A 57671-nucleotide genomic window follows, 5' to 3' on the forward strand; every position below is an offset into this window, starting at 1 on the left:
GCCCCGGACGGTCTGCTCACGAGCGGTCACGTCGCCGTCGACCAGCATCGCGTCGAGGTGCCGGCGGATCGCCGCCGGGCTGAGCCCGAGCGCCGAGCCGAGTTGCGCGGCGGTGGTCGCCCCCCGCTCCAGCAGCAGCTGGGTCACCCGGTCCCGGGTGGAGAGATCGGCCACGGCGGAACCGGCGGGCACGGACGCACCAGCGACCGGACCGGTCACCGGCTGTCGCCCGGAAAGCGCCGCCACGTTTTTCACAACGCCAACGTTACGTAATTCGTCGGAGGCCCGCAAACCCGGGCTGGTGATCCGAGCCACCAGCGCGGCGGAGTCACCCGATCGGGCTCCACTACGTTGCGTAGGATTTGCCCCGTGAAGCGATCCGTCCGGTTCCCGGCCTCCACCACCCTGCTGCGCCGCCTGGCGCTCGCCTCGATCATCGCGAACGTGGCCATCGTGGTCACCGGCGGGGCGGTCCGGCTGACCGCGTCCGGCCTCGGCTGCCCCACCTGGCCCAGGTGCACCGACGGGTCGTACACGACGACGTCGGAAATGGGCGTGCACGGCGTCATCGAGTTCGGCAACCGGCTGCTCACCTTCGCCGTCGGCGCGATCGCGCTGGCGGTGGTGGTGGGCGTGCTGCTACACGGGACGCGGCGAAAGGCCCTGCTGCCGCTGGCGATCGGGGTGCTGTTCGGCATCCCCGCGCAGGCGATCCTCGGCGGGATCACCGTGCTGACCAACCTGAACCCATGGGTGGTCGGCCTGCACTTCCTCGCCTCGATGGCGGTGATCGCGGTCGCGTACGCGCTCTGGCGGCGCATCGACGAACCGGACGGCCCGACGGCGCCCACGGTGCCGGGGCCGCTGCGGGCGCTGACGCTGGTCACCACCGTGGCGAGCGTCGCGGTGCTGGTGATCGGCACCTGGGTCACCGGCAGCGGCCCGCACGCCGGCGACCAGGGCGCGGCCCGCAACGGCCTCGACCCGCAGTCGATCTCGCAGGTGCACGCCGACGGGGTTTTCCTGCTGATCGGGCTCTCGGTGGCGCTGGTCTTCGCGTTCCGCGCGGTCGGCGCCCGACGGGCCGAGCGGGCCGCCCTCGCGCTGGTCGCGGTGGAGCTGAGCCAGGGCCTGATCGGCTTCGTCCAGTACTTCACCCACCTGCCCGGGGCGCTGGTCGCAGCGCACATGCTCGGCTCGTGCCTGGTCCTGCTCGCCACCCTCGCGGTGCTCTGGTCGACCCGGGAACGCCACTCGACCGAGGCACCCACGACCCCCACACCAACCGAAACCCCCACCCCCGCCCTCACCCCCGCCTGACGCCCCCACAGCCGCATCCCCACACCCCACGCACCCCCCGCCCGCAAATTCACGGAAAGAGTGGCCTCGCGGGGGTGCGAGGCCACTCTTTCCGTGAATTTGCGCGGCCCAAGGCGGCGCGGGGCGCGGCCCACGGCGGCGCGGGGCGCGGCCCACGGCGGCGCGGGGCGCGGCCCACGGCGGCGCGGGGCGCGGCCCACGGCGGCGCGGGGCGCGGCCCACGGCGGCGCGGGGCGCGGCGGGTCAGTGGGGCTGGGGGAGGTGGGTGAGGATGGCGTCGGCCAGGCGGTCGGGGGCGCCGTCGGCGTACCCGAGGAACAGGGAGGGCTCGGTCAGTTCCAGCTCGACCAGCACGGGTGACCCGTCGGGGCCCGGGATGAGGTCGACCCGGGCGTAGAGCAGGCGCTCCGACCCGCCCGGGACCGCCGCCAGCACCCGCTCGGCGACGGCGAGCTGGTCGGGGGCGGCCGTCCGGGAGCTGATGTCCTCGGCCTTGTACAGCCCGTCGGGGCCCAGGTCGGGGCCGGTCAGCATCGGGCCCTTGCGGATCGCGTGACTGAACCGGAGCCCGTCCGGCCCGGCCAGGTACAGCAGCGCGGTCTCCCCGGCGGTGTCCACCGCCGTCAGGTACGGCTGGACCATGGCCACCCGGCCGGCCCGTGACAGCCGCCGCACGTGGGCCGTGGCCAGCTCGCGGTGCCCGGGATCGGCCAGGTCGTACCGGCCGGTGTCCTGGCTGCCGGCGCTGACCGCCGGCTTGACCACGTACTCGCCGTGGGTGGCGGGCGGTTCCCAGCTCTCCCCCGGCAGGACCCAGCCGGTCGGCACGGTGGGCACGCCGGCGGCCGACAGTTCGCCGAGGTAGCGCTTGTCGGTGTTCCAGCGCACCACGTCGGCCGGGTTGACCAGCCGGGGCACGGTGTCGGCCCAGGCCACGAACTCGTCGCGGCGCAGCGCATAGTCCCAGGGCGCGCGGATCACGACCAGGTCGTACGCGGCCCAGTCGACCGCCGGGTCGTCCCAGCGGGCGACGGTGACCTGAACGCCGCGCCCGGTCAGCGGGGCGAGCAGGAGCCGGTTGTCCGGGTCGAGGTCGGGCAGCTCGGCGCACGTGACGACAGCGACCCGGGGTTCCCCCCGGGTCGACTGGTGGTGGTGTTCGGTCATCTCTGGATCAACGGGCCATCGCGCGCCGGGCCATCGACCGCCAGAGGTCGTTGCTCGGGCGCATCTGGTCCATCAGCTCCCGCTCCCAGGCGTTCTCGACGGTGACCCCCGCCCTGGCGCACGCCTCCCGCGCGACGCCGGTGTCGTCCGCGAACTGGTCGCCCCAGGCCCCGTCGGAGCCCACGAGGACGATGCGCGCGCCGCGCTTGCCGACGTACTCGATGACCGCCTTCGCCCCACCGTGCCCGGCGGCGAACGACTTGATGCTCGCGACCAGACCGTTGGGGGTCTGGTCGGCGACGGTCTGCTGAGCCGCCAGCGTCGGATCGGAACCTTCTGCCATGACGCGAAGCCTAAGCAGAGTTCCCTGGTGACGTGTGAGAACCATGAACTATTTGTGATGCCCGTTACCCGACCGTTTAAGGAAGCCCACAGGCACTTTGCCCGCATTTATCCGACTTAACCGGTCATATCTCGGCGACAAAGTCACCCGTTGTTACCTGAGTTGAGTGAACCCGACTCAGGGTGAAAATTATTCTGATAGGTCACCAAAGTGGATAAGTCATCAACGATGATGACTTGTCGGGGCGACCTGGCAGGACCACCGGCCGCCGGAGCCGGGGCGGGGATACGGCGCGGGCCGGGACCCGACGGCCCCGGCCCGCGTCCTCGCGGAGACCGCGTCAGATCAGGGCGTCCACGGCGACGGCGGCGAACAGGATGGTCAGGTAGACGTACGACCAGTGGAACAGCCGCATCGGCTTGACCGCCCCGCCCCGGGCCACCTGGCGGCACAGCTTGTGCGCCTCGTACACGAAGACCCCGCCGGAAACCAGGGCGGTGACGCCGTAGATGGCGCTCATCCCGAGCGGCCAGACGGCCAGCGAGGAGAACAGGGTCAGCCAGGCGAAGCCGATGATCTCGGCGTTGACCCGGCGGGTCGAGGCGACCACCGGCAGCATCGGGATGCCGGCGCGGGCGTAGTCCGCCTTGTATTTCATGGCGAGGGGGTAGAAGTGCGGCATCTGCCAGAAGAAGACCACCGCGAACAACGCCCACGCCGCCGGCGCCAGCGAGCCGGTCACCGCGGCCCAGCCGATCAGCACCGGGGCCGCCCCGCACGCGCCGCCCCAGAAGGTGTTCTGCGGCGTGGTCCGCTTCAGCCAGAGCGTGTAGACCAGGTCGTAGTAGGCGATCGCGGCCAGGGTGAGGCCGGCGGCCAGCAGGTTGGTGAACGCGGCCATCAGGGCCACCGAGATCACCGCCAGCACCAGCCCGAAGATCAGCGCGCTGCGCGGCGAGACGGTGTGCGTCGGCAGCGGGCGGCGCTTGGTGCGCCGCATGAGCTGGTCGATGTCCCGGTCGATGTAGCAGTTGAGCACGCTGGCCGCGCCGGCGGCGAGCGAGCCGCCCACCAGCACCACCGCCATCAGCCACAGCGAGGGCATGCCTCCCTCGGCCAGCATCATCGCCGGGATGGTCGTGACCAGCAGCAGCTCGACGATGCGGGGCTTGGTCAGCGAGACGTACGCCGAGACCACCGCCCGGACGTCCCGCCGGGGCACCGCGGGCGCCTCGGTCACCGTGCGCACCGGCGGCTGCCCGGCAGAGTTGCTGACGGGGCGCTCGGTGATCATGCTCACGGATTGCCACCTTCCGGCGTCGGCAGGGGGGTCGGATTGGTCGGACCCGTCCGGGTCCACACACCGATCCACACACTACGCGTCGTCGTTTTGGCTGCCCCCGCGACCCGACAAGGGTGCGGGCCGTCACACCCTGGTGGGACGGCCGAACCGGGCGGACCCGCACGGACCGGCATACGGAGATCCCTGGGCGCACGTTTAGGGCCGCTCGATAGGGTCATCACTGAGGGTTCCGCCCAACTGCCGAGGAGCACAACCATCGTGGCTGCCAACCGACCCGAGCAACCCGCACTCAACTGGTCCGACCTCGACCGCCGGGCCGTCGACCTCGTCCGCGTGCTGGCCATGGACGCCGTGGAGAAATCCGGCAACGGCCACCCCGGTACGGCGATGAGCCTCGCCCCCGCGGCGTACCTCCTGTTCAACCGGGTGATCCGGCACAACCCGGCCGACCCGAACTGGGCGGGCCGGGACCGGTTCGTGCTCTCCGCCGGCCACTCCAGCCTGACCCTCTACATCCAGCTCTTCCTCTCCGGCTACCCGCTGGGCCTGGACGACCTCAAGGCGCTGCGGCAGTGGGGCTCACTCACCCCGGGTCACCCGGAGCACGGGCACACCCCGGGCGTGGAGACCACCACCGGCCCGCTCGGCCAGGGCCTGGGCAACGCGGTCGGCATGGCGATGGCGGCCCGCCGCGAGCGCGGCCTGTTCGACCCGGAGTCCGAGGCCGGCGCGTCGGTGTTCGACCACGACATCTGGTGCATCGTCTCCGACGGCGACGTCGAGGAGGGCATCAGCCACGAGGTCAGCGCGCTCGCCGGGCACCAGCAGCTCGGCAACCTCACGGTGATCTACGACGACAACGAGATCTCGATCGAGGACGACACCCGCATCGCCAAGAGCGAGGACGTCGCGGCCCGCTACGAGGCGTACGGCTGGCACGTGCAGACCGTCGACTGGCGCACCGGCGACGCCGACCAGGGCGACTACCACGAGGACGTCGAGGCGCTGCACCGGGCGCTGCTGGCGGCGAAGGCCGAGACCGGCCGCCCCTCGTTCGTCGCGCTGCGCACCATCATCGGCTGGCCCGCCCCGAACAAGCAGAACACCGGCAAGATCCACGGCTCGGCGCTGGGCGCCGACGAGGTGGCCGCCACCAAGCAGCTCCTCGGCTTCGACCCGGCCCAGAGCTTCGAGGTCGACGAGCAGGTCCTCGGCCACGCCCGCCGGGTGCTGGAGCGCGGCGCGCAGGCCCAGCAGGAGTGGGAGAAGGCGTACGAGGGCTGGGCGAAGGCCAACCCGGAGCGCAAGGCGCTGTGGGACCGGATGTCCCAGCGGGTGCTGCCGGAGGGCTGGACCGAGGCGCTGCCGACCTTCCCCGCCGACGCCAAGGGCGTCGCCACCCGGGCGGCGTCGGGCAAGGTGCTGGAGGCCCTCGCCCCGGTGCTGCCCGAGCTGTGGGGCGGCTCGGCCGACCTGGCGGAGAGCAACAACACCACGATGAAGGGCGAGCCGTCGTTCATCCCGGCGGCGCACGCGACCAAGGACTTCCCGGGCCACGAGTACGGCCGCACGCTGCACTTCGGCATCCGCGAGCACGCCATGGGCGCGATCCTCAACGGCATCTCCCTGCACGGCGGCACCCGCCCGTACGGCGGCACCTTCCTGGTGTTCAGCGACTACATGCGCCCGTCGGTGCGGCTCGCCGCGCTGATGAAGCTGCCGGTGGTCTACGTCTGGACGCACGACTCGATCGGCCTCGGTGAGGACGGCCCGACCCACCAGCCGGTGGAGCACCTGACCGCGCTGCGGGCCATCCCCGGCCTGGACGTGGTCCGGCCGGCCGACGCGAACGAGACCGCCTGGGCGTGGCGGCAGGCGCTGGAGCACACCGACCGGCCGACCGCGCTGGCGCTGAGCCGCCAGCCGCTGCCGACCCTGGACCGTTCGACCCTTGGCGGTGCCGAGGGCGTCACCAAGGGCGGCTACGTGCTGGCCGAGGCGTCCAACGGCAAGCCGCAGGTGATCATCGTCGGAACCGGGTCGGAGGTGCAGCTCTGCCTCACCGCCCGGGAGCGGCTGGAGGCCGACGGCACCCCCACCCGGGTGGTGTCGATGCCGTGCCAGGAGTGGTTCTTCGCGCAGGACGAGGCATACCGGGAGTCGGTCCTGCCTCGCGGGGTAAAGGCACGGGTGAGCGTGGAGGCGGGCATCGGCATGTCCTGGCGCGGGATCGTCGGTGACTCCGGCGAGAGCGTGAGCCTGGAGCACTACGGCGCGAGCGCCCCGCACTCCGTGCTCTTCGAGCAGTTCGGGTTCACCCCCGACCGGATCGTGGCCGCCGCGCACGCGGCGCTGACCCGGGTGGGCGACATCACCGGTTTCACGACCGGCAACTGAGGGGAGCGTGGACGGCATGACGGACAGGCTTAGTGAACTCACCGCCACCGGGGTGGCCGTGTGGCTCGACGATCTCTCCCGGGTGCGGCTGAGCTCCGGCGGGCTGGACCAGCTCCGCCGGGAGAAGCACGTGGTCGGGGTGACCACCAACCCGACGATCTTCGCCAAGGCGCTCGCCGACGCCGACGAGTACGACTGGCAGCTGCGCGACCTCGCCACCCGTGGGGTGGAGGTGGAGGAGTCGGTGCGCATGCTCACCACGTACGACGTGCGGTGGGCGTGCGACGTGATGCGCCCGTCGTACGACGGCAGCCACGGCGTCGACGGTCGGGTCTCCATCGAGGTGGACCCGCGGCTGGCCCACGAGACCGACAAGACGGTCGCCGAGGCCAAGGCGCTGTGGTGGCTGGTCGACCGGCCGAACCTGTTCATCAAGATCCCGGCCACCGAGGCGGGCCTGCCGGCGATCACCGCGACCCTGGCCGAGGGGATCAGCGTCAACGTCACGCTGATCTTCGGCCTGGACCGCTACTCGCAGGTGATGGAGGCGTTCCTCGCCGGCCTGGAGCAGGCGCGGGCCAACGGCCACGACCTGTCGAAGATCGGCTCGGTGGCGTCGTTCTTCGTCTCCCGGGTCGACTCCGACGTCGACAAGCGGCTGGAGAAGATCGGCTCCGACGAGGCCAAGGCGCTGCGCGGCAAGGCCGCCGTCGCCAACGCCCAGCTCGCGTACGAGCGCTACTGCGAGGTCTTCTCCTCCGACCGGTGGCGGTCCCTGGCCGACGCGGGCGCCCACCCGCAGCGCCCGCTGTGGGCGTCCACCTCGACGAAGAACCCGGACTACCGGGACGTCATCTACGTCGAGGAGCTGATCGCCCCCGGCACGGTCAACACGATGCCGGAGTCGGTCATCCACGCGTTCGCCGAGCACGGCGAGGCCCGGGGCGACACCATCACCGGCGCGTACGACGCGGCCCGCAAGGTCTTCACCGACCTGGAGTCCGTCGGCGTCGACATGTCCGACGTGATCGACACCCTGGAGCGGGAGGGCGTGGAGAAGTTCGAGGCGAGCTGGCTGGAGCTGCTCGACGGGGTGCGCAAGTCGCTCGCCGCGGCGGGCCAGGGCACCGGGCGGCCCGGCCGGGCCGCGCAGGGCAACGCGCAGGCCGCCCAGCAGGCTGGCGGCAACGCGTGACCGACGCTCGTGGACGCGTCCCGGGGCACCGCCCCGGGACGCCCCGCGCCGCCCACCGGTGGCGCGGGGCGGCCACGTGAGCGACCTGCTCACCGGCCCGGCGGACGCGTCCGCCGGGCTGGTCGTGCACGGCGCGGACGCGGTCGACCGGTCCGCGCCCGCGTCGACCCGGGACGCCCTGGTGACCCGGGGCGTCCCGGCGCGACTGGCCGCGAAGGACCCCACGCTGTGGGGGCCGGAGGCCGAGGCCGAGGCGAGGACCCGGCTCGGCTGGCTGGACACCCACCGGCGCAGCCGGGAGCTGCTCCCCCAGCTCGCCGAGCTGACCGCCGAGCTGGCGGACCTGGACCACGTGGTGCTCGCCGGGATGGGCGGCTCGTCGCTGGCCCCCGAGGTGATCACCCGCACCCTGGGCCGGCCGCTGACCGTGCTGGACGGCACCGACCCGGGCCAGGTCCGGGCTGCGCTGGCCGACCGGCTGGAGCGCACCGTGGTGGTGCTGGCCAGCAAGTCCGGCAGCACGGTGGAGACCGACAGCCACCGGCGGGCCTACCTCCAGGCGTTCCTCGACGCCGGGCTGACCGAGGCGGAGGCCGGCCGGCACTTCGTGGTGGTCACCGACCCGGGGTCCCCGCTGGAGTCCGTCGCCGCCGAGTTGGGCGCGATCACCGTGCTCGCCGACCCGCAGGTGGGCGGCCGGTACTCGGCGCTGACCGCGTTCGGGCTGGTGCCTGCGGCGCTGGCCGGGGTCGAGGTGACCGAGCTGCTCGACCAGGCCGAGGCGCTGTCGCAGTCGCTGGCCGGGGACACCGACAACCCGGGCCTGGCACTGGGCGCCGCCCTCGGCGCGGCAGCCACCGGGGGCCGGGACAAGGTCGCCCTGATCGGCGACGGCACCGGGATCGACGGGCTCGGCGACTGGATCGAGCAGCTGCTCGCCGAGTCCACCGGCAAGGCCGGCCTCGGCATCCTGCCGGTCGTGCTGGAGTCCCCCGACGCCCCCGGCGGCGCCGGCCCGGACGTGCTCACCGTCAGCTACGGCGGGGCGTTGTCCCCCGGGGTCGTCCCCGGTGGCGGGTGCGCGCCGGACCTCGCGGTCAACGGTCCGCTCGGCGCCCAGTTCCTGACCTGGGAGTACGCCACGGCGGTGGCCGGCGCGGTGCTCGGGGTGAACCCGTTCGACCAGCCGAACGTCGCCGAGAGCAAGGAGAACACCGCACGCATCCTGGCCTCGGCCGCGCCGGCGGAGCCGCCGTCGTCGACCACGGGCGCGATCGAGGTGTACGCCCCGGCGGGCAGCCCCGGCGACCTGGCCGGCGCGCTGCGGCACCTGCTCGACGGCATCGGCGACGGCTACCTCGCCGTACTGGCGTACCTGGACCGGCTCGCCGACGCCGACGCGGCCCGGCTGCGTCCGCTGCTCGCCCAGGCTGCCGGCCGGCCGGTCACCTTCGGCTGGGGGCCGCGCTTCCTGCATTCCACCGGCCAGTACCACAGGGGTGGTCCTCAGGTGGGCCGTTACCTCCAGTTGACCGGTACCGTCGACAATGATCTGCACGTGCCCGGGAAGCCTTATTCCTTCGGGGAGCTCCAGGCTGCCCAGGCCGCGGGCGACCGGCAGGCCCTGGCCGGCCGGGGGCGTCCGGTGCTGCGGCTGCACCTGACCGACCGGTCGGCGGGAGTGGCCCAGCTGCTCGACGCGGTCCGGCAACTACGAACCTGACGATGGACGACGTGACACCAGCGGAGCGAGGAGGCGGCGTGAACCCGCTGCGCGACGCGCAGGACCGGCGGCTGCCGCGGATCCCGGAGCCCTGCGCTCTGGTGATCTTCGGGGTGACCGGTGACCTGGCGCGGAAGAAGCTGCTACCGGCGGTCTACGACCTGGCGAACCGAGGGCTGCTGCCACCCGGTTTCGTGGTCCTGGGCTTCGCCCGGCGCGACTGGGGCGACGGAGACTTCGAGTCGCTGGCCCATGACGCGGCCAAGCAGCACGCCCGGACACCCTGGCGGGAGGAGGTCTGGGCCCGGCTGGCCGGCAACATCAAGTTCGTCGGCGGCTCGTTCGACGACGACGACGCCTTCGACCAGCTCAACCGGGCACTTGACGAGCTGCGCGGCACCCACGGCATCCACGGCAACGCGGCCTTCTACTTCTCCATCCCCCCGACGGCGTTCCCCGTGGTGCTCAAGCAGCTCGCCCGCACCGGGATGGCCGACAACGCCAAGTCCGGCGGCTGGCGGCGGGTGGTGGTGGAAAAGCCCTTCGGGCACGACCTGCCCTCGGCGAAGGAGCTCAACGACCTCGTCGACGACGTGTTCACCCGGCAGGACGTCTTCCGGATCGACCACTACCTGGGCAAGGAGACGGTCCAGAACATCCTGGCCCTGCGGTTCGCCAACAGCCTGTTCGAGCCGCTGTGGAACTCCAAGTACGTCGACTCGGTGCAGATCACGATGGCCGAGGACGTCGGCATCGGCAGCCGGGCCGGCTTCTACGACTCGGTCGGCACCGCCCGGGACGTCTTCCAGAACCACCTGCTCCAGCTCCTGGCGCTGGTGGCGATGGAGGAGCCGACCAGCTTCGACGCCGACGAGATCCGGGCCGAGAAGCTGAAGGTGCTCAAGGCGATCACCCTGCCTAAGGACGTCTCCCGGGGCACCGTGCGCGGGCAGTACCTGCCGGGCTGGGTCGCCGGGCAACGGGCCGTCGGCTACCTGGACGAGGAGGGCGTCCCGGCGGACTCCACCACGGAGACGTATGTGGCCGTCGAGCTGGGCATCCAGAACCGCCGCTGGGCGGGGGTGCCGTTCTACATCCGGGCCGGCAAGCGGCTGCCCCGGCGGGTGACCGAGGTGGCCATCATGTTCAAGAAGGCCCCGCACCTGCCGTTCAACGCGGCCGACATGGAGATGCTCGGCAACAACCAGCTCGTCATCCGGGTGCAGCCGGACGAGGGCGTGGTGCTGAAGTTCGGCTCCAAGGTGCCGGGCACCACGATGGAGGTCCGCGACATCGCGATGGACTTCCAGTACGGCGAGGCGTTCACCGAGTCCAGCCCCGAGGCGTACGAGCGGCTGGTGTTGGACGTGCTGATCGGCGACCGTACCCTCTTCCCCGACGCCGCCGAGGTCGAGCAGAGCTGGGCGGTGGTGGACCCGCTGGAGCACGCCTGGGAGGGCACGAGGCCGGAGCCGTACCGGGCCGGCGAGTGGGGTCCCCGGGCCGCCGACGAGATGCTGGCCCGCGAGGGCCGGGTGTGGCGGAGAGCGTGAGCGGGCACAGCGAGCGAACCAGGAGGTTCCATTGATCGGGCTCTGGGACACCACCGGCAACGAGGTGGTCAAGGCGCTCGCCGCCGAGCGGCGCAGCGCGGGCGGGGTGGCCAGCGGCATGGCGCTCACGCTGATCGTGGTGGTCGACGAGAAGCGGGTCCGCGAGGCGGAGGCGGCGGCGACCATCGCCGCCGCCGCCCACCCGTGCCGACTACTCGTGGTGGTCCGGGCCGACGTCGAGCGGGAGCGTAACCGGCTGGACGCGGAAATCGTCGTCGGCGGCCGGCTCGGCCCGTGCGAGGCGGTGGTCACCCGGATGTACGGCCGGCTGGCGCTGCACGCCGAGTCGGTGGTGATGCCGCTGCTGGTGCCGGACGTCCCGGTGGTGACGTGGTGGCACGGCGAGCCGGCGGCGGAGATCGCGACGGACTTCCTCGGCGTGGTCGCCGACCGGCGGATCACCGACACGGCGCAGGCCCCCGACCCGATCGAGGCGCTGCGCCAGCGGGCCCGGGACTACGCCCCGGGGGACACCGACCTGGCGTGGACCCGGATCACCCCGTGGCGCACCCTGGTGGCCGGCGCGTTCGACACCACGGAGGCCCGGGTCACCGAGGCCCGGGTGGTGGCCCCGCCGACCGACCCGACGGCCGCGCTGATGTGCGGCTGGCTGGGCAGCCGGCTCGGGATCACCCCGCGCTGGGAGCCCAGCGACGCGTCCCCCCGGATGCGGGAGGTGCAGCTGAGCTGCGCCAACGGCGAAGTGCTCACCCTGACCCGGGAGGACAGCCTGGCCACGTTCCGGCGCACCGGGCAGGACGACCGGCAGCTGCCGCTGGTCCGCCGGCCGCTCGGCGACGAGCTGGCCGAGGAGCTGCGCCGGCTGGACGCCGACCAGGTCTACGCCGAGGCGCTGGGCGCGGTGGCCGGCATCTCCGGGCTGGACGAGCGGCCCGCCCAGCGGGTGCACGTCTGGAAGGACCCGGCGACCGCGAAGCGGGCCGAGGCGGGGGTCACCGCCCACGCCGGCACCAGCGCGACGCCCTGACGACGGCGCCGGCGGGCCGGGTCCGGCCCGCCGGCCCGCGCGACGGAGGGCCGCCGGCCCCCGGGCACGACGAACAGGGACCGCGAGGGCGGTCCGGAGACGAAGGCGCAACACATGAGTGAGACGAGTGTCGCCGTCCACGCCGATGCCGAGCTGCTGTCGCAGGCGGTGGCGGCCCGGCTGCTGGTGAAGCTGCTCGACGCGCAGGCGGACCGCGGCCAGGCGGCGGTGGTGCTGACCGGCGGCCGGATCGCCGCCGCCGTGTACCGGGCGGTGGCCACGCTGCCGGCGCGGGACGCGGTCGACTGGTCCCAGGTCGACGTCTGGTGGGGCGACGAGCGGTTCCTGCCGGCCGGGGACCCGGAGCGCAACGAGACGCAGGCCCGGGCGGCGCTGCTGGACGCGGTGCCGCTGGACCCGGCCCGGGTGCACCCGATGCCGGCGTCCGACGGTCCGGCCGGGGCCGACCCGGAGGCCGCCGCCGCCGGGTACGCCGCCGAGCTGGCCCGGGCTACCCGCCCCGGGCACGCCACACTCCCCCACTTCGACGTGCTGATGCTCGGGGTGGGCGAGGACGGGCACGTCGCCTCGGTCTTCCCGGAACACCCCGTGCACCACGACAGCCGGCCGGTCAGCGCCGTGCGGGGCAGCCCCAAGCCGCCGCCGGTGCGCACCACGCTCACCCTCCCGGCGATCAACACGGCCGAGGAGGTCTGGCTGATCGCCAGCGGCGCCGACAAGGCCCGCGCGGTCGGCATGGCGCTGGCCGGGGCCGGCCCGGTGCAGCTTCCGGCCGCCGGGGCGCAGGGCGTCGGGCGCACTCTCTGGCTGCTGGACCGGGCGGCGGCGGCCAACATCCCGCCCCGGCTGCGCAGCCTGCGCTGAGCCCTACGGAAGGGCCCCCGCGAGGGCCCTTCCGCGGGTCCGTCGGGTGCCCCCGGCCCGGCCGCTCAGGCCCTGCCCCGGCGGCGGCGCAGGGCGGCCAGGGCCTCGGCCAACAGCGCCTCCCCCTCCTCCGGGGTGCGCCGTTCCTTCACGTACGCCAGGTGGGTCTTGTAGGGCTCCGGGCGTGCCCGACCCGGCGGGTTGCCCGGGTCCTGGCCGGCGGGGACCCCGCAGCGGGGGCAGTCCCACTCCGGCGGCGGCTCGGCCTCCGCCGCGATCGGGACGTCGATCCGGTGGTCGTTGCGGCACCAGTAGGTGACCGACCGGCGCGGGGCCGGCGCGTGCCGCTCGTTGAAGCGTTCCGGGCCGGATCCGGTCCGGGCGCCCCGGATCAGGTTGCCACTCGCCACGGCTGCTCGCTCCTGTCGTCGGAGGGGACCGCCGCTCGGGCGGGCGGCGGGCGACGCGGTGCAGCGGGAAAAACGACTGCGCGCGGCCCGTCGGTGACGGACCGCGCGCAGATTGTACGACTCGGCGGGCTCGCTCTCAGGCCCCGCTGGTGAGCTGGAGTCGCAGCCAGAGCCCCAGCCCGACGATGCAGGCGAACCAGACGATGCCCACCAGGACGGTGTAACGGTCGAGGTTCTTCTCGGCCACCGAGGAGCCGGCGAGGCTGGAGCTGACCCCACCGCCGAACATGCTCGACATCCCACCGCCCTTACCGCGGTGCAGCAGGATGAGCATGGTGAGCATGACGCTCGTGATGACCAGCAACACGATCAACGTGTATGCGAACCAGATCGGCATGGCTGGGGTCAGTCCTCTCGTAGCGATCCTCGCCCGGACAGGTCGGGCACTGCGGCACCGGCCGACGGACGGGCGGAGTCAAGGATAGCGACCCGTCAGCGGGTGATGTGCTCCGGGAACCGGCAGATCTTGGCGAATTCCTCGGCGTCCAGGCTCGCGCCGCCGATCAGAGCCCCGTCCACGTCCGGCTGGGCCATGATCGAGGCGATGTTCGAGGACTTCACCGACCCGCCGTAGAGGATCCTGACCTGGTCCGCGGTCGCCTGGTCGAAGGCCTCGGCCAGCCGCTTGCGGACCTCCCCGCACACCTCCTGGGCGTCCTCGGGGGTGGCCGTCTTGCCCGTCCCGATCGCCCAGACCGGCTCGTACGCCACGACGACCTTGGTGACCTGCTCACGGGTGAGCCCGCGCAGCGCGCCGTCGAGCTGGTCGCAGCAGTGCGGCACGTGCTGGAGCTGCTCGCGGACCTCCAGCCCCTCCCCGATGCACAGGATCGGGGTGAGCCCGTTGGCCAGCGCGGCGGTCACCTTGTCGTTGACCAGCGCGTCGTCCTCGTGGTGGTACTGCCGCCGCTCGGAGTGGCCAACCACCACGTACGTGCAGCCGAGCCTCGCCAGCATCGCCCCGGAGATGTCCCCGGTGTAGGCCCCCGACTGGTACGGCGACAGGTCCTGCCCGCCGTAGCCGATCAGCACCTTGTCGCCGTCCACCGCGGTCTGCACGCTGCGCAGGTCCGTGAAGGGCGGCAGCACGACGCACTCGACGTCGGTGAGCTGCTTCTCGGTCAGGCTCGCGGCCAGCTTCTGCACCAGCCCGTTGGCCTCGAAGTGGTTGAGGTTCATCTTCCAGTTGCCGGCCATCAGCGGCCGGCGGTTGTTCTTCGCCATCAGTCCTCCAGCGCCGCGATGCCGGGGAGGGTCTTGCCCTCCAGGTATTCCAGGGAGGCGCCGCCGCCGGTGGAGATGTGGTTGAAGGCGGACTCGTCCAGCCCCAACGCGCGGACCGCCGCGGCGGAGTCGCCGCCGCCGACCACGCTGAACGCGTCGGACTTGGCGATCGCCTCGGCGACACCCCGGGTACCGTTGGCGAAGGCCGGCATCTCGAACACGCCCATCGGCCCGTTCCAGAAGATCGTCTTCGCGCCGCCCGGCTCGCCGCACCGGGCGTCGGCGATGGCGGCCGTGAAGCCGGCCACCGTCTCCGGGCCGATGTCGAGCCCGAGCCGGTGGCTGGGGATGGCGTCGGCGCGGACCGTGTCGTGCGCCGCGTCGGGGGCGAAGGCGTCCGCCACCACCACGTCGACCGGGAGCATGATCTTGCCCTCGGACCGCTCCAGGAGGTTGCGGCAGGTCTCCACCATCTCCTTCTCCAGCAGCGAGGTGCCCACCTCGTGGCCCTGGGCCTTGAGGAAGGTGAAGCACATCCCGCCGCCGATGAGCAGCCGGTCGACCTTCGGCAGCAGCGCCTCGATCACCGCGAGCTTGTCGGACACCTTGGAGCCACCGAGCACCACCACGTACGGCCGCGCCGGCTCGCCGGCGAGCTTCGCCAGCACCTCCACCTCGCGCAGCACCAGCCGGCCGGCGACGTGCGGCAGCCGCGCCGGCACGTCGAAGACGCTGGCGTGCTTGCGGTGCACCGCGCCGAACGCGTCGTCGACGTACGCCTCGCCCAACGCCGCGAGCTGGTCGGCGAACGCGCCCCGCTCGGCGTCGTCCTTGCTGGTCTCCCCCTTGTTGAAGCGGAGGTTCTCCAGCAGGGCGACCTCGCCGTCGGCGAGCGCGTCGACCGTGGACCGGGCGGAGTCACCGACGGTGTCCTCCGCGAACCGCACCTGCGCGCCGAGCAGCTCGCCGAGGCGGGCCGCGACCGGGCGGAGGCTGAACTGCGGGTCGGGCGAGCCCTTCGGGCGGCCCAGGTGCGAGAAGACCACGACCTTCGCGCCGGCCCCGGTCAGGGCGGTCAGCGTCGGCAGCACCGCGCGGATCCGGCCATCATCCGCGATCCTTACTCCGTCCGGAGTGCCGTCTTGCGGCGCGGAGGCGGAGTCATGATCGTTGATCGCGCCGGTCTGCTTGTCGAGTGGGACGTTCAGGTCGGCGCGCACGAGCACGCGCCGACCTGACACCCCCTCGGCGAGCAGGTCGTCGAGGTTGCGGATGCTCACAGCGAGGAACCCACCAGCTTGACCAGGTCCACCAGGCGGTTGGAGTAGCCCCACTCGTTGTCGTACCAGCCGACGACCTTGACCTGGTTGCCCACGACCTTGGTCAGCGGCGCGTCGAAGATGCAGGACGCCGGGTCGGTGACGATGTCCGAGGAGACGATCGGGTCCTCGTTGTAGACCAGGATGCCCTTGAGCGGGCCCTCGGCGGCGGCCTTCAGCGCGGCGTTGACCTCGTCCACCGTGGTCTCCCGGTTGACGTCGACCGTGAGGTCGGTGGCCGAGCCGGTCGGGATCGGCACCCGCAGCGCGTACCCGTCGAGCTTGCCCTTCAGCTCCGGCAGCACCAGGCCGATGGCCTTCGCGGCGCCGGTGGAGGTCGGGACGATGTTCAGCGCGGCGGCCCGGGCGCGACGCAGGTCGGAGTGCGGCGCGTCCTGGAGGTTCTGGTCCTGGGTGTACGCGTGGATCGTCGTCATCAGGCCGTGCTGGATGCCGAACGTGTCGTGCAGCACCTTCGCCATCGGGGCGAGGCAGTTGGTGGTGCAGGAGGCGTTCGAGATGATCGTGTGCTTGGCCGGGTCGTACTCGTCCTGGTTCACGCCCATGACGACCGTGACGTCCTCGTTCTTCGCCGGGGCGGAGATGATGACCTTCTTGGCCCCGCCGGCGACGTGCGCCTTCGCCTTGTTGGCGTCGGTGAAGAAGCCGGTGGACTCGATGACCACGTCCACGCCGGCCTCGCCCCACGGCAGCTTCGCCGGGTCCTTCTCGGCGTACGCCTTGATGGCCTTGCCGCCCACGATGATCTCGTCGGCGGTCGCCTTGACCTCGTGCGGCAGGCGACCCAGGATGCTGTCGTACTTGAGCAGGTGAGCGAGCGTCGCGTTGTCGGTCAGGTCGTTGACGGCCACGACCTCGATGTCCGCGCCGGACGCCAGCACGGCCCGGAAGAAGTTACGGCCGATGCGGCCGAAGCCGTTGATGCCAACCCGGATGGTCACAGGTCCCGTCTCCTCGCGTTGATCCGCCGGCGTCAGCTTCGGCCGGCGAGGTGATGTGCGCCGGCCGTTGGAGCCGGCCGTTGACAGTTCATGTCGGCCACCCCGCCGCGGTCCGAAGACCCTGACCGCCCGAGGCGGTGAGCACGGCGGGGAGTGCCGGTGCCGGCCCCCTTGCCGTATGCAGCGACCCTATCCGAGCGCGTGGTGGCGTGCTGCGCCGGGTGGTGATCCGCTTCGCGTTCCCGGGCCGGGCTCCGCCCCGGGGACGCGAGGCGGGGCGGGCCGGGACCCGCCGCCGCGCGCCGTCGTCCGCCTACCGCCACCGTCCTATCAGACCACGAGCATGTCGGGCGTGACGGCCGCTTCCGTATCCGGGATGCCCAGGTCACGGGCCCGCTTGTCGGCCAGCGCCAGCAGCCGGCGGATCCGCCCGGCGATGGCGTCCTTGGTCAGCGGCGGGTCGGCGAGCGCGCCCAGTTCCTCCAGGGACGCCTGCCGGTGCTCCAGGCGCAGCTGGCCGGCGGACGTGAGGTGGTTCGGGGCGTCCTCGGCGAGGATCTCCAGGGCCCGGGTCACCCGCGCGGCGGCGGCCACCGCGGCCCGCGCAGAGCGGCGCAGGTTGGCGTCGTCGAAGTTGGCCAGCCGGTTGGCCGTCGCCCGGACCTCACGGCGCACCCGACGCTCCTCCCAGGCCAGCACGCTGGAGTGCGCGCCCACCCTGGTGAGCAGCGCGGCGATCGCGTCGCCGTCCTTGACCACCACCCGGTCCACGTTGCGCACCTCGCGGTTCTTCGCGGTGATGCCGAGCCGGCGGGCCGCGCCGACCAGCGCCAGCGCCGACTCGGGGCCGGGGCAGGTGATCTCCAGCGCGCTGGAACGGCCCGGCTCGGTCAGCGAGCCGTGCGCCATGAACGCCCCCCGCCACGCGGACACCGCGCAGCAGACGTTCGCGGCCACCACGTGCGGGGGCAGCCCCCGCACCGGCCGCCCCCGGACGTCGAGCAGCCCGGTCTGCCGGGCCAGGGCCTCGCCGTCCTTGACCACCCGGACGATGAAGTGGCTGCCCTTGCGCAGCCCACCGGAGGCCAGCACGTGGATCTCGCTGGAATAGCCGTAGACCTCGGCGATCTCCCGGCGCAACCGCCGGGCCACCGCCCCGGTGTCGAGCTCGGCCTCCACCACCACCCGACCGGAGACGATGTGCAGCCCGCCGGCGAAGCGCAGCAGCGCCGCCATCTCCGCCCGCCGGCAGCAGGGCTTGGGCACGTCGACCCGGCTCAGCTCGTCCTTGACCGCAGCCGTCATCGCCATTGTGCGCCCCCTCACGGACCGGTTCCGGCGTGTCGCCGGAGATTACGTACGTGCTTAACGATCGGCACCCAGGACAGGCACCAGGGCCGCACCCAGGGCTGCCGGATCGTGACGGGGCCCGCCTTCGGTGACGGCGACCGGGGCGAGGACCAGCCGGGCACCCAGCGATTCTGCCGCACGCTCGACGGGGCCGGGATCGCCCACCGCCTTGGAGTCCGCCAGCACGGCGTCCACCGTCAGTTCGGGCAGGTAGTGCCGCAGGGTGGCCAGGTGGTCGGCCAGGGAGAGACCGAGGGTCTCCTTCTCCGCCGCCAGGTTGAGGGTGACCAGCCGGCGGGCCGGGCTGGACACGATGGCGGCGGCCAGCCCCGGCACCAGCAGGTGCGGCAGCAGGCTGGTGTACCAGCTGCCCGGCCCGAAGATCAACCAGTCCGCCTCGGCGGTGGCCGCGACGGCCTCCGCGCAGGCCGCCGGGGCGGTCGGGGTGAGTCGCAGCGACTCCACCCGCCCGGTGGTGACCGCCACCTGGTGCTGCCCGCGCACCGTGCGCGCCTCGTCCGGGCAGGCCGGGTCGACGCCGCGTACCCGGGCCTCGATGCCGACCGGCTGGCGGGACATCGGCAGTACCCGGCCCACCGCGCCGAGCATCGCCCCGGCGTGTTCCAGCGCGGCGACCGGGTCGCCGAGCAGCTCGATCAGCCCGCACAGGACCAGGTTGCCGACCGCGTGCCCGGCGAGCCCGTCGTCGGTGTCCGCCGGGTCACCGGCGGTGCCGGCGAAGCGGTGCTGGAAGAGCCCCGCGCTGCGCCTGGTGGCCGGGTGGTCGCCGGCGAGGGCCACCAACGCCTGGCGCAGGTCCCCCGGCGGCAGGCCGCCGCGCCGGGCCCGCAGCCGGCCGCTGGAGCCGCCGTCGTCGCCGACGGTGACCACTGCGGTGATTTCCAGGTCGAGCTCGGGCGCGCAGCGGCGCAGTGCCCGCAGGGACACCGACAGTCCGTGCCCGCCGCCGAACGCGACCACCCGCGTCGGCGTCATTCCCGCCCCAGGTCGCGGTGCTGGGCCTTGGCGGCGAGGCCGGCGTGACGCAGCCGGGCGGCCAACTCCTCGGCGATGGCGACGCTGCGGTGCTTGCCGCCGGTGCAGCCGACCGCCACGGTGAGGTAGCGCTTGCCCTCCCGCTCGAAGCCGACGGTGGTGGCGTTGACCAGGTCCGCGTACGTGCCGACGAAGGCGTCCGCGCCCTCCTGGCCGAGCACGTACGCGCTGACGGCCTCCTCCCTGCCGGTATGCTCGCGCAGCTCGGGCACCCAGTACGGGTTCGGCAGGAACCGGGCGTCGAGGACGAAATCGGCGTCGGGCGGGAGGCCGTACTTGAAGCCGAAGGAGAGCACGGTGACCCGCAGCCGGCGGCTGTCCTCACCGCCGAACAGCTCCTCGATCCGGCGGCGGAGCTGGTTGACGTTCAGGTGGCTGGTGTCGATGATCACGTCGGCCTGGTCCCGGGCCTCCTCCAGCAGTCCCCGCTCCACGGCGATGCCGTCGGCGAGCCGCCCGTCGCCCTGCAACGGGTGCGAGCGCCGCACGCTCTCGAACCGGCGGATCAGCACCTCGTCGTCGGCGTCGACGAAGACCACCCGGGGGGAGAAGCCCCGCTCCTTCAGCTCCCGGATCGCCCCGACCAGGTCGGTGGAGAAGGCGCGCGAGCGAACGTCCAGGACCATCGCGGTACGCCGGGCCGCGCCGCCGGCCTTGACGGCCAGCTCGGCCATGTCGAGCATCAGCGCCTGGGGCAGGTTGTCGACCACGTAGTAGCCGACGTTCTCCAGCGCCCGCGCCACGGTGCTGCGGCCACCGCCGGACACGCCGGTCACCACCACCAGGGTGGTCTCCGCCTCCGCCTCCGACGCCGTCTCTGCCGGTGTCGGGTCGCCGGTCACCAAAGCCTCGGGCGTCCGCGCCTCGTTCACTGCCTACTCCCCCACGGGTGACGCCACGGTCGAGATGACCGCGTACGGCCAATCTGCGACTCTATCCCGCCGAGCCCCACCCCCAACGCACCCCACGCCCCGCCCCTCCCCACGCCCCACGCCCGACGCCCGACCTCGCTCCACGCCCCCTCGCTCCACGCCGATCTTGCACTTGCGGCCCGGGCATAGGGACGCATGAGCGACATATCGAGGGCCGCAAGTGCAAGATCGCGGCATGGGTGGGGTGGGGTGGCGGGTGGGGTGGTGGGTGGGGTGGAGTGGTGGGAGCGCCAGCCGTCGTGGCGTGGAGCGTTGGCGACGAGGGTGGGGGCGGGGTGAGGGGCGGCGGGGTGAGGGGATTGAGCACGATGGAAGAAGTCAGTCGGCGGAAGCCGCGCCATACTCCGGTTGGACATTGACTTGCATCGATCGACTGCAATTAGGTGGGTTGGTCGGGCGCGTCCACCTGGCCGGGGGTCACCGGCCTCCCGGTCCGGGCGTCGTCGCCACCGTCGCCGTCCCGCCCGCGCCCGGGTCTCGTCTCCCCCCAGCGTGAGGAGCGCAGCGTGACGCAGACCCACAGATCTCCCCGACGACCCGAGGTGCCGGTAGGGCTCCGGCCCGACGCCGGGCAGGAGGGGACGTCCGCTTTCGTCAACGGGCACTTCCCCCGGCGGCGGGCGCTGATCGTCCTGCTCAGCGTGCTCGGCGGCTTCCTGCTGACCGTGATCTGGTCGGCGGAGTTCGTGGACCAGACCATCGGCGACAACGTCGCCAACACCCTCCTCGGCCACGACGCCAAGGAGACACCGATCCAGGGGATCGCGGCGGGCATCGTGTTCGCCTTCGTCTCCGGGATCGCCGGCACGTTCACCGCCTGCAACATCGCCGCCTTCGGCGCCCTCGCCCCGCTGACCGGCACCACCACCGGGAGCAGGTTCAGCAGGTTCGTCCAGCCGCTGAAGCCGCTGGGCTGGATGTCGGTGGGCATGATCGCGGTGTCGGCCGGCTACGGCGCGATCGTCGGCATCGTCGGCACGTCGATGCCGCAGTTCTCCACCGCCCCCACCACGCCCGGCGGCCTGTCGCCGAGGAGCATCCAGTCGATGGTCGTCTTCGGCGTGATCGGGCTGGTGATGGTCTATCTCGGGCTGGCCTCGATCGGCGTGGTGCGGGACCCGTTCGCCCGGATCGCCCGTCGGTACCCCAACGCCCCGATGATCTTCATGGGCGCGCTGATCGCCGGCTTCCTGATCGGTCGGCCGTTCGGGCTGTTCCGGCAGATGTTCCGCGACGCCGCGGAGAGCGGCAACCCGCTGTACGGGGCGGCGGCGTTCACGCTCCAGTCCCTCGGCAACATCGTCATCATGGCGGTGCTGTTCCTGCTGCTGGCCTGGCTCGCCGGTTCCCGACTGCAACGGTGGTTCACCGAGCGGCCGACCCGACTGGCGGTGCTGACCGCGGTCGCGTTCATCGTCGCCGGCGCGTTCACGTTCCTCTACTGGGACGTGCGGCTGCTCGCCCGCCGCGAGATCATCCCCTGGTACCCGCTGGCCCCCTGGGCCTGACCCGGCACACCGCCGCTGGTGACCACCAGCGACGAGAACGCAAATTCACGGAATGAGTGGCCTTCCCGTGCGGGAAGGCCACTCATTCCGTGAATTTGCACGACTTCGGGGGGCGGTTGAGGTGACAGGACCAGCGGTGCGACTGGGTGTGACGGCACCGTGCGATGGTCATGCGCTCGCTCAGTCAGATGACAGGCGGGCGGATCATCCAGGCCCGGATTCACACGGAGGTGGCGGCGTGCAGGACAGCCGTTGGACGACGGTCACGCCGACCCAGTTCGCGCAGGAGCGCGCGGCCCTGGAGCACGTCCGCCGGCTCCTCCCGGACACCGAGCCGTACCGGGCCTGGTCGAACTTCACCTGCACCGCCGAGACCGGGCACGTCCACGAGGTCGACCTGCTGGTGGCCACCCCCAGCGGGAGCTACCTGGTCGAGACCAAGAGTCTCAGTGGCCGGCTGACCAACAGCGGGACCAACTGGCTGCTCAGTAACGATTCGGTCCGGACCTTCGACAATCCTCTGCACCTCGCCGACCTCAAGGGCAAACGGCTCCGTTCCCTACTGAATGCGCAAGCGCTCAAGGACCACGTTCCGCTCCGGATACCGTTCATTCAGGGTGCGGTCTTCCTGTCCCTGCCGAGTCTGCAGATCGCCCTGACGGAGCACCACTTCATGGCGCACTACGGCGACCGGCTGGAGGTCGGGACCAGGCTCGACGTGATTCGGCAGCTCGCCGAGGCGGTCGCGTACGCGCACGGTCGGCGGCTGCACCATCGCGCGCTCTCTGCCCGCAGCGTCCTGGTGCTCACCGGGCACCGGTCCCGCGGCCAGGCTGAGATCGACGCCTGGCTTCGGCCGCCAGGCAAGCTACACAAGGGCGACGCCAAGGACAGAGGGCTCGCCGCAGCCGCCCAACACCTCAACGTTGCCTCGGCGTTGGTGCCGCGAGAATGACCGCCTGGCAGCCGACGGCGAGTCGTGGCCGGCGGCGCGCATCGTGACGGCCGTCAGCGGCGGATCTGCAGCGTCTTGACCCGGTCACGGCCGAGCACGCCGAGGTATTCCCACGGCTCGTCGAGGCACGAGTCGACCTCGGCCGCCCCGATGATCTCGACCAGCCGGGCGGCCAGTTCGTCGGGGTCCGGCTGCACCTGCTCGCAGAGCTGGACGTGGGCCGCCCGCAACGCGCCGCCGATCTCGCCCGGCTCCTCCTCGTACGTCTCCCAGGCGTCGTAGAGGTAACCCGCAAGGCCGTCCCAGGCGCGGGCGGCCCGCTCGATCACCAGCAGGCTTCCCTCCGTCGCCGGTCGCTCGGCCAGCACCCGCACCTCTTCGACGAGCGCCCGGCCAGCCTTCACCACGTCGTGCAGATCCCAACGGTGGCCGCTGGTCGCCTGATGGGCGATGTCGTCGATGGATTGACGAAGGTCATCCAACTCGACGGCGGTGGGAGACGAGAGCCGGTCCCCGTACGCCAGCAACCTGTTCTCCAACACGCGATCCGTGGCCGCCCACTCGGCGACCAGCAACGCCAGCCGCCGGGCGGGGATACCGCGTGCGAGTTCGGCCAGCTCGGCGAGCCTGGGATCGATCTCCACGGCCGACGGTGGGGTGGCCGCCGAGGACCACGCCAGCCCGTCTTCCAGGGCAGCGGCAGTCAGGGCCACCGCGTGCCCGCACAGCTCCTCACCGGCTGGGCAGTCGCACTCGACGGTGAAGCCGTCCGCCGTGACCCCCACCCAGACCTCGTACGGTGGCTGCCCGGCCTCCCGGATCACGCAGGACGCTCCCCCGCCGACCGCCATGATCTCCACCGGCTGACCGGCCGCCTGGAGCTTGTCCGCCGCGTCACAGGCGACCGATCCGGCCGCGTCCCGGAGGGCTTCGATGTCGATGCTTACCGCCATCCGGCCATCTAACCGGGCGCGGGTGATGCCGCCAGCATCAGGGCCACGGCCAACTCGCCGAGGGCGTCAGGCGTGCGGGCCGCGCCGCAGTCCGACGACGAACGACGACCAGGCGTCCCGACCGAAGAGGAGCGCCGGCCCCGCCGGATCCTTGGAGTCCCGCACCGCCAGGACGGAGGACAGCTCGGCCACCTCGTCCGTGAGAGAAGGACCTTGCGGCTGAGGCGGGCTGCTACACGTCGATCGATCTCATCCTCGTCGGCGGTGCTGCGCCCCGCTTTGACGATCGCTCGGACGTACTCCTCAGTTTGCAACAGGCCAGGCACGTACAGACTCTCGAACGCGCTAATCGACGTGGCCTCCGCCTCGAAGCCGACGTAGTCGTCCGGCAGCACGTCGCCGTACGCGCTCCACCAACCCTTCTGCCGGGACTGCCGCAGCAGCGCGGTCAGCGACTCCCGCTCTTCCTCTGCGGCGTCGTAGAGGTCGAGCAGCGGCGGCAGGTCCTTGGGCATCACCCGGGAGTGCCCGAGTTCGAAGCGAATGACCTTGGTCCGGTGCCAGCCGAGGATCTTGGCGACCTCCTCGGCGCCGCCATCGCCCACGCGCTGGCGAAGCCGGACGACCTCTCCTCGTACGTCAACTCCCTGGCCACCCGCTACACGACGGAGCGCGAGCGGCGGTCGGGCCGCAACGGGCCGCCCGCCGGGGCGTACCAGATGCCCCGGCGCTGGACCCTGCACCTGAACTACCTGGCGACCGACCTGCGGGAGGCCCGGGACCAGGCGGTCGTCTACGCGGAGGGGCTGACGATCCTGCGCCCCGAGCTGCCCGCGAGCGCCGCGTTGCTGTCGCGGGCCGATGCCTGGAACCACGTCGAGCCGGTGTTCTGCGGCCGGATCGGCCCCGACAGCGAGGTCTGCATGGACGTCACGGGACACCCGGATTCCACAGCGCGGCCGGCATCGGCGGCCTGCGCTGGGGCGACGGGGACGGCGAGCCGGGGCGCTGACCTGCCGCTGCCGTGCCGCCAGTTCGGGGCACCGGAGCAGATCCGATGAGGCCGCAGGTCAGCGCCCCACCCCAACGCGCCGTGAGCCTGGCTGCGGACGCCACACCACCGCGTCCGGCCCCTCCTACGACGAGCTGTCGCCCGCCGCGTCGGGCCGGGCCGGCGGTGGGCCCGCGTCGGGGTTGAGGGCGGCGGTGATCGCCTCGGCGGTGCGCCGGCCGACGCCGGGGACCTCGGTGATCTCCTCCGCCGAGGCCGCCGCGAGCCGCTTGAGCGAGCCGAAGTGGCGCAGCAGCGCCTTGCGCCGCACCTCGCCGAGGCCGGGCACGTTGTCCAGCGCGGACTCGGTCATCCGCTTGGAGCGGCGCTGCCGGTGGAACGTGATGGCGAAGCGGTGCGCCTCGTCGCGCACCCGTTGCAGCAGGTAGAGCCCCTCGGAGGTGCGCGGCAGGATGACCGGGAACTCGTCGTCGGGCAGCCACACCTCCTCCAGCCGCTTGGCCAGGCCGCACAGCGCCACGTCGTCGATGCCCAGCTCCGCGAGGGCCTGGGCCGCCGCCGCGACCTGCGGCGCGCCGCCGTCGACCACCACCAACTGCGGCGGGTACGCGAACTTCCGTGGCCGGCCGGTCGTCGGGTCGATGCCCGGCCGGTCCGGGTCGGAGGCGGTCTCCTCCCCCATCTCGCCGGTCTCGGCGCGGGCGTCGAGGTAGCGGGCGAAGCGGCGGCGCAGCACCTCCGACATGGCGGACAGGTCGTCGGTGGCGCCCCGGACGATGAACCGGCGGTACTCGCCCTTGCGGGGCAGGCCGTCCTCGAAGACGACCATGCTGGCCACCACGTCGGTGCCCTGGATCTGGGAGATGTCGAAGCACTCGATGCGCAGCGGCGCGGTGCGCATGCCGAGCGCTTCGCTGATCTCGTCGAGGGCCTGGCCCCGGGTGGTCAGGTCGCCGGCGCGCTTGAGCTTGTGCCGGGCCAGGCCGTCCTTGGCGTTGCGTTCCACCGTCTCCAGCAGGGACCGCTTGTCGCCGCGCTGCGGCACCCGCAGGGACACCCGGCTCCCCCGGCGGCCCGACAGCCAGTCGGCCAGCGCGTCGGCGTCGGCGGGCAGGGCGGGCACCAGCAGCTCGCGGGGCACGTCGGCCTCGCCCTGCTCCTCGCCGTACACCTGGGTGCAGAAGTGGTGGACCAGGTCGCCGGCGGTCAGGTCCTCCGTCTTCTCCACCACCCAGCCGCGCTGGCCCCGGACCCGGCCGTCGCGGACGTGGAAGACCTGGACGGCGGCCTCCATGGGGTCGTCGGCGAACGCGACGACATCGGCGTCGGTGCCGTCGCCGAGCACCACGGTCTGCTTCTCCATGGCCCGGCGCAGGGCCGCGACGTCGTCGCGCAGCCGGGCGGCCTTCTCGAACTCCAGCGCCTCGCTGGCCTCGGTCATCTCGCGTTCGAGCCGGCGGACCATCGTGTCGGTGCGCCCACCCATGAAGTCGCAGAAGCCGTCGACGATGCGCCGGTGTTCCTCGGCGGAGACGCTGCCCACGCAGGGCGCGGAGCACTTGCCGATGTAACCCAGCAGGCAGGGGCGGCCCACCTGGCCGGCGCGCTTGAACACGCCGGCCGAGCAGGTGCGCGCCGGGAAGACCCGCAGCAGCAGGTCGAGCGTCTCGCGGATGGCCCAGGCGTGCGAGTACGGCCCGAAGTAGCGCACCCCCTTGCGCTTGGCGCCGCGCATCACCTGGAACCGGGGGAACTCCTCGTCGACCGTGACGGCGAGGTACGGATACGACTTGTCGTCGCGGTAGCGGACGTTGAACCGGGGGTCGTACTGCTTGATCCAGGTGTATTCGAGCTGGAGGGCCTCGACCTCGGTGCCGACGGTGACCCAGTCGACCGACTCGGCGGTGGTGACCATCTGCTGGGTGCGCTGGTGCAGCCCCCACAGGTCGGCGAAGTAGGAGCTGAGCCGGCTGCGCAGGCTCTTCGCCTTGCCGACGTAGATCACCCGGCCGGTGCCGTCGCGGAACCGGTAGACCCCCGGGGAGTCGGGGATGGTGCCGGGCGCGGGGCGGTAGGTCGAGGGGTCAGCCACACTCCGAGACTAGCCGCCGGCCCCGACAGCCCAGATCACGCCGAGCTGGTCGACCTCGCTGCCGGAGCGGCCGAAGAAGCCGACGAGCCGGCCGCCGGGCGGGGCGGTGAAGGTCACCGCGTCCGAGGTCGGCGTGCCGCCGGAGAGGGTGCGCCCCAGGTTGGTGGTGAACCGGGCGGAGAAGATCCGCACCTTGCCGTCCTTCTTCCCCTGGGTGAGGGTGACCTGGGTGACGTGCTCGCCCTCGGCCAGGGCGAGGGTGGCCGGGTTGCCGCCCGTGCCGCCGTGGGTGAGGGTGGCGCCGCCGGCTAGGCCGACGCCGACCTGGTCGAGCCGGGCGCCCCCGCGCAGCGAGACGGCGGTGACCCGGGGTCCGACCCGGTCGGCGTCGGTGAACGGGGTGCCATCCGGGCCGCCCCAGGTGTCGCTGGCCCGCAGCCCGTCGGTGAGGGCCCAGGTGAACCAGGCGGCGTGCGGGTAGTGGTCGGACAGCGGGTCGCCGGCCGGGTCCAGGAACCGGGCGTGCTCGTTGTGGTAGCGGGTCAGGCCGAGCCGGACCAGCCGGTTGCCCCGGTAGAGGATCTTGTCGACCACCTCGCAGGCGTTGGTGACGTTCGCCGGGTCGCAGGTCAACGCCGGGCTGCCGAGCACCGGAGGAACCCCGCCGCGCTCCTGGCGCACCCACGCGTCGGTGAGGCCGTTGGCGGACACCAGGTCGCGGACGTTGTCGCCGACCCGGGTGTAGCGGGAGTTCAGGTCGCCCATCACGATCACCGCGTTGCCGGCGGAGTTCGCCGCGACGTACGCGGAGAGCTGGCTGATGTTGGACCGGCGGGCGGTGAAGTCGGCCTCGGTCGTGCCGGCGTTGGTGTGCACGTCGTAGAGGTCCACGAAGGCGCCCTCGGCGAGCCGGACCCGGGACCGGCTGAACCCCTTCGGGGTGAGGCAGTCGAAGCCGTTGCACTTGCTCCACTTGACCCGGACGAAGTCCGACACCGGGTAGTTGGACATCGTGTTGAGGCCGTCGCCGATGGGAACCCCGCCACTGGTCGGCGTGCGGTGCGGGTGCCGGTCGGTGGCGTACAGGTCGGCGTGGTAGTTGAAGTCCTCCTGGACGTGCACGATGTCGTACGCGTTGACCCGCTCGCCGATGGGCCGGGTGTTGACCGCCGGCTTGCTGCCGGACAGCGGTTCGGGCAGGCCGGCGACGTTGTAGGTGAGCACCGAGAAGGTGCCGGACGTGACGGCGGCCGACGGGGCCGCGGATGCTGCGGCGGGCGCGGCGACGGCGGGCGCGGACGGGGGCAGCAGGGCGGCGAGCAGCGCCACGGGGGCGAGCAGGCGGGCGGATCTCATCCGATGTCCCTTCTCGACGGCGGGACCTGGTCCGGCCGACAGCGGCTCGGAGGGATCGAAGACTATCGAATGAATCCGGACGGCTCAACAACCAAGGGCAACGGGCAGCCGATACAAGGATTGGCATCTTCCAATATCGGGGCGTGGAGATTACCATCCGGTAACTGAATGTTCTTCATGTAATGATCCGCACCCGTCCCGTGCCCTGATCCCCATCCCCCCGGAGGATCACCATGTCCCGTCCCACCACCACGCGCCGCCTGCTGGCCGGCGCGACCGCCGCCGTCGGCGTCGCGGCCCTACTCGTCGCCTCCCCCACCCCATCCCCCGCCGTGGGCGCGCCGGCCACCACCGCCGCCGCCACGTTCGCCGCCAACGACTACTGCCTGGGCGAGTGCGGCGACATCGTGCCGCCCGGCCAGAACGGCAACGCCACCCTCGTCGAGATCCTCGCCAACCAGACGCTGGGCACCCTGCCCAAGCACTCCGCCGACCAGCTCGGCAAGTACTCCGACCTGGTCTACGGCTACGCCGGGCTGCGCGAGGAGCAGATCGGCAACTTCTTCAACGACGCCTCCTTCGGCGTCCCGGCCGGACAGGTCGAGCGCGACTACTCGCCCCGCTCCGACGTACGCATCCTGCGGGACAAGGCGACCGGCGTCCCGCACGTCACCGGCGCCACCCGCGGCGGCACCATGTACGGCGCCGGGTACGCCGGCGCCGAGGACCGGCTGTTCACCATGGACCTGCTGCGCCACGTCGGCCGGGGGACCCTCACCCCGTTCGCCGGCGGGTCGCCGGGCAACCGGGCCCTGGAGCAGAGCGTCTGGCGCAACTCGCCCTACACCGACGCCGACCTCCAGGCGCAGGTCGACGCGCTGCGCACGAAGGGCCCGCGCGGCGAGCAGCTCTACACCGACGTGCAGGAGTACATCGCCGGCATCAACGCCTACATCGGCGTCTGCATGGCCAACCGCAACTGCCCCGGCGAGTACGTGCTGACCGGGCACCTCGACGCGATCACCAACAAGGGTGGCCCCGAGCAGTTCCGGATGACCGACCTGATCGCCATCGCCGGCGTGGTCGGCGGCCTGTTCGGCGGCGGGGGCGGCAACGAGATGCAGTCCGCGCTGGTCCGCATCGCCGCCCGGGCCAAGTACGGCCCGGTCGAGGGCGACAAGGTGTGGACGGCCTTCCGCAGCCAGAACGACCCCGAGACGGTGCTGACCCTGCACAACGGGCAGAGCTTCCCGTACGGCAACGCCTCCCCGGACGCGGCCAGCGTGGCGCTGCCCGACGCCGGCTCCGCGAAGGTCGAACCGGTCTTCACCGACCCCACCGGCTCCGCCACCACCACCGCCGGCAGGGGCTCCGAGCTGGCCGCCGCGCTGTCCGGGCTGACCATCGACCCGGCGCACCGGGGCATGTCCAACGCGGCCCTGGTCTCCGGCGCCAACTCCACGACCGGTCACCCGGTCGCCGTGTTCGGCCCGCAGACCGGCTACTTCTCCCCGCAGCTACTGATGATCCAGGAGTTGCAGGGCCCGGGGATCAGCGCCCGGGGCGCCGCGTTCGCCGGCCTGAACCTCTACGTGCTGCTCGGCCGGGGCCAGGACTACGCCTGGAGCGCCACCTCGGCGACCCAGGACATCACCGACACGTACGCGGTGCCGCTGTGCACCACCGACGGCAGCGCGCCCACCCTGGCCAGCACCCGCTACCTCTACCGTGGCCAGTGCCTGGCGATGGAGCAGCTCGCGCACACCAACAAGTGGAACCCGACGACCGCCGACAGCACGCCCGCCGGGTCGTACAAGCTCACCGCCTGGCGGACGAAGCTCGGCCTGGTCGCCTGGCGCGGGACCGTCGGCGGCAAGCCGCACGCCTTCACCCAGCTCCGCTCCACCTACCGACACGAGGCCGACTCCGCGATCGGCTTCCAGATGTTCAACGACCCGACCCAGATGGGCTCCGCCGACGCCTTCACCGCCTCGGCGAACAACGTCGAGTACGCGTTCAACTGGTTCTACGTCAACTCCACCCAGTCGGCGTACTTCAACTCCGGGCTCAACCCGATGCGCGCCACCGGGTCGAACCCGAACCTGCCGATGAAGGCCGACGCCGCGTACGAGTGGCAGGGCTACCAGCCGGCGACGAACACCGCGACGTACGCCCCGCTGGCCGCCCACCCCGGCTCGGTCGACCAGGACTACTACGTGAGCTGGAACAACAAGCAGGCCAAGGACTTCGGGGGGGCCGACGGCAACTTCAGCTTCGGCGCCGTGCACCGGGGCAACCTGCTCGACCGGCCGCTCAAGGCGGCCCTCGCGACGGGGAAGAAGTTCGACCGGGCGTCGCTGACCAGCCTCGTGGAGCAGGCCGGCCTGACCGACCTGCGCGGGGCCGAGGTGCTCGACGAGCTGATCCGGGTGCTGGAGAGCCAGCCCGTCGGCGACACCGCCCTGGCCGCCGAGATCAGCCGGCTGAAGGCGTGGCGGCAGGCCGGCGCGCTGCGGGTGGAGACGGTTAAGGGCTCGAAGGTGTACCAGCACGCCGACGCGATCCGCACCTTCGACGCCTGGTGGCCGCTGCTGGTGCGGGGGATGTTCTCCGCCCCGCTCGGCCCGGACCTCTACCAGGCGCTGGTCAACACCCTCCAGATCGACGAGTCCCCCTCCGAGGCCCAGTCGCACAAGGGCTCGTCGTTCCAGTACGGCTGGTGGGGGTACGTCGACAAGGACCTGCGCTCGGTGCTCGGCGACCCGGTGGCCGGCGGCCTCGGCCGCACGTACTGCGGCGGCGGAACCCTCGCCGGCTGCCGGCAGGTCCTGCTCGACACGCTGCGCGGCGCGGCGGCCACCCCGGCCGCCCAGGTCTACCCCGGCGACGCCACCTGCTCGGCGGGCGACCAGTGGTGCGCCGACGCGATCATCCAGTCGCCGCTGGGCGGGATCAAGCACGCCACGATCGCCTGGCAGAACCGGCCCACCTACCAGCAGGTGGTCTCGTTCCCCGCGAAGCGCGGCGACGACGTGACCAACCTCGCCGCCGGACGGCCGGCGACCGCGTCGAGCACCCAGTTCCTCTACCCCGCGAGCAAGGCGGTCGACGGGGACCTCGGCACCCGGTGGGCCAGCTCCCGCGACGACGACCAGACGCTCACCGTCGACCTGGGCTCCGTCCGAGCGGTGGGCCGGGTGGTGCTGGCCTGGGAGGCGGCGTACGCCCGGTCGTACCGGATCGAGGTGTCCGCCGACGGGACGACCTGGCGTACGGCCTGGTCGACCACGGCCGGCGACGGCGGCACCGACGTGGCGGCGTTCCCGGCCGGAAACGCCCGGTACGTGCGGATGCGCGGCCTGACCCGGGGCACCGAGTACGGCTTCTCGCTGTGGGAGATGTCGGTGTACGCCCGCTGACCCCCGCGACGGCGGCCGGCACGGATCATCCGTGCCGGCCGCCGTCGTCGTCAGACGAGGGTGATTTGGTCGCCGTCGACCTTGATCTCCTTGGCCGCCAGCGGCTTCGTCGCCGGGCCCTGCTTCACCGAGCCGTCGGTGATGGAGAACTTGCTGTTGTGGCAGGTGCAGTTGATGGTGCCGCCGTCGACGTTCGACACCGGGCAGCCCTGGTGGGTGCAGATCGGGTCGAAACCCTTGAACGTGCCGGCCTCGGGCTGGGTGATCACCACGCCCTTGCTGGCGTACACCGCGCCGCCGCCGACCGGGATGTCGGCGGTGCGGGCCAGCGGGGCGGACGAGTCCCGGTTGCCGCCCTCGGCGTCGCCCGCGCCGGTCGCGCCCGGGCCGCCGCTGGTCGGGGCGGGGCCGCCGTCGGTGTCGTCGTCGCTCCCGCAGGCCGACAGGACGACCGCCGCGCCCACCGCACCGGCACCGGCGAGGAGGGCACGGCGTGTCTGCGTGCCCGGAGGAGTCTGCGCCTGCTCGTCACTCATGTCTGGCCTCTCTGTCGACTGCCGCCGCCGTCACGATCCGCGGCCGTACCCGCTGTCCACGGATCACGGCGCCTGCCGGTTCAACGAATAGACCACCGTGATCGCTCCGGGTCCGCGACGCGGCGGTGCCCGTCGCCGGGAGACCGCCGCGTCGCTCACCTTCGGCCGGGTCCGGGTCCTCGGGTCGCCGCATACGTCGCCGGCCCGGAGCCGGCCAGGGGTCAGCGCGCCCCGGCCGTGGCCTTCCGGCCGGGCCGGGCGCGGGTGGTGCCGTTGGCCTTCGCGGCCCGGCCGGTGGCCGCCTTGGCGCCCTTGGCGTCGCCGTCGAGCCTGAGCACCTGGCGCAGGAACTGGCCGGTGTGGCTCTCGGGCACCTCGGCGACCTCCTCCGGGGTGCCGGTGGCCAGCACGCTGCCGCCCCGGTGGCCGCCCTCGGGGCCCATGTCGATCAGCCAGTCCGCCGTCTTGATCACATCGAGGTTGTGCTCGATGGTGATCACGGTGTTGCCCTTTTCGACCAGGCCCTCCAGCACCATCAGCAACTTGCGGATGTCCTCGAAGTGCAGCCCGGTGGTCGGCTCGTCGAGCACGTACACCGTCCGACCGGTGGAGCGCTTCTGCAGCTCGGAGGCGAGCTTGACCCGCTGCGCCTCGCCGCCGGACAGCGTCGGCGCGGGCTGGCCCAGCCGGACGTAGCCCAGGCCCACGTCCACCAGCGTCTTGAGGTGCCGGTGGATGGCCGGGATGGCGGAGAAGAACTCCGCCGCCTCCTCGATCGGCATCTCCAGCACGTCGGAGACGGTCCGGCCCTTGTAGTGCACCTCCAGGGTCTCCCGGTTGTACCGGGCGCCCTTGCAGACCTCGCACGGGACGTACACGTCGGGCAGGAAGTTCATCTCGATCTTGATCGTGCCGTCGCCGGAGCACGCCTCGCACCGGCCGCCCTTGACGTTGAACGAGAACCGGCCCGGCCCGTACCCCCGGACCTTGGCCTCCGTGGTCTCGGCGAACAGCTTGCGGACGTGGTCCCAGACCCCGGTGTAGGTGGCCGGGTTGGAGCGCGGGGTGCGGCCGATCGGCGACTGGTCGACGCCGACGACCTTGTCCACGTGCTCCAGGCCGGTGATCCGGGTGTGCCGGCCCGGCACGTGCCGGGCCCCGTTGATCTGGTTGGCCAGCACCGCGTGCAGGATGTCGTTGACCAGCGTCGACTTGCCCGAGCCGCTGACCCCGGTGACCGCGATGAGCTGGCCCAGCGGGAACGACACGGTGAGGTTGCGCAGGTTGTGCTCGCGGGCGCCGTGCACCACCAGCTCCCGCTCCGGCGTCTGCGGCCGGCGCCGGCCCGGCGTCGGGATCTCCCTGCGCCCCGACAGGTACGCCCCGGTGACCGACTCCGGGTTGTCCAGCAGGGCGGGCACCGAGCCGGAGTGCACGATCCGGCCGCCGTGCTCGCCCGCGCCCGGGCCGATGTCGACGATCCAGTCGGCGGCGCGGATGGTGTCCTCGTCGTGCTCGACCACGATCAGCGTGTTGCCCAGGCCGCGCAGCCGGACCAGGGTCTCGATCAGCCGGTGGTTGTCCCGCTGGTGCAGGCCGATGGACGGCTCGTCGAGCACGTAGAGCACGCCGACCAGGCCGGAGCCGATCTGGGTGGCCAGCCGGATGCGCTGCGCCTCGCCGCCGGAGAGGGTGCCGGCCGGGCGGTCCAGGGAGAGGTAGTCCAGCCCGACGTCGAGCAGGAACTTCAGCCGGGCGTTGATCTCCTTGAGCACCCGCTCGGCGATCATCTTCTGCCGGTCGGTCAGCTCGATGCCGGCCAGCAGCTCGGCGCACTCGCCCACCGACAGGTTGCAGACCTCGGCGATGCTCTTGCCGGCCAGGGTGACCGCGAGCACCTCCGGCTTGAGCCGGGCCCCGCCGCAGGCCGCGCAGGGCACGTCGCGCATGTAGCCCTCGTACTTCTCCCGCGACCACTCCGACTCGGTGTCGGTGTGCCGGCGCTCGATCCACTGCACCACGCCCTCGAAGCCGGTGTAGTAGGAGCGCTCGCGGCCGAACTTGTTGCGGTAGCGCACGTGCACCTGGTCGCCGGAGCCGTGCAGGATGGTCTTCTGCGCCCGCGCCGGCAGGGCCCGCCACGGCGTGTCGACGTCGAAGTGCTCGGCCTCGCCGAGGGCCTCCAGCAGGCGCAGGAAGTATTCCAGGTTGTGCCCGGTGGACCAGGGCTGGATCGCGCCCTCGCGCAGGCTGCGCTCCGGGTCGGGGACGACCAGCTCCGGGTCGATCTCCTTCCTGGTGCCCAGGCCGGTGCACTCGGGGCAGGCCCCGTACGGGGCGTTGAAGGAGAAGACCCGGGGCTCCAGGTCCTCGATCGCCAGGGGGTGGTCGTTGGGGCAGGCCAGGTGCTCGGAGTAGCGGCGCTCGCGGTCGGGATCGTCCTCGGCGAGGTCGACGAAGTCGAGCAGCACCAGGCCGTCGGAGAGGCCGAGCGCGGCCTCGACCGAGTCGGTCAGCCGCCGCTTGGCGCTGGGCTTGACGGTGAGCCGGTCGATCACCACCTCGATGGTGTGTTTCTCCTGCTTCTTGAGCTTCGGCGGCTCGGTCAGCGGGTGCACCACGCCGTCGATCCGGGCCCGGGCGTATCCCTTGCCCTGGAGCTCGGCGAACAGGTCGACGTACTCGCCCTTGCGGCCCCGCACGACCGGGGCGAGCACCATGAACTTGGTGCCCTCGGCCATCGCGAGCACCCGGTCGACGATCTGCTGCGGGCTCTGCCTGGAGATCCGCTCGCCGCAGACCGGGCAGTGCGGCTCGCCGACCCGGGCATAGAGCAGCCGCAGGTAGTCGTAGACCTCGGTGATGGTGCCGACGGTCGAGCGCGGGTTGCGCGAGGTCGACTTCTGGTCGATGGACACGGCGGGGCTGAGCCCCTCGATGAAATCGACGTCCGGCTTGTCCATCTGGCCGAGGAACTGCCGGGCGTACGAGGAGAGGGACTCCACGTACCGGCGCTGCCCCTCGGCGAAGATCGTGTCGAAGGCCAGGCTCGACTTGCCGGAGCCGGAGAGCCCGGTGAAGACGATCAGGGCGTCCCGGGGCAGGTCGAGACTGACGTCACGCAGGTTGTGCTCGCGCGCGCCACGGATGATCAGACGGTCGGCCACGGTCCGTGTACTCCCGGGAGAAGAAGGCAAGGAGGATCTGTCCGCTCCGGGGCGGTCCGGGGACTTCCGGGACGGCCCTGAGCGGTGGTGCGGGCGCAGAAGAAGCGCCTCGGCAACTCTAGCTCCGAGGTACGACAACTTCCCGCGCCCGCACATTCCCCCAGCTCACGCCGGCTGTGCCGGATCGCCGCCCCGCCCTGCGGACGGCCCCCGGCGACGGCGTGACACCGACCACGGCCACGCCCGGTCACCCCCGCGCCGCCCGGCCCACCAGAGCGCGCGGGGCGACGTCGCAGCAACCCTCCGTCACCACACCCGCGCGGGCGGAGCGGCGGTGGGGACACCCTGCGTCACGGTCGGCCCGTCCGGCGGCGCCCACCGCGCCAGCCGCCCCGGCGCTCGGCGGCCAGCCGGGTCTCCCGGCGCCGGGTCTCGAAGGCCACCTCCCGTTGCAGCTTGCGCCAGCTGTCGTACCGTCGGGCGGTCAGCTCGCCGGCGGCGAGGGCGTCGCGGACCGCGCAGCCCGGCTCGGCGTCGTGCGCGCAGTCGGCGTACCGGCAGTCGGTGGCCAGCTCGGTGATGTCGGCGAAGGCCCGGTCCAGCCCGACCGCGCCGTCGAGCAGGCCGACCGCCCGCACCCCCGGGGTGTCCAGCACCGCGCCGCCGCCGGGGACCGGGACCAGCGCCCGCCAGGTGGTGGTGTGCCGGCCCTTGCCGTCGACCCGGCGGATCGCCTGGGTCGGCATCACCACCGCCCCGGCCAGGGCGTTGACCAGGCTCGACTTGCCGGCGCCGGACGGCCCGAGCAGGGCCAGGGTGCGGCCCCGGCCGACGTGGGCGCGCAGCGGGTCGAGGCCGACGCCCCGCTCGGCGCTGACCGGCAGCACCGGCACCCCGGGTGCGACCCCGGCGAACTGCCGGGCGATCGCCGCCGGGTCGGCGGCGAGGTCGGCCTTGGTGAGCACCACCAGCGGGGTGGCGCCCGACTCGTGGACCAGGGCGAGCAGCCGCTCGATGCGGGCGACGTCCGGCTCCGGGTGCACCGGCTCGACGACGGCGGCCGCGTCCAGGTTGGCGGCGAGCACCTGCCCGCTGGCGTCCTTGCCGGCGGTGCGGCGCACCAGCGCGGTGCGCCGGGGCAGCACGGCCTCCACGGTGACCGGCCCGTCCGGCCACGTGTGCAGGAGCACCCAGTCCCCCGCGCAGGGCAGCCGGGTCAGATCACTGGCGGCGGCGGCCAGCACCGCCGCGCCCAGGGTGGCGCGGACCGGGCCGTCGGCGCCGAGCACGGTGCACACGCCGCGGTCGACCCGGGCCACCCGGCCCGGCCGCTGGTGGGTGCGGTTACGTACGTGGGTTGCCCGCTCGGCGTCCCAGCCGAGGGCGGTCAGGTCGATGGTCATCGGAACCTCTCCGGTGTCGGGGTGAACGGTGGCGCGACTCGCGTGCTACGACCGGCATGGGCACCACCTCCTCCGACGTCCCGGGTGCCGCGTACGACGCCGACGGTAGGGGGCGGGCCGACGCGCCGAAAGCGATTTCCACGGCGACGCCGAGGAAGCGGACCGCTAGGGTCGGATCGTGACCGCTGATCCGCTGCTGCTGACCGGTGACCTCGACGACGCCACGGCCCGCCTGTTCCGCACCACGGCCGCCCTCGACGACGCGGGCGTCGCCGCGCCGTGCCTGCTGCCCGGCTGGACCCGGGGGCACGTGCTGACCCACCTGGCCCGCAACGCCGACGGGTTCGTCAACCTGCTCACCGCCGCCCGCACCGGCGAACGCATCCCGATGTACGCCAGCGGCGCGGCCCGCGACGCCGACATCTCCGCCGGCGCGTCCCGGCCGCCCGCCGCCCACCTGGACGACCTGCGCCGGTCGGCGGAGCGGTTCGCCGAGGCGGTCGCCGCCATGCCGGTCGAGGCGTGGGCGGCCACGGTGCAGACGCGACGCGGCCCGTGGCCGGCCGCCATGCTGGTCTGGGGGCGGCTGCGCGAGATCGAGGTGCACCACGTGGACCTGGCCACCGGGTACCGCCCGGCCGACTGGCCGGAGGCGTTCGCCCAGCGGCTGCTGCACGAGGTCGCGACCGGCCTGTCCGCCCGGCCCGACGCGCCGGCGATGGTGCTGCGCTTCGACGGCAGCCACCACGAGCTGGTCGTCGGCGACCGCGCGACGGCGCCCACGATCACCGGCCCCGCCCCCGAACTCGCCGCCTGGCTGACCGGCCGCGGTGCCGGCGAGACGCTCGCCGTCGCCCCCGACGGTCCCCTGCCGAACCCACCCGAATGGATGTAGCACCATGACCTACAGCGGAGACGTCAGCCCCGGCGACGCGCCGGCCGTACGCGAACTCGACGGGCTCACCATCACCAAAATGTCGGTGGGGCCGATGGACAACAACGCCTACCTGCTGCGGTGCACCGGCACCGGCGAGCAGTTGCTGATCGACGCCGCCAACGAGGCCCCCCGGCTGCTGGAGCTGGTCGGCGACGCCGGCCTGGCCACCGTGGTCACCACCCACCAGCACATGGACCACTGGGTGGCCCTGGAGGAGGTGGTCGCCAAGACCGGCGCCCGGCCGCTGGTGCACGCCGACGACGCCGCCGGCCTGCCGATCGAGGCGGACACCCTCGCCGACGGGGACACCGTGACCGTCGGCGACCGCGAGCTGGAGGTGATCCACCTGCGGGGGCACACCCCGGGCTCGATCGCCCTGCTCTACCGCGACCCGGCCGGCACCCCGCACCTGTTCACGGGGGACTCGCTTTTTCCCGGTGGGGTGGGCAATACGGACAAGGACCCGGAGCGCTTCGGTCAGCTCCTCAACGACGTGGAGCACCGCCTGTTCGACCGGCTGCCGGACGAGACGTGGTTCTACCCGGGGCACGGCGGGGACAGCACCCTCGGCGCGGAGCGCCCGTCGCTGCCCCAGTGGCGCGCACGCGGCTGGTAGCGAACGTGTCTCACGACGCCCGGGGTTGGCTTTCGCCAGCTCCGGGCGTTTCCTTTCCTGCGCTCGCCTGCGATTGCGGAAAAGCGCAACCGGGACGGGTTCGCGTCAGCGAGGGCTGAGCACCTCGACGCGGCGCACCGGGGTGTCGACGGCGGGTTCGGTGGTGGGCACCTGGTAGCTGGCCACCAGGTCCAGCCGGTTGCGGGGCAGGTGGCCGCGGCCGGGGTCACCGACCAGTACGTGACTGCCCCGGGCGGCGGCGCGGCGCAGGAACGGCAGCATCCGCTCGGCCAGTTCCTCGTCGTAGAAGACGTCCCCGGCGACCAGCAGGTCCACGTCGTCGGCAGCGGAGTCGAGCAGGTCTTCGCCGGTGGCGGCGACGGTGACCCGGTTGGCCCGGGCGTTGAGCATGACGGCGGCCACGGCGTACGGGTCGATGTCGTTGGCCACGACCCGGGACGCGCCGGCCAGCGCGGCGGCGATCGCCACCAGGCCCGAGCCGGCGGCCAGGTCCAGCACGCGGCGACCGGCGACGAGCTCGGGGTTGTCGAGCAGGTGCCGGGCGAGGGCCTGCCCGCCGGCCCAGACCGACGCCCAGTACGGCGCCGGCAGGGCGTGCCCGGAGGCGGCCTCCATCCGGGCCCACCAGACGATGGCGTCCTCGGCGAGGTGCAGCCGTACCTCGGGGACGAAGGGGGTGGCGACGAGCCGGAGCCGGTCCAGCCCATCCCCGGGCGCGTCGACCTCGCGTTCCAGCTCAGACAGCACGGCGGCTGCGGGTCCTTTCACCGGGCAAGCATGCCCGAGCGGCCCGATCTCCGGGCGGCTTTCCCCCCGGCGTGGCCGGTGTGAGTTTTTTTTGCCGGCCGACCTACGGCACTTCGACCAGCGGATCGGGGTTTCGCCAGTTACTGTCGGGGAGGTACAGGGCGATCATCGGCCAGCGGTCGGTGGTCTCCCGCTTTGAACAGGGAGAGATGCATGGCTACCGGCACGGTCAAGTGGTTCAACTCGGAAAAGGGCTTCGGCTTCATCGAGCAGGACGGCGGAGGTCCGGACGTGTTCGTCCACTACTCGGCCATCGCGTCCAGCGGTTACCGGGAACTCAATGAGGGCCAGAAGGTCGAGTTCGACGTGACCCAGGGGCAGAAGGGCCCGCAGGCGGACAACGTCCGTCCGATCTAGCCTTCGTGCCGGTGGCGGCGGCCGGGTTGACCCGGCCGCCGTCACAGCGCGCGCCGGCTCGGAACCGCCCGCCTCACGGGCGCCGCCGCCGGCCAAGCTCAAGCCGCCAACCGCCGGGCGATCTCGTCGGCCACCTGCTGGGCCAGGCTGGGCGGCAGGGCGGCGGCGATCTTCTCCGGGGTCAGCGATGCGAGCACTCCGGCCACGATCGCCGGCTCGTCGGCCAGCTCCTTGCCCGACAGGATGGTGAGCTGCGCGAGCGCGGCGTCGAGGCGGTACATGGTGTAGTCCAGCTTGGCCACGACGCTGTTGGACTCCGGGCTGGGGCCAGGGCCGTCCGGGTCGACCCGGCGGCCCATGCTTGACCCGCCGTTGAACACGGCGTTGAAGAGGCTGTTGATCTGGCTTTCGGCCTGGGCGCTCATGTCGTCCTCCTTGAGGAGACCGATGGTGGTCAGGTAGCGGCGGAACAGCGGGGTCTGGTCCCGGCCCGCCTTGGTCGAGTCGCGGAAAAAGCTGAGATGGGTGTGCCACAGGTGGCTCGCGTCGCCGGTGGTTCGCCGCCCGAGCCGGTCCCACCGCCGGACCGTGATCCCGTCCGGGGAGTAGATGATCTCGCGGATGTCCAGGGTGTCGTCCGCCCCGGCGACGCACTGCGCGACGCACCAGGCGGAGAAGGAACGCAGGCTGTGGACGTCTCCGCCCGAGGTGACGGAGAACCCGCCGACATCCAGCGCCGAGGCGTCGAGGGTGAGCCCTGCGGCGTCCCGGGGCGACTCGACCACCGAGTAGTCGCCGGTGATCACCCGGTCGGAGCCGCAGTGGTAGCCCCCGACGTGGCCTGCGTCGCCGACGATGCCGACCTCGGCCGGTTCCAGGTCCTGCGGTCGGGTGGCGGCGGGATCGAGGTCGAGATGGGCCAGCAGGAGACTTCGGACGGCCAACAGGTTCGTCGGGGCCCGGGTCATGGCGCCCCCCTTCCGGTAGCGGGAAGGCCGGGCGGCGGTGACCCGTGGCGCTGGGTCGACGTGAGCCCGGCCGGGGTGCACGGCGTCGGGCAGGTGACTCGAAAGTAGCCGGACCTTCCGGTGTTTTGCCAGGTCAGAGGCATGTTTTTCGAATAGGGCAACGATCCGCCCAACCGGGCGGAGATGTCGCGGCGGGGTCGGCCGGTCGCGCTCGGCGCGACAACGGGTGGGCGGTCAGCCGGCCGGGCGGCGGGGGGGGTCGGGGCGGGCGGCCCGCACGGCGTCGCGGTACTCCCGCATCGCGGTGACCATCGTCGTCATGAAGCGGTGCACGATCTCCAGCTCGGCGTCGCTGAAGTCGGCCATCACCCGGTCGGTCCGGCGGCCCAGCGGCTGGAAGAACTCCATAGCCAACGCGGCGCCCCGGTCGGCGTAGTGCAGGAACACCTTGCGCCGGTCGGCGGTGTCCCGGTCCCGGCGGATGTGGCCGGCCCGCTCCAGCCGGTCGACCAGCGCGGTGACCGAGCCGGAGGAGATGTTGAGTTGCTCACCCAGCCGCCCCGGGGTGAGCGGCGTGCCGAGCAGCTCGGCGTCCATGACGGCGATCAGGGCGTGCAGGTCGGTGGGGTTGAGCCCGTGCAGCCCGGCGAAGGCGTGCCCGATGTGCTGGGCGTCGACGGAGTATTGGCGCAGCTCGTTGGCGATCTCGGCGACGAGCTGGTCGCGCTGGCTGTCGCGCCGTCGATACATGCCGTGCTGCGTCACTCCACCCCTTCCCCTGCCGTTGTGGTCCCGGTTGCAGCATAGATGTTCGGCGGATAATCTCGCCTGTCGAGATACTCGACAAACGCGCTAAATCCCATGCCCGTCGAGCCGCACCGCCGTACCCGGGACCCCGTCCCGGCAACCCTGAGGAAATCCGATGTCTGTGTTCACCCGCGTCGCCCGGGGCCGGCTCGCCGCCTGGATCACCGTGGCCGTCGCGATCGTCCTCGGCGCAGCCGTCTTCGGGTTCCCTGAGCCGGACAACCCCGCCCCCGTCTCGTCCACCGGACTGTCGGTGCAATGGCAGTCGACCCAGGTCGAGCGGCTCCAAGAGGAGCTTCCCTCCAGCGGCGTCGAGCCCGCTATCGTCGTCGTCAGCCGCTCGGACGGCAGGCCGCTCACCGAGCCGGACCGCGCCGCGGTCACCAACATCTCGGGCGAGCTGGGTCGGTTCGCCGTCGGCGGGCGGGTCAGCCCGCCGCAGACCTCCCCGGACGGCACCGTGGCGCTCGTCGCCGTCCCGCTGTCCACCGCCGGCGGCCAGGACGACGTCGTGACGACGGTTGCCGACCTCCGCGCGGCCCTCGACGGCCTGCCCGACGGGCTCACCGCCGAGGTGACCGGCGGGCCGGCGTTCACCGCGGACCTGACGAAGGTCTTCGACGGCGCGGACATCACGCTGCTCGCCGTCACCGCCGGCGTCGTCGCCCTGCTGCTGCTCATCACCTACCGCAGCCCGTTCCTGTGGATCGTGCCGCTCGTCGTCGTCGCGGCCACCGAGCAACTCACCCTGCGCGCCGTGGACACCATCGTCCCGGCCTTCGGCATCCACCTCCAGGAGGGCCAGGTCACCGGCATCGCCAGCGTCCTGGTCTTCGGTGCCGCCACGGACTACGCCCTGCTGCTCATCGCCCGATACCGGGAGGAGCTGCGCCGGGAGGAGGACCGCTTCGCCGCCATGCGCGCCGCCCTGCGACGCACCGCCGAACCCATCCTGGCCAGCGGCGGCACCGTGGTCCTCGGCGTGCTCACCCTGCTGCTGTCGGAGCAGGAGACCAACCGGGCCCTCGCCGTGGCCTGCGCCACCGGCGTGGTGTTCGCCATGCTGTCGGCGCTGTTCCTCCTCCCCGCCGTGCTGGTGATCTTCGGCCGGGGGCTGTTCTGGCCGTTCGTGCCCCGGGTCGGCGGTCCCGTACGCGAGGGCCGGCTCTGGGGCCGGCTCGGCGACGCCGTCGTCCGCCGGCCCGTGCCGGTCGCGGCCCTCGCGACGCTGCTGCTCGCCGGCCTCGCCCTCGGCGGGCTCGGCATCCGCACCGGGCTGTCGGAGACCGAACAGTTCCGGGTGAAGCCCGAGGCGGTGGCCGGCGCGGAGACCCTCGCGAAGGCCTTCCCCGCCGGCACCACCCAGCCGGTCGCCGTGCTCACCACCCCCGCCGCCGTGGCGGCCGTCACCGACGCCGCCACGAGCGTCCCCGGCGTGGCCTCGGCCCGGCCGGGGGACGCGGGCACGACCGTCGCCCAGGTCGACGTGGTGCTGGAGGCCGAGCCGGGCACCGCCGCGTCGGACCGGGCGGTCGAGGCGCTACGGGACGCCGTCGCCGCGGTCCCCGGCTCCGCGCCGCCGGCCGTCGAGGGCACCAACCCGTTCACCGGCGCCGTGGTCGGCGGCACGGTCGCCGCCACCTACGACTCCGACAAGGCCGACGCCAAGGACCTGTGGCTGATCCTGCCGATCATCCTGCTGCTCGTCGGCGCGGTGCTCGTGCTGCTGCTGCGCGGCCTGGTCGCGCCGCTGCTGCTGGTGCTCACCGTCATCGCGTCGTTCTTCGCCAGCCTCGGCGCGGCGTGGCTGCTGTTCGACCACGTCCTCGGCTTCCCCGCGCTGGACAGCGGCGTCCTGCTGCTCGCCTTCGTGTTCCTGGTGGCCCTCGGCGTGGACTACAACATCTTCCTGGTCACCCGGGCCCGCGAGGACGCCCGGCGCACCGGCACCCGCGACGGCATGCTGTCGGCGCTGCGCGTCACCGGCGGCGTGATCACCAGCGCCGGCGTCCTGCTCGCCGCGGTCTTCGCCGTCCTCGGCGTCCTGCCGCTGATCACGCTGACCCAGATCGGGATCATCGTGTGCATCGGGGTGCTGCTCGACACCCTGCTGGTCCGCACGGTGCTCGTGCCGGCGCTCGCGTTCATGCTCGGTGACCGCTTCTGGTGGCCGGGCCGGATCGACCGGACGCCCGAGGACGCTCCGGCGGACCATGATCGCGGGCCCGCCGAACCGACCGCCACCCGCGACTGACCGTCCGCCCCGGCCTCCCGGCCCCTCCCGGTCCGGCCTCCCGGGGACCCTCCCGCCCCCGGCCCTACCCCGTGCCGGGTCGCTGCCCCAGACCGGCGCAGCGGCCCGGCCGCACCCCGCCCGCGACCGCCGGCGGCGCCTCCTCGGGCGTCGCCCTGTGCGCTTCCCCACCCGGGCGCCCAGCCCCGAGGCTCGCAGCCGGGGCCCGTACCGGCGACCCGCCCGAAACGCCACCGCGTCGCCGGCCACCGCTGCGACAATCATCACCAGCAGCGCCGGTCCCAACCGAAGGGCACCGGTGTACGTGAGGAAGCCGACCAGCAGCAGGGTCGCCTCCCCTGGCACCAGCAGCCCGACGATCACGGCGGTCTCGCCGGCCACGATCGCCGCGGCGGCCAGGTTAGACCAGCAGGGGCGGCAGGTCCCGCACCGAGTTCAGCAGATCGTGCACGACAGCCCCGGGATCACGGCGGCCAGCATGCCAGCCGGGATAAGCAGGGCAACAGCGGTTTCGGCACAGATCCGGGAAGCGTCGGGGTGACCCCGACGCCGCCCCTGATCCGCGCAGGCGGGAGGATGGAACCCATGCAGCTTCGCACCGACCTCCGCAACGTCGCCATCATCGCCCACGTCGACCACGGCAAGACCACCCTGGTGGACGCCATGCTGCGGCAGGCCGGCGCCTACGGCGCCCGCGGTGAGACGACCGAGCGGGTGATGGACTCGGGGGACCTGGAACGGGAAAAGGGCATCACCATCCTGGCCAAGAACACCGGCGTGCGGTACCTGCCGGCGGACGGCTCCGACCCGGTCACCATCAACATCATCGACACCCCCGGGCACGCTGACTTCGGCGGCGAGGTGGAGCGGGGCCTCACCATGGTCGACGGCGTGGTACTGCTCGTCGACGCGAGCGAAGGCCCCCTGCCGCAGACCCGCTTCGTGCTGCGCAAGGCGCTGCGGGCCCGGATGCCGATCATCCTGGTGATCAACAAGGTGGACCGCCCCGACGCCCGGATCAAGGAGGTCGTGGACGACACCTACGAGCTCTTCCTCGACCTGGACGCCGACGAGGAGCAGATCGACTTCCCGATCGTCTACGCCTGCGCCCGCGACGGCATCGCCTCGCTCACCCAGCCCGCCGACGGCTCGGTCCCCGACGACAGCACCAGCCTGGAGCCGCTGTTCCGCACCCTGCTGGACACCATCCCGCCGCCCGCGTACGACGAGGGCGCGCCGTTGCAGGCGCACGTGACCAACCTCGACGCCTCGCCGTTCCTCGGCCGGCTGGCCCTGTGCCGGGTCCGGCAGGGCACCATCGCCAAGGGCCAGACCGTCGCCTGGTGTCGCACCGACGGCACCAACCAGCGGGTCCGCATCTCCGAGATGCTGATGACCGAGGGCCTGGAGCGCAGGCCGGCAGAGTCGGCCGGACCGGGCGACATCATCGCGGTCGCCGGCATCCCGGAGATCATGATCGGCGAGACCCTCGCCGACGCGGAGAACCCGGTTGCGCTGCCGCTGATCACCGTCGACGAGCCGGCCATCTCCATGACCATCGGCACCAACACCTCGCCGCTGGTCGGCCGGGTCAAGGGCGCCAAGGTCACCGCCCGGATGGTCAAGGACCGCCTCGACAAGGAGCTGATCGGCAACGTCTCGCTGCGGGTGCTGCCCACCGAGCGGCCCGACGCCTGGGAGGTGCAGGGCCGTGGCGAGCTGGCCCTGGCGATCCTGGTCGAGCAGATGCGCCGCGAGTCCTTCGAGCTGACCGTCGGCAAGCCGCAGGTGGTCACCAGGGACATCGACGGGAAGACCTGCGAGCCGGTGGAGCGGCTGACCATCGACGCGCCGGAGGAATACCTGGGCGCGATCACCCAGCTCCTCGCGACCCGCAAGGGCCGGATGGAGCAGCTCGTCAACCACGGCACCGGCTGGATCCGGATGGAGTGGCTGGTCCCGGCGCGCGGCCTGATCGGCTTCCGCACCGAGTTCCTCACCGACACCCGGGGCACCGGCATCCTGCACCACGTCTTCGAGTCCTACGAGCCGTGGTTCGGCGAGCTGCGCACCCGCAACAACGGCTCGCTCGTCGCCGACCGGTCCGGCGCGGTCACCTCGTTCGCCATGATCAACCTTCAGGAGCGCGGCCAGCTCTTCGTCGAGCCGACCACCGAGGTGTACGAAGGCATGATCGTCGGGGAGAACTCCCGCGCCGACGACATGGACGTCAACATCACCAAGGAGAAGAAGCTCACCAACATGCGGGCCTCTTCCTCCGACGAGACCGAGAAGCTGATCCCGCCGCGCAAGCTGTCCCTGGAGCAGGCCCTGGAGTTCTGCCGCGAGGACGAGTGCGTCGAGGTGACCCCGGCATCCGTGCGCATCCGCAAGGTCGTCCTCGACCAGACGCAGCGTGCCCGCGCGACCGCCCGCCGCAAGCACACCGGCTGACCGCCGAGCACGACACGCGGGGCGGGCCGGGAGGGACCACCTCCCGGCCCGCCCCGCACCCGGTCCGCCGGCGCAATCCGGATCCGCTACGGTCACCGGCATGATCTGGGACGACCTCGACGCGCATCTGGACACGCTGCCGGGCACCATGTCGGCGTACCTGGGCCGGCTCGACGCCGCCCCCACCTGGACCCGCCATCCCGACGCCACCCACTACGCGGCCAGCACCATGAAAGTGGCCGTGCTGCTGGCCCTGCACCGGGCCGCCGAGGCCGGCACCCTCGACCTGGCCGCCCTCGTCGACGTGCGCAACGAGTTCGACTCCGCCCAGCCCGGCACGCCCCGCTTCTCCTGCGACCGGCACGACGACAGCGACGGGGCCGTCTGGGAGCGGGAGGGCCACAGCGCGTCCCTGCGCTGGCTCGCCGAGCGGATGATCGTGCGCTCCAGCAACCTGGCCACCAACATCTGCATCGGCCACGTCGGGCTGCCCGCCGTGGCCGACGCCTGGGCGCTCGCCGGCGCCCGGCACAGCGTCACCGGGCGCGGCATCGAGGACTTCGCCGCCCGGGAGGCCGGAATCACCAACCTGGTCACCGCCACCGACCTGGCGGCCCTGCTCGGCGGGCTGGCCGTCGGGGCGGTCCGGCCCGGGCCGCTCGCCTCCCCCGCCGGCTGCGCCACCATGCTCGACGTCCTGTTCGCCCAGGAGTTGCGCGAGGACCTCGCCGCCGGGTTGCCCGAGGGGGTCCGCATCGCCCACAAGAACGGCTGGATACCCGGCGTACGGCACAGCGCCGGAGTCATCTACCCGCCCGACGCCCCGCCGTACGTGCTGGTCGTCTGCACCACCACCGACCTCGCCAACGGGGGCCCCACCGGCAACGAGACCTCCGACGACGCCTGCCTGGTCCTCGCCGACATCTCCGCCCGGGCCTGGGCCGCCCGCCACGACCTGCGCCCCGCCGGCTAGTCCCACCCCGGCGGACGCCGGCACGGCACGGCCGGCACCAGCGCGGTGCCGGCCGTGGGGCAGCGCGGCGTCCCACGGCCGCGCCCACCCCGCCCCCGGCCGACGACGGCACGCCCGCAGCAGGCCCGCGGGATGGCGTTCCGATCCGTCGCCGCGCCGGAGCCGGCCTCAGTCCAGCAGGTTGTCCCGCAGCGCCGCCAGGTGCGCGTCGGTCAGCCCCAACCCGTCGCGCAGGTACCGGTCGAACGAGCCGTGCGCCCGCCGGACCTCGTCGTACGCGGCGTCCAGGTACTCACCGCGCACCTCCATCAGCGGCCGGATCGCCGCCTCCGCCAGCTCCGGCTGCCGGGCCCGCATCGCGGCGAGGATGACCTCCTTGAGGCTCTCCGTCTGCGCGTTGGTCCGCAGGTAGTCCGCCCGGATCGCCGCCTCGTCCACCCCCAGCGCGGTGAGCAGGACCACCGACAGCCAGCCCGTACGGTCCTTGCCGGCCGAGCAGTGGAACAGCAGCGGCAGGTTCCCCGCGTCGGCGGCCAGCCGGGCCGCCTCGCCGAAGCCCGCCCGGGCCGCCTCCCCCGTGACGAACCACCGGTAGATCCCCGCCATCGCCGCCGGGCTGCCCTGCATGGCCAGCTTCGCCTCCGCGCCCAGGTCGTGCCCGAGCAGCACCTCCGACACCGCCGTGAAGACCGGGTGGGCCTCGTCGTACACCGGCAGCCGCACCACCCGGGGCTCGCCGGCCAGCCGGTTCGGCGGGGCCGCCGCGATCTCCGAGTCGTCGCGCAGGTCCACCACGCAGGCCGGGGCGATCCTCCCCAGCGCCGACAGGTCGTCGTCGGTCAACCGGCCCAGCGCCGGCGTCCGGATCAACCGGCCCGTCCGCACCCGCCGCCCGTCCTCGCCCACCATGCCGCCGAGGTCACGCGCGTTCGGCGCGCCAACCAACTCCCAGTCCTGCCCCGTCATCCGGCCTCCCCTGTCGTCGTGCACTGCCTATAGGGTGCCGCACATGACGATCACCGCGGTACGCACCCACCGGCTCTCCGCGCCCCTGCACACCCCGTTCGTGACGGCGCTGCGCCGCACCACCACGGTGGACACCCTGATCGTGGAGCTGGTCGACGACGACGGGCGGTCCGGGTTCGGCGAGGCGCCGCAGGTGTGGCAGGTGACCGGGGCGTCGCTGGCCGGCGCCGAGGCGTGCGTCCGGGAGATGCTCGCACCGGGCCTGGTCGGGCGGGACGCCGACGACCTGGTGGCCCGCTGCGCCGAGGTGCAGCGGGCGGTGGCCGGCAACGAGGCCGCCAAGGCCGCGGTGGACACCGCGCTGCACGACCTGGCCGCGCGCCGGCTCGGCGTACCCCTGGTGCGGTTGCTCGGCGGCACGGCCCTGCGGGTGCCGACGGACGTCACCCTGGCCGCCGGCGACGCCACCGACCTGGCCGCTGCCGCGCGGCAGCGGCGGGCCGACGGGTTCGCCGTGCTGAAACTGAAGGTGGGCACCGACGCGGCGGGCGACCTGGAACGGGTCCGCGCGGTCCGCGCCGCCGTCGGCCCGGACGTGCAGATCCGGCTGGACGCCAACCAGGGCTGGACGCCCCGCGAGGCGGTCCGGGTGATCTGCGGCATCGAGGACGCGGGGCTGGACGTGGAGCTGGTGGAGCAGCCGGTGGCCCGCTGGGACCTCGACGGGCTGGCCTGGGTCAGCGACCGGGTCGGCGTGCCGATCCTGGCCGACGAGTCGGTGTTCGGCGTGCGCGACCTGGTCGAGGTCATCCGGCGGCGGGCAGCCGACATGGTCAACGTCAAGCTCGCCAAGTGTGGCGGCCTGCACGCCGCCCGGACCCTGCTCGACTTGGCCGCCGCGCACGGCGTCGGCACCATCGTCGGCTCGATGATGGAGAGCCAGGTCGGCGTGGGGGCCGCGGCCAGCCTGGTCGCCGCGTACCGGACCACCGCTGTCTCCGACCTCGACGCCGCCTGGTGGCTGGCCTCGTCGCCGGTGCGGGGCGGCATCCGGTACGACGGGGCGACGGTGCTGCTGCCGGACGCCCCCGGCCTCGGCATCACCTCCGTGTCGGTAGCAAATATGCAGCTGCCCGGTTGATGCTCGGCGCTTTCTTTCATATGGTCACGGCAGATGACACCGGAGCTGGGAGTGGACGTGGAACTGCAACCGGGCCGTGAGGCCGTCGTCCGAGTCGCGGTCGCGACCCTGTGGACCAGCCCCGAGAAAGTACGCCCCGTCGACCGTCCCGCCCTCGACCCGCAAGCAGACGTCGCCGCCTGGATCTCCGGCATGGACGCCGAGCAGCAGGTGGGTGACTGCGTCCTAAGCCAGTTGCTGTTCGGGGAACGGGTGCTGGTCACCGCGCTGGGCCCCGACGGCTGGGCGCACGTGGTGGCCGTCGAGCAGCCGTCGGCGACCCACGACCCGCGCGGCTACCCGGGCTGGCTGCCGGCCGCCCAACTCGCTCCCCTCGCATCCGACGACCCGCAGGGATCGGACGCCCCCTGGGTCGTCGACGCGACCGCCACCGCACTGCGTGCCGCCCCGGACGGGGAACCGGTCGTCGCCGGCGTCGTCCTCGGCACCCGGTTGGTCCCGGCGGGCCCGCCGGCCGACGGCTGGCGCCCCGTGCACGCCCCCGGGCACGACCGGCCGCTCTGGCTGCCCGACGGCGACCTCGTGCCCCTGCCCACCGAGCCGCCGCCCGCCCGGGACGTGCTGGCCGTCGCCGCCCGGCTGCGCGACGTGGTCTACGTCTGGGGCGGGTTGTCGACGTACGGGATCGACTGCTCCGGCCTGGTGCACCTGGCCTGGCGGCGGTTCGGCGTGGCGCTGCCCCGCGACGCCGCCGATCAGGCCGAGGCGACCACCCCGCTGCCGCTGGGCACCGAGCGCCCCGGTGACCTGTACTTCTTCGCCAAGCCCGGCCGACGGATCCACCACATCGGCTTCGTCAGCGCCGAGCCGGACGCCGCGGCGAACCGGCGCCTCCTGCACGCCTGCTACCAGCAGCGGGGCGTGGTCGAGGAGGCGATGCCGGCCAGCCGGACCGCCACCCTGGTCGGCGTACACCGGGTCTGACCCGTCGCCAACGAGGGGCGCTCCCACAGCGGGAGCGCCCCTCGTTGGCGTCGGGTGGGTCGTCAGCCCCGGGCGGCGGTCAGCTCTCGCCGCCGGTCCCGGGCCGACTTGATCAGGCTGGCCACGGTCGCCACCAGCAGGGTGCCGAGAATGACCAGAAGGGAGAGCCAGATCGGGATGTGCGGGGCCCAGCCCACCGGCTCCCCACCGTTGACGAACGGCAGGTGGTTGTCGGCCAACGCCTCCAGGACCAGCTTCACGCCGATGAAGCTGAGCACCACGGACAACCCGACGCTCAGGTAGATCAACCGGTCCAGCAGCCCGCCCAGCAGGAAGTAGAGCTGACGCAGCCCCATCAGCGCGAACACGTTCGCGGTGAAGACCAGGTACGGCTCCTGGGTGATGCCGAAGATCGCCGGGATGGAGTCCAGCGCGAAGATCAGGTCGGTGGTGCCGATCGCGATCATGACGACCAGCATCGGGGTGAACAGCCGGCGGCCACCCTCGTGCGTGGTCAACTTCGCGCCGTCGTAGTCCCGGGAGATCGGCAGCGCCCGCCGGCTCCACCGGATCAGCAGGTTCTCGGAGAAGTCGTCCTCGTTCGGCTCACCCTGCCGGAAGAAGTTGATCGCCGTGTAGATGAGGAACGCGCCGAACAGGTAGAAGACCCAGGAGAACTGCGAGATCAGCGCCGCACCGGCGGCGATGAACCCGCCGCGCATGACCAGCGCCAGCACGATGCCGATGAGCAGCACCTTCTGCTGGTACGGCCGAGGCACCCCGAAGCGGGCCATGATGATCACGAAGACGAAGAGGTTGTCCACCGAGAGGCTGTACTCGGTGAGCCAGCCGGTGTAGAACTCGCCGGCCACGCCGGCGCCTGCGGTTAGCCAGAGCCCCGCGCCGAAGAGCAGGGCCAGCCCGACGTAGAAGCCGACCCAGAGACTCGACTCGCGGACGCTCGGCTCGTGCGGCCGACGACCGATGATCAGCAGGTCGACGACCAGAACCGCTGTCAGTGCGACGAGGGTTCCCGCCCACACCAATCCGGACACGTTCAATCCAATCCTCCGGCAGACACGCGGCGTCGGGCACACCGTACGCCGCGTGTGGGCGGGCAGGTTGCGGCAACGCGGACACTGGTGACTGTCGGAGGTCTCTTCCGCCACCGGCCCACACGTGGACCGGTGACCGACGGAGCCGGGTCGGGCCATCGGGGGCGATGGTCGACCGTGCTGACGACTCCGTCACGGGGGAATACTCCCCTCCTTCGCCGCCATTCTTCACCATCGGGGCCTCCGGCCGCATCTCCGGGCCCGCACATCGACGGTCCCACCACGGCCGGCGTGACAGAAGTCTCCACCCGCAGAGCTTCCTAGGAGGCCACCCCGAAACCGGGACGCCCCCGGTCGGCAGCAGCCCGTCAGGGCCGGGCTGACCGACAAGCTCGCCGCTAATACACGGAAAGAGTGGCCTCGAACCGCCGCGAGGCCACTCTTTCCGTGTATTAGCACGATCGTGCGGGGCGGGGGGCGGGACAGGGCCCCACGTGGTTCGTCCCGGTCGGGGACATGGCAGGCTCAGGGGCATGGTGCTTGAGGTCGCGCTCATCGATGTGGTCCCCGGACACGAGGACACGTTCGCCGCCGCGTACGCGCAGGGTCACGAGATCCTCGCGACGACGCCCGGCTGCCGCTCGGTGCGGATGACCCGCGGTGTCGAGTCGCCGTCGCGATTCGTGCTGCTGGTCGAGTGGGACTCCGTCGAGGCGCACGAGGCGAACTTCCGGGGCACCGAGCGGTTCATCCGGTGGCGGGAGCTGATCGGCCCCCACTTCGCCGGGCCTCCGCTGGTCGAGCACTTCGTCGACGTACCTGCCTGAGCTGCCCCGGCACCGCGGCTACGCCCGCCGGACACGCCGGCCCGGTACGTCCCGCCGCAGCGGTCGGCCGCCGATGTCGTACCCCCCGCCTACCGTGCGTCTGACGCGCCGGCCACCGGTGCCGACGGGCTCGGGGCCGCCGGGCCCGGTGGCGGCGCGGCGACAGTCCGGGCTCAGTCCTGCGGCGGGCGGGGCCGGGGCACCGACGCTACCTCCCCCGGCAGCATCCGGAAGGCCAACGGGTGGCCGCCCGGACCGGTCGGCGACGGCAGCGCCGGATCGTCGGCCAGCCGGCCCAGCAGCGCCGTCGTCTCGGCGGCCGGGAGTGCGGCGTCGAGCATCCGGTCGACCACCGTGTCGTACCAGGCGAGGTCGGCGGCGGAGACCAGCCGGACATCGGTGGTCAACGCCTCGATCATCACGGTGCGGGGATCGGCCGGGTCGGGGAAGGAGTACCGGGCGAACGGGGTCAACGGGTGGACACCACCGGTCGTGACGCCGGACGGCACCACCCTGATCATCACGTTCGGCTTGCGGGACAGTAGGGCCAGGTGGCGGAGTTGCTCGCGCCAGACCCCTTCCGGCAACCCACCCGGGCCGCAGGCGGTGAACTCCAGCAGCGCCGTGTAGTGCGGCGGCTCGGCCCGGTGCAGCACCTCCTGCCGGACCAGCCGGGCCCGCACGTCGGCCTCCACGTCGATGTCGGGGTGCAGCAGCCGGGCGACCCCGAGACGCAGCCGGGCGTACGCCGGGGTCTGCAACAGGCCCGGCACGACGGCAGGCTGGTACTCCACCACGGTCGCCGCCCCGGCCTCCAGCTCGGCGTACGCGCGCTGACGCTCGCCCATCCCGCCGAGGGTCTTCCACCAGCCGCGACCGGTGGCCGCGTCCCGGGCGATGACGATCAGCGCGTCGCGGTCCTCGGCGTCGACTCGGTAGACGTCGAGCAGGTCGAGCACGTCGGCGAGATCGGGTCGGCTCTGGCCCAGCTCGATGCGGGACAGCTTGGAGGTCGACGCCCAGCCCAGCCGCTCGCAGACCTGCTCAAGGGTGAACTCCTCCCGCCTGCGTAGCTGGCGCAGCTCGGCACCAAGTCGCGCGCGTCGAATCACCGGACTCGTTGGCAACGGCATCCCCGCCTCCCAGGACGGAGAGTACGCAGATCGATCACACGCTGCAATACCTTGCTCGCCGTCCGCAACGGGTGCGGGTGGCACCGTCGCCGCCACCCGCACCCTGTGGGCGCGTCAGGGATGGTAGGGAGCGCGGGACACGCCGGGTCGGCCACCGTGAGCCTGGCCCGGGGGCCGTTCCCCGGTCACTTCACGCCGGCCGCGTCCATCCCCCGCAACTCCTTCTTGAGCTCGGAGACCTCGTCGCGGATGCGGGCGGCCAGCTCGAACTGCAGCTCCCGGGCGGCGGCCAGCATCTGGTCGTTGAGCTCCTGGATGAGCTGGGCCAGGTCGGCCCGGGCCATCCCCTCGCGGGACGGGCCCGCCGCGCCGATCCGGCTGCGGCTGCGGGTCTCCTTGACCGGCGCCTTGCCCCGGGACAGCTGCCGCGCCGCCCCGCCGATCCGGGACTCGGTGTCCTCCGCCTCCCGGTAGATGTCGTCGAGGATGTCGTGGATCTTCTTACGCAGCGGCTCGGGGCTGATGCCGTGTGCCTCGTTGTGGGCAATCTGCTTGTCCCGGCGCCGGTTGGTCTCCTCGATCGCCATCGCCATCGACGGGGTGATCTTGTCCGCGTACATGTGCACCTGGCCGGAGACGTTCCGGGCGGCCCGGCCGATGGTCTGGATCAACGACCGGGCGCTGCGCAGGAAGCCCTCCTTGTCGGCGTCGAGGATCGCCACGAGGGACACCTCGGGCAGGTCGAGGCCCTCGCGGAGCAGATTGATGCCGACCAGCACGTCGTAGTCGCCCTTGCGCAGCTCGCTCAGCAGCTCCACCCGGCGCAGGGTGTCCACCTCGGAGTGCAGGTAACGCACCCGGATGCCGTTCTCCAACAGGTAGTCGGACAGGTCCTCGGCCATCTTCTTGGTCAGCGTGGTGACCAGGATCCGCTCGTCCCGCTCGGTGCGCAGCTTGATCTCGTGCATGAGGTCGTCGATCTGCCCCCGGGTGGGCTTCACCACCACCTCGGGGTCGATCAGGCCGGTCGGTCGGATCACCTGCTCGACGAACTCGCCCTGGGCCCGCTCCAGCTCCCACGGGCCGGGTGTGGCGGAGAGGAAGACCATCTGGCCGACCCGCTCCAGGAACTCGTCGAAGCGCAACGGCCGGTTGTCGCCGGCGCTGGGCAGCCGGAAGCCGTGGTCGATGAGCATCCGCTTGCGGGAGGCGTCGCCCTCGTACATGCCGCCGATCTGGGGGATCGTCACGTGCGACTCGTCGACGACGGTGAGGAAGTCGTCCGGGAAGTAGTCGAGCAGGCAGTGCGGCGGGCTGCCGGGCTGCCGGCCGTCGATGTGCATGGAGTAGTTCTCGATGCCGGAGCAGAAGCCGACCTGACGCATCATCTCCAGGTCGTAGGTGGTGCGCATTCGCAGGCGCTGCGCCTCCAACAGCTTGCCCTGCCGCTCCAGCTCCGCGAGCCGCTCGGCCAGCTCTGACTCGATGTCGCGGGTGGCCCGCTCCATCCGCTCCGGCCCGGCGGTGTAGTGCGTGGCCGGGAAGATCATCAGACCGTCGACCTCGCGGACCACGTCACCGGTCAGCGGGTTGAGGTAGTAGAGCTTCTCCACCTCGTCGCCGAACAGCTCGATCCGGACGGCCAGGTCCTCGTACGCCGGGATGATCTCCAGCGTGTCGCCGCGCACCCGGAACGTGCCCCGCTGGAAGGACATGTCGTTGCGGGTGTACTGGATGTCGACGAGGCGGCGCAGCAGTTGGTCGCGGTCGAGCTCCTGCCCGACGGCGACCCGGACGGCCCGGTCGAGGTATTCCTCCGGGGTGCCCAGGCCGTAGATCGCCGAGACCGTGGCCACCACGACCACGTCGCGGCGGGTGAGCAGCGACATGGTCGTCGAGTGCCGCAACCGCTCGACCTCCTCGTTGATCGAGGAGTCCTTCTCGATGTAGGTGTCGGTCTGCGGGATGTAGGCCTCGGGCTGGTAGTAGTCGTAGTAGGAGACGAAGTATTCCACCGCGTTGTTCGGCAGCAGCTCGCCGAACTCCTTCGCCAACTGGGCGCAGAGCGTCTTGTTGGGGGCGAGCACCAGGGTGGGGCGCTGCAGCCGCTCGACGAGCCAGGCCGTCGTGGCGCTCTTTCCCGTGCCGGTGGCACCGAGCAGGACCGTGTTGCGATCGCCGCGCCGCACCCGACGTTCCAGATCGTCGATGGCTGCCGGCTGGTCACCGGCCGGCTGGAAATCGCTGACCACCTGGAAGCGGCCGTCTAGCCGGGGAATGTCGAGCGCCATGACCCCAACGGTACGCCGGAGGTCCGACACAACGCGGCGACCACCGTCAGTCAGTGACTGGCTTCAATATTCGCATTGTGTGGCACATCTCACCGCGCTAGGGTATGGGCCGTAGGCCGCTCGCGGCGGCCGTCCGGGCCGGCGGCCTGGCCTCACGGCCGGCACGCCCCCGGCACAGGGGTCGCAGCACCCGGGCAACACCGGCGTGCGCACCCGAGGTGGTCGCGCGACGCGCAGACCGGCCGCCGCGAGCGCCCCCACAAAGGGGGCGATTCGTGCGTCACCTGTCCCACGCGCGCGAAGTTCATCCTGCCGTGGACAACTCCCCCGACCCGACGCCCCGACCCGACCGGGCCCCTCGCCCTTCGGCGACCGACGGCGCAAGCGACCGGAGGCCCCGCGGACCGGACGCCCCAGCCAGGCCCGACCGGCGCGACGGCCGGCGTCGGCGTACCACCGTGGTCGCCCTCGGGGTGATCGCGGTCGCCTCCGCCGCCGGTCTGGCCGCCGGTCTGCTGACCTGGGCGCCGCCAGCTGCGGAGCCGGCCCGGCCGCTGACCCCCGCCGAGGCGGAACGGCTCGCCGCCGTCCGGGTCACCAACCACCGGGACGTCCGGTCCGGCCTGCGGATCACGATCGGCACCGCCGCCGCCCGCACCGACGTGGTTGGCTGGGTGGACTGGTCCCGGCCGCTGGCCTACGTGGACGTCGGCGGTCCGGGGGCCGGGCCGAGCCGGGGCCTGGTCCAGGCCACCCCCGGGCTGCTGATGGCCCGGCCCGACCCCACGGCGGTCCCGGCCCCGGCATCCCCGCCGCTGGTGCCCCCGGTCGACGGGTGGCGGGTAGCCGACGGGTCCACCGCCCGCCCCCTGCGCCCCACCCTCGACCTGCTCTTCGCGCTCGCCGCGCCCCGAACCGAGCCGGCCGGGACGATCCCTGCCGGCACCGCCCGGTGGCTGGCCCGCGCCGAGGCCGGCAGGCAGCCGGTGGACGTCCTCCAGGCCCCGCTGCCCGACGACGCCGGCCGGCGAGGACCGCAGGACACCCCGGAAGCCGGCCGGCCTGCCACGTCGACCCCAGGCACCCCCTCCAGCGCGGGCCGGCCCACGGGCTGGCCCGGCCCGGCGGTGAGCCTGCCGGCCGCAGCCGCCAGGCCCGCCGGCGCCGCGCTCCTCGACGGGGCCGCGCGCTGGTGGGTCGATCGGGACGCCCGGTTGCACCGGATGGAGGGACGGCTGCCCGGCGGCGTGCCGGTGACGGTGGACCTGCAACGGGCCAACCGGCCGGTGCTGTGGCCGGTGGCGGCGCTGGGCGGCCGGGCGGGGCTGCCCCGAGCGCTCACCGGCCCGGAGGAGGAGCGGTTCGCGCAGGCGGCGGCCCGGATGCGCGCCGAGGGTGGCGCGACCGCGACCCTCACCGCACCCGTCGCCCCCGGCGTCACCCTGCGCGGCACGGGCTGGATCAGCTGGACCGAGCGGGCCGCGTACCTGTCGGTCGGCGCCCGCGACGCACCCTCCGGGCGGACCCTGCGCCGCTACGACGCCACCGGGGTCTGGTCGGCGTCGGACGCCGGGAGCGCGGTCGCCGCGCCGCCACTGCCACCCCCGCGCACCGGACACACCTGGGGACGGGACGGGCCCGGCTCCGACGACGTCGACGTGCTGCTGGCCGCCGCGCTGCGGGTCGGCTCGGCGACCGGGCCGCCCCGGCCAGCCACCCGGATCCGTGGGGACCGCGTCGCCGACCGGACCGTCGACGTCATCGAGGTGGACGCCCGGCACGGCCGGCTGCGCTACTGGATCGACCGGGCCGGCCTGCTCCGCCGGCTGGAGCTGCGTACCCGGCTCGGCACGTACGCCCAGCTCGACCTCGTGCCGGGGCGGGTGCCGGCGCTGCCGTCGCCCGTTCCGTCCGCCGGCAGGCCGGGGCGCTGACGCCCGCACCGCCGCACCGCCGCACCGCACCGGCCGAGCCGCCCCGCGGTGTGGGACAGGTACGACGGGTCAGGGCCGCCAGCCGGTCTGCGCCGCCCACTCCTCGGCCCGGTGGTGCTCCTCGTCGAACCACGGGTCCTTGGCGGTGGTGTACGTGACGCTGTCCGGCGCACTGGCCGCCAGTTCCCGCTTGAGCGCCAGGTACGCCGCCCGCTGGTTCGGATCCGCGCGCAGGTGGTCCCGCATCAGCAGGGCGTAGCGCCAGCCCGGCGAGCCCTCCGGCCGCAGGTGCAGGTTCACCGGGCGGCCGGGGTCGGCGCTGCCGTGCAGACGCTTCTCCCACCGGTCGCTGCCCGCCGGCCGGGGGTCGTCCCACCACTCCCCGGGTACCCGGGGAAAACCTGCGGCTGCGAGGCGATCCGCCAGCGGACCGTCCGCCTCGGCCAGGCTCGGCACCGTGAGCTGGACGTCGATGACGTCCTTGGCCTCCAGGCCGGG

The 57671-nt window shown here is 72.7% G+C and carries 47 protein-coding genes and 2 pseudogenes (2 of these 49 cut by a window edge); 21 read left to right on the top strand and 28 right to left on the bottom strand.

Translation table 11 applies throughout. The features are described from left to right. Nucleotides 1-255, bottom strand: the 5' end (the start) of a protein-coding gene (locus GVV04_RS22120; protein ID WP_161690024.1) for a helix-turn-helix transcriptional regulator. 513 nt of this gene lie to the left of the window's left edge; the window shows 255 of its 768 coding nt (coding positions 1-255); the start codon lies at nucleotides 253-255; the stop codon falls past the left edge of the window. 96 nt (nucleotides 256-351) lie between these two features. Between GVV04_RS22120 and GVV04_RS22125 the strand changes: the two genes are divergently transcribed. After that, on the top strand, nucleotides 352-1320 hold the full coding sequence (locus GVV04_RS22125; RefSeq protein ID WP_201753939.1) for a COX15/CtaA family protein: 969 nt from the start codon (nucleotides 352-354) through the stop codon (nucleotides 1318-1320). A gap of 243 nt (nucleotides 1321-1563) precedes the next feature. On the opposite strand, the gene GVV04_RS22130 is transcribed toward GVV04_RS22125, so the two are convergent. From GVV04_RS22130 to GVV04_RS22140, 3 genes are all read right to left on the bottom strand, one after another. Continuing rightward, nucleotides 1564-2487, bottom strand: a complete 924-nt coding sequence (locus tag GVV04_RS22130; RefSeq protein WP_161690026.1) for an ATP-grasp domain-containing protein — start codon at nucleotides 2485-2487, stop codon at nucleotides 1564-1566. Between the two features lie 7 nt (nucleotides 2488-2494). Beyond that, the gene (locus GVV04_RS22135; RefSeq protein WP_161690027.1) at nucleotides 2495-2830 is read right to left on the bottom strand and encodes a hypothetical protein; all 336 of its coding nucleotides are present in this window, start codon (nucleotides 2828-2830) and stop codon (nucleotides 2495-2497) included. 340 nt (nucleotides 2831-3170) lie between these two features. After that, the gene (locus GVV04_RS22140; RefSeq protein WP_161690028.1) at nucleotides 3171-4130 is read right to left on the bottom strand and encodes a heme o synthase; all 960 of its coding nucleotides are present in this window, start codon (nucleotides 4128-4130) and stop codon (nucleotides 3171-3173) included. A gap of 261 nt (nucleotides 4131-4391) precedes the next feature. On the opposite strand from GVV04_RS22140, the gene tkt reads away from it, so the two are divergent. The 6 genes from tkt (at nucleotide 4392) to pgl (ending at nucleotide 12934) form a co-directional block, all read left to right on the top strand. Next, a complete protein-coding gene (gene tkt / locus GVV04_RS22145; protein ID WP_161690029.1) occupies nucleotides 4392-6530 on the top strand; it encodes a transketolase in 2139 nt (712 codons plus the stop codon). A gap of 16 nt (nucleotides 6531-6546) precedes the next feature. Next, complete coding sequence (gene tal, locus GVV04_RS22150) at nucleotides 6547-7725, top strand: transaldolase (RefSeq protein ID WP_161690030.1); 1179 nt, start codon at nucleotides 6547-6549, stop codon at nucleotides 7723-7725. 76 nt (nucleotides 7726-7801) lie between these two features. Further along, on the top strand, nucleotides 7802-9448 hold the full coding sequence (locus GVV04_RS22155) for a glucose-6-phosphate isomerase (protein ID WP_161690031.1): 1647 nt from the start codon (nucleotides 7802-7804) through the stop codon (nucleotides 9446-9448). A gap of 2 nt (nucleotides 9449-9450) precedes the next feature. Beyond that, entirely contained in the window at nucleotides 9451-11001 is a 1551-nt protein-coding gene (zwf, locus tag GVV04_RS22160) for a glucose-6-phosphate dehydrogenase (RefSeq protein WP_161690032.1), read from the top strand. 31 nt (nucleotides 11002-11032) lie between these two features. Then, complete coding sequence (locus tag GVV04_RS22165) at nucleotides 11033-12049, top strand: glucose-6-phosphate dehydrogenase assembly protein OpcA (RefSeq protein WP_161690033.1); 1017 nt, start codon at nucleotides 11033-11035, stop codon at nucleotides 12047-12049. A 114-nt stretch (nucleotides 12050-12163) separates the two neighbouring features. Continuing rightward, entirely contained in the window at nucleotides 12164-12934 is a 771-nt protein-coding gene (gene pgl, locus GVV04_RS22170; protein ID WP_161690034.1) for a 6-phosphogluconolactonase, read from the top strand. A gap of 65 nt (nucleotides 12935-12999) precedes the next feature. Here the strand turns inward: pgl and GVV04_RS22175 are convergent, their stop codons facing one another. The 8 genes from GVV04_RS22175 to rapZ form a co-directional block, all read right to left on the bottom strand. Next, on the bottom strand, nucleotides 13000-13344 hold the full coding sequence (locus tag GVV04_RS22175) for an RNA polymerase-binding protein RbpA (RefSeq protein WP_161690035.1): 345 nt from the start codon (nucleotides 13342-13344) through the stop codon (nucleotides 13000-13002). A 136-nt stretch (nucleotides 13345-13480) separates the two neighbouring features. Beyond that, a complete protein-coding gene (gene secG, locus GVV04_RS22180; protein WP_161690036.1) occupies nucleotides 13481-13741 on the bottom strand; it encodes a preprotein translocase subunit SecG in 261 nt (86 codons plus the stop codon). Between the two features lie 95 nt (nucleotides 13742-13836). Continuing rightward, on the bottom strand, nucleotides 13837-14628 hold the full coding sequence (tpiA, locus tag GVV04_RS22185) for a triose-phosphate isomerase (protein ID WP_161690037.1): 792 nt from the start codon (nucleotides 14626-14628) through the stop codon (nucleotides 13837-13839). Next, nucleotides 14628-15908, bottom strand: a complete 1281-nt coding sequence (locus GVV04_RS22190) for a phosphoglycerate kinase (RefSeq protein WP_161690038.1) — start codon at nucleotides 15906-15908, stop codon at nucleotides 14628-14630. The genes tpiA and GVV04_RS22190 overlap by 1 nt, the downstream gene beginning before the upstream one ends. Next, nucleotides 15905-16909: a type I glyceraldehyde-3-phosphate dehydrogenase gene (gene gap, locus GVV04_RS22195; protein ID WP_161690039.1), complete on the bottom strand. Its 1005-nt coding sequence runs from the start codon at nucleotides 16907-16909 to the stop codon at nucleotides 15905-15907. The genes GVV04_RS22190 and gap overlap by 4 nt, the downstream gene beginning before the upstream one ends. Before the next feature lie 330 nt (nucleotides 16910-17239). Continuing rightward, entirely contained in the window at nucleotides 17240-18220 is a 981-nt protein-coding gene (gene whiA, locus GVV04_RS22200) for a DNA-binding protein WhiA (RefSeq protein WP_161690040.1), read from the bottom strand. Between the two features lie 54 nt (nucleotides 18221-18274). Then, nucleotides 18275-19255 carry a gluconeogenesis factor YvcK family protein gene (locus GVV04_RS22205; RefSeq protein WP_161690041.1) on the bottom strand — a complete coding sequence of 327 codons (981 nt, stop codon included), beginning with the start codon at nucleotides 19253-19255 and terminating at the stop codon, nucleotides 18275-18277. Continuing rightward, entirely contained in the window at nucleotides 19252-20160 is a 909-nt protein-coding gene (gene rapZ / locus GVV04_RS22210) for an RNase adapter RapZ (protein ID WP_161690556.1), read from the bottom strand. Before rapZ ends, GVV04_RS22205 begins: the two co-directional genes overlap by 4 nt. A 593-nt stretch (nucleotides 20161-20753) precedes the next feature. On the opposite strand from rapZ, the gene GVV04_RS22215 reads away from it, so the two are divergent. Together GVV04_RS22215 and GVV04_RS22220 are read left to right on the top strand one after the other, a co-directional pair. Next, nucleotides 20754-21755 (top strand): hypothetical protein, encoded by a 1002-nt coding sequence (locus GVV04_RS22215; protein WP_235966712.1) that lies wholly within the window; start codon nucleotides 20754-20756, stop codon nucleotides 21753-21755. 238 nt (nucleotides 21756-21993) lie between these two features. Next, nucleotides 21994-22710 carry an NERD domain-containing protein gene (locus GVV04_RS22220; protein WP_201753940.1) on the top strand — a complete coding sequence of 239 codons (717 nt, stop codon included), beginning with the start codon at nucleotides 21994-21996 and terminating at the stop codon, nucleotides 22708-22710. Between the two features lie 53 nt (nucleotides 22711-22763). Here GVV04_RS22220 and GVV04_RS22225 read toward each other — a convergent pair whose 3' ends face one another. The 3 genes and pseudogenes from GVV04_RS22225 to GVV04_RS34470 form a co-directional block, all read right to left on the bottom strand. Then, entirely contained in the window at nucleotides 22764-23663 is a 900-nt protein-coding gene (locus GVV04_RS22225; protein ID WP_161690043.1) for a hypothetical protein, read from the bottom strand. 66 nt (nucleotides 23664-23729) lie between these two features. Next, nucleotides 23730-23858 (bottom strand): annotated as a pseudogene (locus tag GVV04_RS22230) (DUF397 domain-containing protein); the annotation flags it as partial. Next, nucleotides 23849-24382, bottom strand: a pseudogene (locus GVV04_RS34470) (Scr1 family TA system antitoxin-like transcriptional regulator); the annotation flags it as partial. The pseudogenes GVV04_RS22230 and GVV04_RS34470, both read right to left, overlap by 10 nt. On the opposite strand from GVV04_RS34470, the gene GVV04_RS22240 reads away from it, so the two are divergent. Beyond that, nucleotides 24383-24724 (top strand): hypothetical protein, encoded by a 342-nt coding sequence (locus GVV04_RS22240; RefSeq protein WP_407938826.1) that lies wholly within the window; start codon nucleotides 24383-24385, stop codon nucleotides 24722-24724. Nucleotides 24725-24799: 75 nt separating this feature from the next. On the opposite strand, the gene uvrC is transcribed toward GVV04_RS22240, so the two are convergent. After that, nucleotides 24800-26767, bottom strand: coding sequence for an excinuclease ABC subunit UvrC (gene uvrC / locus GVV04_RS22245; RefSeq protein WP_161690046.1), 1968 nt, complete (start codon nucleotides 26765-26767; stop codon nucleotides 24800-24802). Nucleotides 26768-26776: 9 nt separating this feature from the next. Then, nucleotides 26777-28123, bottom strand: coding sequence for a jacalin-like lectin (locus GVV04_RS22250; protein ID WP_161690047.1), 1347 nt, complete (start codon nucleotides 28121-28123; stop codon nucleotides 26777-26779). A gap of 233 nt (nucleotides 28124-28356) precedes the next feature. Here GVV04_RS22250 and GVV04_RS22255 point away from each other — a divergent pair, with 233 nt between their 5' ends. Beyond that, nucleotides 28357-31542: a penicillin acylase family protein gene (locus GVV04_RS22255; protein WP_161690048.1), complete on the top strand. Its 3186-nt coding sequence runs from the start codon at nucleotides 28357-28359 to the stop codon at nucleotides 31540-31542. A gap of 50 nt (nucleotides 31543-31592) precedes the next feature. Here the strand turns inward: GVV04_RS22255 and GVV04_RS22260 are convergent, their stop codons facing one another. The 3 genes from GVV04_RS22260 to rsgA form a co-directional block, all read right to left on the bottom strand. Further along, nucleotides 31593-32078, bottom strand: a complete 486-nt coding sequence (locus GVV04_RS22260; protein WP_161690049.1) for a Rieske (2Fe-2S) protein — start codon at nucleotides 32076-32078, stop codon at nucleotides 31593-31595. Nucleotides 32079-32299: 221 nt separating this feature from the next. Then, complete coding sequence (uvrA, locus tag GVV04_RS22265; protein WP_161690050.1) at nucleotides 32300-35245, bottom strand: excinuclease ABC subunit UvrA; 2946 nt, start codon at nucleotides 35243-35245, stop codon at nucleotides 32300-32302. Between the two features lie 350 nt (nucleotides 35246-35595). Next, complete coding sequence (gene rsgA / locus GVV04_RS22270; protein ID WP_161690051.1) at nucleotides 35596-36648, bottom strand: ribosome small subunit-dependent GTPase A; 1053 nt, start codon at nucleotides 36646-36648, stop codon at nucleotides 35596-35598. Between the two features lie 178 nt (nucleotides 36649-36826). On the opposite strand from rsgA, the gene GVV04_RS22275 reads away from it, so the two are divergent. Together GVV04_RS22275 and GVV04_RS22280 are read left to right on the top strand one after the other, a co-directional pair. Next, entirely contained in the window at nucleotides 36827-37543 is a 717-nt protein-coding gene (locus tag GVV04_RS22275; RefSeq protein WP_161690052.1) for a maleylpyruvate isomerase family mycothiol-dependent enzyme, read from the top strand. A gap of 4 nt (nucleotides 37544-37547) precedes the next feature. Beyond that, on the top strand, nucleotides 37548-38201 hold the full coding sequence (locus GVV04_RS22280; protein ID WP_161690053.1) for an MBL fold metallo-hydrolase: 654 nt from the start codon (nucleotides 37548-37550) through the stop codon (nucleotides 38199-38201). Between the two features lie 105 nt (nucleotides 38202-38306). Here the strand turns inward: GVV04_RS22280 and GVV04_RS22285 are convergent, their stop codons facing one another. After that, nucleotides 38307-38990, bottom strand: a complete 684-nt coding sequence (locus GVV04_RS22285; protein WP_161690054.1) for a class I SAM-dependent methyltransferase — start codon at nucleotides 38988-38990, stop codon at nucleotides 38307-38309. A gap of 192 nt (nucleotides 38991-39182) precedes the next feature. On the opposite strand from GVV04_RS22285, the gene GVV04_RS22290 reads away from it, so the two are divergent. Further along, nucleotides 39183-39386: a cold-shock protein gene (locus GVV04_RS22290; protein ID WP_161690055.1), complete on the top strand. Its 204-nt coding sequence runs from the start codon at nucleotides 39183-39185 to the stop codon at nucleotides 39384-39386. 98 nt (nucleotides 39387-39484) lie between these two features. On the opposite strand, the gene GVV04_RS22295 is transcribed toward GVV04_RS22290, so the two are convergent. Both GVV04_RS22295 and GVV04_RS22300 read right to left on the bottom strand, forming a co-directional pair. Continuing rightward, the gene (locus tag GVV04_RS22295) at nucleotides 39485-40354 is read right to left on the bottom strand and encodes a hypothetical protein (RefSeq protein WP_161690056.1); all 870 of its coding nucleotides are present in this window, start codon (nucleotides 40352-40354) and stop codon (nucleotides 39485-39487) included. A 234-nt stretch (nucleotides 40355-40588) separates the two neighbouring features. Then, entirely contained in the window at nucleotides 40589-41104 is a 516-nt protein-coding gene (locus tag GVV04_RS22300) for a MarR family winged helix-turn-helix transcriptional regulator (RefSeq protein ID WP_161690057.1), read from the bottom strand. Between the two features lie 172 nt (nucleotides 41105-41276). On the opposite strand from GVV04_RS22300, the gene GVV04_RS22305 reads away from it, so the two are divergent. The 3 genes from GVV04_RS22305 (at nucleotide 41277) to GVV04_RS22320 (ending at nucleotide 46842) form a co-directional block, all read left to right on the top strand. Next, nucleotides 41277-43415, top strand: a complete 2139-nt coding sequence (locus tag GVV04_RS22305) for an MMPL family transporter (RefSeq protein WP_161690058.1) — start codon at nucleotides 41277-41279, stop codon at nucleotides 43413-43415. 585 nt (nucleotides 43416-44000) lie between these two features. After that, nucleotides 44001-45869 (top strand): translational GTPase TypA, encoded by a 1869-nt coding sequence (typA, locus tag GVV04_RS22315; RefSeq protein WP_161690059.1) that lies wholly within the window; start codon nucleotides 44001-44003, stop codon nucleotides 45867-45869. Nucleotides 45870-45969: 100 nt separating this feature from the next. Further along, nucleotides 45970-46842, top strand: coding sequence for a serine hydrolase (locus GVV04_RS22320; RefSeq protein WP_161690060.1), 873 nt, complete (start codon nucleotides 45970-45972; stop codon nucleotides 46840-46842). A gap of 168 nt (nucleotides 46843-47010) precedes the next feature. On the opposite strand, the gene GVV04_RS22325 is transcribed toward GVV04_RS22320, so the two are convergent. After that, nucleotides 47011-47808 (bottom strand): tyrosine-protein phosphatase, encoded by a 798-nt coding sequence (locus GVV04_RS22325; protein WP_161690061.1) that lies wholly within the window; start codon nucleotides 47806-47808, stop codon nucleotides 47011-47013. 43 nt (nucleotides 47809-47851) lie between these two features. Between GVV04_RS22325 and GVV04_RS22330 the strand changes: the two genes are divergently transcribed. Next, on the top strand, nucleotides 47852-48949 hold the full coding sequence (locus GVV04_RS22330) for a mandelate racemase/muconate lactonizing enzyme family protein (protein ID WP_161690062.1): 1098 nt from the start codon (nucleotides 47852-47854) through the stop codon (nucleotides 48947-48949). Nucleotides 48950-48982: 33 nt separating this feature from the next. Continuing rightward, on the top strand, nucleotides 48983-49933 hold the full coding sequence (locus GVV04_RS22335) for a C40 family peptidase (protein ID WP_201753942.1): 951 nt from the start codon (nucleotides 48983-48985) through the stop codon (nucleotides 49931-49933). A gap of 62 nt (nucleotides 49934-49995) precedes the next feature. Here GVV04_RS22335 and GVV04_RS22340 read toward each other — a convergent pair whose 3' ends face one another. Continuing rightward, nucleotides 49996-50994 (bottom strand): TerC family protein, encoded by a 999-nt coding sequence (locus tag GVV04_RS22340; protein WP_161690063.1) that lies wholly within the window; start codon nucleotides 50992-50994, stop codon nucleotides 49996-49998. A gap of 527 nt (nucleotides 50995-51521) precedes the next feature. Between GVV04_RS22340 and GVV04_RS22345 the strand changes: the two genes are divergently transcribed. After that, nucleotides 51522-51815, top strand: coding sequence for an antibiotic biosynthesis monooxygenase family protein (locus GVV04_RS22345; protein WP_161690064.1), 294 nt, complete (start codon nucleotides 51522-51524; stop codon nucleotides 51813-51815). A 173-nt stretch (nucleotides 51816-51988) separates the two neighbouring features. On the opposite strand, the gene GVV04_RS22350 is transcribed toward GVV04_RS22345, so the two are convergent. After that, nucleotides 51989-52948, bottom strand: a complete 960-nt coding sequence (locus GVV04_RS22350; RefSeq protein WP_161690065.1) for a helix-turn-helix domain-containing protein — start codon at nucleotides 52946-52948, stop codon at nucleotides 51989-51991. Between the two features lie 185 nt (nucleotides 52949-53133). Continuing rightward, a complete protein-coding gene (gene uvrB, locus GVV04_RS22355) occupies nucleotides 53134-55239 on the bottom strand; it encodes an excinuclease ABC subunit UvrB (protein ID WP_161690066.1) in 2106 nt (701 codons plus the stop codon). A gap of 458 nt (nucleotides 55240-55697) precedes the next feature. Here uvrB and GVV04_RS22360 point away from each other — a divergent pair, with 458 nt between their 5' ends. Then, nucleotides 55698-57173 (top strand): hypothetical protein, encoded by a 1476-nt coding sequence (locus GVV04_RS22360; protein ID WP_161690067.1) that lies wholly within the window; start codon nucleotides 55698-55700, stop codon nucleotides 57171-57173. A gap of 69 nt (nucleotides 57174-57242) precedes the next feature. On the opposite strand, the gene coaE is transcribed toward GVV04_RS22360, so the two are convergent. Beyond that, nucleotides 57243-57671, bottom strand: partial view of a dephospho-CoA kinase gene (gene coaE / locus GVV04_RS22365; protein WP_161690068.1) — the 3' portion only. It continues 753 nt past the right edge of the window; the window shows 429 of its 1182 coding nt (coding positions 754-1182); its start codon lies beyond the right edge, outside the window — the gene reads right to left on this strand; its stop codon occupies nucleotides 57243-57245.

This window comes from Micromonospora rubida (genome assembly GCF_009908295.1).
In the GTDB taxonomy this organism is placed as follows: domain Bacteria; phylum Actinomycetota; class Actinomycetes; order Mycobacteriales; family Micromonosporaceae; genus Micromonospora; species Micromonospora rubida.

What these genes read in the sequence shown, in the direction of transcription:
- GVV04_RS22130 (WP_161690026.1), bottom strand. Translation starts at nt 2,487, where the DNA reads ATGACCGAACACCACCACCAGTCGACCCGGGGGGAACCCCGGGTCGCT.
- GVV04_RS22135 (WP_161690027.1), bottom strand. Translation starts at nt 2,830, where the DNA reads ATGGCAGAAGGTTCCGATCCGACGCTGGCGGCTCAGCAGACCGTCGCC.
- tal (WP_161690030.1), top strand. Translation starts at nt 6,547, where the DNA reads ATGACGGACAGGCTTAGTGAACTCACCGCCACCGGGGTGGCCGTGTGG.
- zwf (WP_161690032.1), top strand. Translation starts at nt 9,451, where the DNA reads ATGGACGACGTGACACCAGCGGAGCGAGGAGGCGGCGTGAACCCGCTG.
- pgl (WP_161690034.1), top strand. Translation starts at nt 12,164, where the DNA reads ATGAGTGAGACGAGTGTCGCCGTCCACGCCGATGCCGAGCTGCTGTCG.
- secG (WP_161690036.1), bottom strand. Translation starts at nt 13,741, where the DNA reads ATGCCGATCTGGTTCGCATACACGTTGATCGTGTTGCTGGTCATCACG.
- tpiA (WP_161690037.1), bottom strand. Translation starts at nt 14,628, where the DNA reads ATGGCGAAGAACAACCGCCGGCCGCTGATGGCCGGCAACTGGAAGATG.
- whiA (WP_161690040.1), bottom strand. Translation starts at nt 18,220, where the DNA reads ATGGCGATGACGGCTGCGGTCAAGGACGAGCTGAGCCGGGTCGACGTG.
- GVV04_RS22205 (WP_161690041.1), bottom strand. Translation starts at nt 19,255, where the DNA reads ATGACGCCGACGCGGGTGGTCGCGTTCGGCGGCGGGCACGGACTGTCG.
- GVV04_RS22225 (WP_161690043.1), bottom strand. Translation starts at nt 23,663, where the DNA reads ATGGCGGTAAGCATCGACATCGAAGCCCTCCGGGACGCGGCCGGATCG.
- GVV04_RS22240 (WP_407938826.1), top strand. Translation starts at nt 24,383, where the DNA reads ATGCCCCGGCGCTGGACCCTGCACCTGAACTACCTGGCGACCGACCTG.
- GVV04_RS22250 (WP_161690047.1), bottom strand. Translation starts at nt 28,123, where the DNA reads ATGAGATCCGCCCGCCTGCTCGCCCCCGTGGCGCTGCTCGCCGCCCTG.
- GVV04_RS22255 (WP_161690048.1), top strand. Translation starts at nt 28,357, where the DNA reads ATGTCCCGTCCCACCACCACGCGCCGCCTGCTGGCCGGCGCGACCGCC.
- GVV04_RS22260 (WP_161690049.1), bottom strand. Translation starts at nt 32,078, where the DNA reads ATGAGTGACGAGCAGGCGCAGACTCCTCCGGGCACGCAGACACGCCGT.
- rsgA (WP_161690051.1), bottom strand. Translation starts at nt 36,648, where the DNA reads ATGACCATCGACCTGACCGCCCTCGGCTGGGACGCCGAGCGGGCAACC.
- GVV04_RS22280 (WP_161690053.1), top strand. Translation starts at nt 37,548, where the DNA reads ATGACCTACAGCGGAGACGTCAGCCCCGGCGACGCGCCGGCCGTACGC.
- GVV04_RS22290 (WP_161690055.1), top strand. Translation starts at nt 39,183, where the DNA reads ATGGCTACCGGCACGGTCAAGTGGTTCAACTCGGAAAAGGGCTTCGGC.
- GVV04_RS22295 (WP_161690056.1), bottom strand. Translation starts at nt 40,354, where the DNA reads ATGACCCGGGCCCCGACGAACCTGTTGGCCGTCCGAAGTCTCCTGCTG.
- GVV04_RS22300 (WP_161690057.1), bottom strand. Translation starts at nt 41,104, where the DNA reads ATGTATCGACGGCGCGACAGCCAGCGCGACCAGCTCGTCGCCGAGATC.
- GVV04_RS22305 (WP_161690058.1), top strand. Translation starts at nt 41,277, where the DNA reads ATGTCTGTGTTCACCCGCGTCGCCCGGGGCCGGCTCGCCGCCTGGATC.
- typA (WP_161690059.1), top strand. Translation starts at nt 44,001, where the DNA reads ATGCAGCTTCGCACCGACCTCCGCAACGTCGCCATCATCGCCCACGTC.
- GVV04_RS22320 (WP_161690060.1), top strand. Translation starts at nt 45,970, where the DNA reads ATGATCTGGGACGACCTCGACGCGCATCTGGACACGCTGCCGGGCACC.
- GVV04_RS22325 (WP_161690061.1), bottom strand. Translation starts at nt 47,808, where the DNA reads ATGACGGGGCAGGACTGGGAGTTGGTTGGCGCGCCGAACGCGCGTGAC.
- GVV04_RS22330 (WP_161690062.1), top strand. Translation starts at nt 47,852, where the DNA reads ATGACGATCACCGCGGTACGCACCCACCGGCTCTCCGCGCCCCTGCAC.
- GVV04_RS22335 (WP_201753942.1), top strand. Translation starts at nt 48,983, where the DNA reads ATGACACCGGAGCTGGGAGTGGACGTGGAACTGCAACCGGGCCGTGAG.
- GVV04_RS22345 (WP_161690064.1), top strand. Translation starts at nt 51,522, where the DNA reads ATGGTGCTTGAGGTCGCGCTCATCGATGTGGTCCCCGGACACGAGGAC.
- GVV04_RS22350 (WP_161690065.1), bottom strand. Translation starts at nt 52,948, where the DNA reads ATGCCGTTGCCAACGAGTCCGGTGATTCGACGCGCGCGACTTGGTGCC.
- uvrB (WP_161690066.1), bottom strand. Translation starts at nt 55,239, where the DNA reads ATGGCGCTCGACATTCCCCGGCTAGACGGCCGCTTCCAGGTGGTCAGC.